This is a genomic window from Paenibacillus brevis, assembly GCF_018919145.1.
GTDB classification, from domain to species: domain Bacteria; phylum Bacillota; class Bacilli; order Paenibacillales; family Paenibacillaceae; genus Fontibacillus; species Fontibacillus brevis.
In genome coordinates this window covers 1-47,297 of record NZ_JAHLQJ010000028.1, presented here as the reverse complement: position 1 = coordinate 47,297, position 47,297 = coordinate 1, and the positions used below count along the sequence as shown (strand labels likewise).

43 protein-coding genes and 1 other annotated feature are annotated in these 47,297 nt (G+C 49.9%); of the genes, 41 read left to right on the top strand and 2 right to left on the bottom strand.

What is annotated here, in order from left to right:
* Positions 1 to 320 precede the first annotated feature (320 nt).
* The gene (tnpA, locus tag KQJ23_RS21955) at positions 321 to 791 is read right to left on the bottom strand and encodes an IS200/IS605 family transposase (protein ID WP_148450426.1); all 471 of its coding nucleotides are present in this window, start codon (positions 789 to 791) and stop codon (positions 321 to 323) included.
* Between the two features lie 294 nt (positions 792 to 1,085).
* On the opposite strand from tnpA, the gene KQJ23_RS21950 reads away from it, so the two are divergent.
* The 38 genes from KQJ23_RS21950 (at position 1,086) to KQJ23_RS21770 (ending at position 42,866) form a co-directional block, all read left to right on the top strand.
* Positions 1,086 to 2,066: a ketopantoate reductase family protein gene (locus tag KQJ23_RS21950; protein WP_216481049.1), complete on the top strand. Its 981-nt coding sequence runs from the start codon at positions 1,086 to 1,088 to the stop codon at positions 2,064 to 2,066.
* A gap of 61 nt (positions 2,067 to 2,127) precedes the next feature.
* Positions 2,128 to 2,520 carry a DUF3397 domain-containing protein gene (locus KQJ23_RS21945; protein ID WP_346779441.1) on the top strand — a complete coding sequence of 131 codons (393 nt, stop codon included), beginning with the start codon at positions 2,128 to 2,130 and terminating at the stop codon, positions 2,518 to 2,520.
* 240 nt (positions 2,521 to 2,760) lie between these two features.
* Positions 2,761 to 4,476: a peptide ABC transporter substrate-binding protein gene (locus tag KQJ23_RS21940; protein WP_216481047.1), complete on the top strand. Its 1,716-nt coding sequence runs from the start codon at positions 2,761 to 2,763 to the stop codon at positions 4,474 to 4,476.
* A 199-nt stretch (positions 4,477 to 4,675) separates the two neighbouring features.
* Positions 4,676 to 5,608 (top strand): ABC transporter permease, encoded by a 933-nt coding sequence (locus KQJ23_RS21935; protein WP_216481046.1) that lies wholly within the window; start codon positions 4,676 to 4,678, stop codon positions 5,606 to 5,608.
* Positions 5,609 to 5,634: 26 nt separating this feature from the next.
* Positions 5,635 to 6,573, top strand: a complete 939-nt coding sequence (locus tag KQJ23_RS21930; RefSeq protein WP_216481050.1) for an ABC transporter permease — start codon at positions 5,635 to 5,637, stop codon at positions 6,571 to 6,573.
* Positions 6,574 to 6,584: 11 nt separating this feature from the next.
* Positions 6,585 to 7,583, top strand: coding sequence for an ABC transporter ATP-binding protein (locus KQJ23_RS21925; protein WP_216481045.1), 999 nt, complete (start codon positions 6,585 to 6,587; stop codon positions 7,581 to 7,583).
* Complete coding sequence (locus tag KQJ23_RS21920) at positions 7,580 to 8,518, top strand: ABC transporter ATP-binding protein (RefSeq protein WP_216481044.1); 939 nt, start codon at positions 7,580 to 7,582, stop codon at positions 8,516 to 8,518. Before KQJ23_RS21925 ends, KQJ23_RS21920 begins: the two co-directional genes overlap by 4 nt.
* A 154-nt stretch (positions 8,519 to 8,672) precedes the next feature.
* Positions 8,673 to 10,310 carry a bacillithiol biosynthesis cysteine-adding enzyme BshC gene (bshC, locus tag KQJ23_RS21915; RefSeq protein WP_216481043.1) on the top strand — a complete coding sequence of 546 codons (1,638 nt, stop codon included), beginning with the start codon at positions 8,673 to 8,675 and terminating at the stop codon, positions 10,308 to 10,310.
* Positions 10,311 to 10,321: 11 nt separating this feature from the next.
* Positions 10,322 to 11,590 (top strand): adenosylhomocysteinase, encoded by a 1,269-nt coding sequence (locus KQJ23_RS21910; RefSeq protein WP_216481042.1) that lies wholly within the window; start codon positions 10,322 to 10,324, stop codon positions 11,588 to 11,590.
* Between the two features lie 228 nt (positions 11,591 to 11,818).
* Positions 11,819 to 12,256: a division/cell wall cluster transcriptional repressor MraZ gene (gene mraZ, locus KQJ23_RS21905; RefSeq protein ID WP_216481041.1), complete on the top strand. Its 438-nt coding sequence runs from the start codon at positions 11,819 to 11,821 to the stop codon at positions 12,254 to 12,256.
* A 78-nt stretch (positions 12,257 to 12,334) separates the two neighbouring features.
* Positions 12,335 to 13,309: a 16S rRNA (cytosine(1402)-N(4))-methyltransferase RsmH gene (rsmH, locus tag KQJ23_RS21900; RefSeq protein WP_216481040.1), complete on the top strand. Its 975-nt coding sequence runs from the start codon at positions 12,335 to 12,337 to the stop codon at positions 13,307 to 13,309.
* Between the two features lies 1 nt (position 13,310).
* Positions 13,311 to 13,733 carry a hypothetical protein gene (locus KQJ23_RS21895; protein ID WP_216481039.1) on the top strand — a complete coding sequence of 141 codons (423 nt, stop codon included), beginning with the start codon at positions 13,311 to 13,313 and terminating at the stop codon, positions 13,731 to 13,733.
* Between the two features lie 94 nt (positions 13,734 to 13,827).
* A complete protein-coding gene (locus tag KQJ23_RS21890; RefSeq protein ID WP_249529988.1) occupies positions 13,828 to 15,960 on the top strand; it encodes a penicillin-binding transpeptidase domain-containing protein in 2,133 nt (710 codons plus the stop codon).
* Positions 15,961 to 16,028: 68 nt separating this feature from the next.
* Positions 16,029 to 17,993, top strand: a complete 1,965-nt coding sequence (locus KQJ23_RS21885) for a stage V sporulation protein D (RefSeq protein ID WP_216481037.1) — start codon at positions 16,029 to 16,031, stop codon at positions 17,991 to 17,993.
* Between the two features lie 73 nt (positions 17,994 to 18,066).
* Positions 18,067 to 19,557, top strand: a complete 1,491-nt coding sequence (locus KQJ23_RS21880) for a UDP-N-acetylmuramoyl-L-alanyl-D-glutamate--2,6-diaminopimelate ligase (RefSeq protein ID WP_216481036.1) — start codon at positions 18,067 to 18,069, stop codon at positions 19,555 to 19,557.
* On the top strand, positions 19,557 to 20,963 hold the full coding sequence (locus tag KQJ23_RS21875; RefSeq protein WP_346779442.1) for a UDP-N-acetylmuramoyl-tripeptide--D-alanyl-D-alanine ligase: 1,407 nt from the start codon (positions 19,557 to 19,559) through the stop codon (positions 20,961 to 20,963). Before KQJ23_RS21880 ends, KQJ23_RS21875 begins: the two co-directional genes overlap by 1 nt.
* Positions 20,964 to 20,985: 22 nt before the next feature.
* Positions 20,986 to 21,951, top strand: a complete 966-nt coding sequence (mraY, locus tag KQJ23_RS21870; RefSeq protein WP_216481034.1) for a phospho-N-acetylmuramoyl-pentapeptide-transferase — start codon at positions 20,986 to 20,988, stop codon at positions 21,949 to 21,951.
* Between the two features lie 2 nt (positions 21,952 to 21,953).
* The gene (gene murD, locus KQJ23_RS21865) at positions 21,954 to 23,378 is read left to right on the top strand and encodes a UDP-N-acetylmuramoyl-L-alanine--D-glutamate ligase (protein WP_216481033.1); all 1,425 of its coding nucleotides are present in this window, start codon (positions 21,954 to 21,956) and stop codon (positions 23,376 to 23,378) included.
* A 49-nt stretch (positions 23,379 to 23,427) separates the two neighbouring features.
* On the top strand, positions 23,428 to 24,525 hold the full coding sequence (spoVE, locus tag KQJ23_RS21860) for a stage V sporulation protein E (RefSeq protein ID WP_216481032.1): 1,098 nt from the start codon (positions 23,428 to 23,430) through the stop codon (positions 24,523 to 24,525).
* A gap of 4 nt (positions 24,526 to 24,529) precedes the next feature.
* On the top strand, positions 24,530 to 25,648 hold the full coding sequence (gene murG / locus KQJ23_RS21855; RefSeq protein ID WP_216481031.1) for an undecaprenyldiphospho-muramoylpentapeptide beta-N-acetylglucosaminyltransferase: 1,119 nt from the start codon (positions 24,530 to 24,532) through the stop codon (positions 25,646 to 25,648).
* Positions 25,649 to 25,790: 142 nt separating this feature from the next.
* Positions 25,791 to 26,696 (top strand): UDP-N-acetylmuramate dehydrogenase, encoded by a 906-nt coding sequence (murB, locus tag KQJ23_RS21850; protein ID WP_216481030.1) that lies wholly within the window; start codon positions 25,791 to 25,793, stop codon positions 26,694 to 26,696.
* 16 nt (positions 26,697 to 26,712) lie between these two features.
* On the top strand, positions 26,713 to 27,990 hold the full coding sequence (murA, locus tag KQJ23_RS21845) for a UDP-N-acetylglucosamine 1-carboxyvinyltransferase (RefSeq protein WP_216481029.1): 1,278 nt from the start codon (positions 26,713 to 26,715) through the stop codon (positions 27,988 to 27,990).
* A 68-nt stretch (positions 27,991 to 28,058) separates the two neighbouring features.
* Positions 28,059 to 28,829 (top strand): cell division protein FtsQ/DivIB, encoded by a 771-nt coding sequence (locus tag KQJ23_RS21840; protein WP_216481028.1) that lies wholly within the window; start codon positions 28,059 to 28,061, stop codon positions 28,827 to 28,829.
* Between the two features lie 187 nt (positions 28,830 to 29,016).
* Positions 29,017 to 30,264: a cell division protein FtsA gene (ftsA, locus tag KQJ23_RS21835; RefSeq protein WP_216481027.1), complete on the top strand. Its 1,248-nt coding sequence runs from the start codon at positions 29,017 to 29,019 to the stop codon at positions 30,262 to 30,264.
* A 66-nt stretch (positions 30,265 to 30,330) separates the two neighbouring features.
* The gene (ftsZ, locus tag KQJ23_RS21830; protein WP_216481026.1) at positions 30,331 to 31,458 is read left to right on the top strand and encodes a cell division protein FtsZ; all 1,128 of its coding nucleotides are present in this window, start codon (positions 30,331 to 30,333) and stop codon (positions 31,456 to 31,458) included.
* A 115-nt stretch (positions 31,459 to 31,573) separates the two neighbouring features.
* Positions 31,574 to 31,696, top strand: coding sequence for a hypothetical protein (locus KQJ23_RS24045; protein WP_283571223.1), 123 nt, complete (start codon positions 31,574 to 31,576; stop codon positions 31,694 to 31,696).
* Between the two features lie 236 nt (positions 31,697 to 31,932).
* The gene (spoIIGA, locus tag KQJ23_RS21825; protein WP_216481025.1) at positions 31,933 to 32,910 is read left to right on the top strand and encodes a sigma-E processing peptidase SpoIIGA; all 978 of its coding nucleotides are present in this window, start codon (positions 31,933 to 31,935) and stop codon (positions 32,908 to 32,910) included.
* On the top strand, positions 32,901 to 33,623 hold the full coding sequence (sigE, locus tag KQJ23_RS21820; protein ID WP_044479271.1) for an RNA polymerase sporulation sigma factor SigE: 723 nt from the start codon (positions 32,901 to 32,903) through the stop codon (positions 33,621 to 33,623). Before spoIIGA ends, sigE begins: the two co-directional genes overlap by 10 nt.
* Positions 33,624 to 33,715: 92 nt before the next feature.
* Positions 33,716 to 34,498 carry an RNA polymerase sporulation sigma factor SigG gene (sigG, locus tag KQJ23_RS21815; RefSeq protein ID WP_216481024.1) on the top strand — a complete coding sequence of 261 codons (783 nt, stop codon included), beginning with the start codon at positions 33,716 to 33,718 and terminating at the stop codon, positions 34,496 to 34,498.
* Between the two features lie 129 nt (positions 34,499 to 34,627).
* Positions 34,628 to 34,957, top strand: coding sequence for a YlmC/YmxH family sporulation protein (locus KQJ23_RS21810; protein WP_044479269.1), 330 nt, complete (start codon positions 34,628 to 34,630; stop codon positions 34,955 to 34,957).
* Positions 34,958 to 35,062: 105 nt separating this feature from the next.
* Complete coding sequence (gene pgeF / locus KQJ23_RS21805; RefSeq protein WP_216481023.1) at positions 35,063 to 35,917, top strand: peptidoglycan editing factor PgeF; 855 nt, start codon at positions 35,063 to 35,065, stop codon at positions 35,915 to 35,917.
* Between the two features lie 7 nt (positions 35,918 to 35,924).
* Positions 35,925 to 36,614 carry a YggS family pyridoxal phosphate-dependent enzyme gene (locus KQJ23_RS21800; protein WP_216481022.1) on the top strand — a complete coding sequence of 230 codons (690 nt, stop codon included), beginning with the start codon at positions 35,925 to 35,927 and terminating at the stop codon, positions 36,612 to 36,614.
* Positions 36,614 to 37,063, top strand: a complete 450-nt coding sequence (locus KQJ23_RS21795) for a cell division protein SepF (RefSeq protein WP_216481021.1) — start codon at positions 36,614 to 36,616, stop codon at positions 37,061 to 37,063. The genes KQJ23_RS21800 and KQJ23_RS21795 overlap by 1 nt, the downstream gene beginning before the upstream one ends.
* A 7-nt stretch (positions 37,064 to 37,070) precedes the next feature.
* The gene (locus tag KQJ23_RS21790; RefSeq protein WP_488175241.1) at positions 37,071 to 37,334 is read left to right on the top strand and encodes a YggT family protein; all 264 of its coding nucleotides are present in this window, start codon (positions 37,071 to 37,073) and stop codon (positions 37,332 to 37,334) included.
* A 14-nt stretch (positions 37,335 to 37,348) separates the two neighbouring features.
* Positions 37,349 to 38,131, top strand: a complete 783-nt coding sequence (locus KQJ23_RS21785) for a YlmH family RNA-binding protein (RefSeq protein WP_216481019.1) — start codon at positions 37,349 to 37,351, stop codon at positions 38,129 to 38,131.
* 61 nt (positions 38,132 to 38,192) lie between these two features.
* Positions 38,193 to 38,708 carry a DivIVA domain-containing protein gene (locus tag KQJ23_RS21780; protein ID WP_216481018.1) on the top strand — a complete coding sequence of 172 codons (516 nt, stop codon included), beginning with the start codon at positions 38,193 to 38,195 and terminating at the stop codon, positions 38,706 to 38,708.
* A 222-nt stretch (positions 38,709 to 38,930) separates the two neighbouring features.
* Positions 38,931 to 39,215, top strand: a binding site (T-box leader).
* 68 nt (positions 39,216 to 39,283) lie between these two features.
* The gene (gene ileS / locus KQJ23_RS21775) at positions 39,284 to 42,379 is read left to right on the top strand and encodes an isoleucine--tRNA ligase (RefSeq protein WP_216481017.1); all 3,096 of its coding nucleotides are present in this window, start codon (positions 39,284 to 39,286) and stop codon (positions 42,377 to 42,379) included.
* Between the two features lie 112 nt (positions 42,380 to 42,491).
* On the top strand, positions 42,492 to 42,866 hold the full coding sequence (locus tag KQJ23_RS21770; RefSeq protein ID WP_249529987.1) for a DUF5665 domain-containing protein: 375 nt from the start codon (positions 42,492 to 42,494) through the stop codon (positions 42,864 to 42,866).
* Between the two features lie 197 nt (positions 42,867 to 43,063).
* Here KQJ23_RS21770 and KQJ23_RS21765 read toward each other — a convergent pair whose 3' ends face one another.
* Positions 43,064 to 43,783, bottom strand: coding sequence for a TraR/DksA C4-type zinc finger protein (locus tag KQJ23_RS21765; RefSeq protein ID WP_216481016.1), 720 nt, complete (start codon positions 43,781 to 43,783; stop codon positions 43,064 to 43,066).
* Between the two features lie 239 nt (positions 43,784 to 44,022).
* Between KQJ23_RS21765 and lspA the strand changes: the two genes are divergently transcribed.
* The 3 genes from lspA to KQJ23_RS21750 all read left to right on the top strand — a co-directional run bounded on the left by lspA (position 44,023) and on the right by KQJ23_RS21750 (position 46,900).
* Complete coding sequence (lspA, locus tag KQJ23_RS21760) at positions 44,023 to 44,517, top strand: signal peptidase II (protein ID WP_216481015.1); 495 nt, start codon at positions 44,023 to 44,025, stop codon at positions 44,515 to 44,517.
* Positions 44,514 to 45,467, top strand: a complete 954-nt coding sequence (locus KQJ23_RS21755) for an RluA family pseudouridine synthase (RefSeq protein ID WP_216481014.1) — start codon at positions 44,514 to 44,516, stop codon at positions 45,465 to 45,467. The genes lspA and KQJ23_RS21755 overlap by 4 nt, the downstream gene beginning before the upstream one ends.
* Before the next feature lie 179 nt (positions 45,468 to 45,646).
* Positions 45,647 to 46,900 carry an LL-diaminopimelate aminotransferase gene (locus KQJ23_RS21750; RefSeq protein ID WP_216481013.1) on the top strand — a complete coding sequence of 418 codons (1,254 nt, stop codon included), beginning with the start codon at positions 45,647 to 45,649 and terminating at the stop codon, positions 46,898 to 46,900.
* The last annotated feature ends 397 nt before the right edge of the window (positions 46,901 to 47,297 follow it).

Here is a 47,297-nt window from a genome sequence, read left to right as displayed (position 1 = left end):
TTCTTGCGGGTAAAGTCTGTTTCAGGATTTTTTACATAAGGTGCTGGTGAGGCTGACATTTCTCGTATGAGGGATGTCAGCGTTTGTTTTAGTGAATCCGCATACTCATCCATTGGCAAAACCTCCTCGTTTTTCAAGGGGCTTCGCCACACACTTCAGACCACTTGTCAAGCCTTTTTTTGTCGCAAGTCATAACCACCGGCTTAGCCGGTGGCTTCCCTCAGCCCTATAAGGGCATGGTACTAGCAAGCGCCTAAGAAGGCGCACTGAAAGTCTGCCAACCGCGAGCGGTCTCGGGCATGCCCCTTAATGGGGCTTTTTTACTTGCCCTTTCCTACCGACTCACCCGTAAACGGGTCGAACAGTTCTTTCATCGTGAGTTGTTCGTAGTTCTTATCTTCTGTTAGCTGATTCCGAATGTATTCGGCGATCGCTTTCCTGTTACGTCCTACCGTATCCACAAAGTATCCTCTACACCAAAACTGTCGATTTCCGTAGCGATACTTTAGATTGGCAAACTTATCGAAGATCATGAGCGAACTTTTTCCCTTCAAGTATCCCATAAATTCCGACACACTTAACTTAGGAGGGATACTCACCAGCATGTGTATATGGTCTGGGCATGCCTCCGCCTCATGTATCTCCACACCTTTTCTCTCACATAGCTCTCGAATGATTTTTCCGATTTCTCTTTTCAATTTCCCATAGATCACTTGTCGTCTGTACTTTGGCGCAAATACGATATGGTATTTGCAGTTCCAGCGTGTATGTGCTAGACTGCTCTTATCCATTTCCCTTGTCCTCCTTGATTTCATGATGCGGTTGGCAGACCGGCTATCATTTTATCATAAAGGTCAAGGGATTTTTACTCATAGCTATAAGCTTTCCTGAACCCCCAGTCGAACTGGGGGTTTTCTGATACAATAAAAAAGAGCAGGCTATCTTTTCGATAACCTGCTCTTTTTCTTGATTTTTTGGACCAGCACCCTAACTTAATGACATTGGTCCGCGGACAGCTCCTTTTTTGTGTTCGTCGGAAGGCTTTGGTATAAAGGAAGAAGAAAGCGCGAAGAGGAGAATATGGAATGAACATACATATTGTAGGTGCCGGAGCTATCGGCTTGCTCTATGGCGGGTATCTGGCTAAAGCTGGAGAAAAAATTACCTTCTGGACGCGTAAGGAAGCTCAAAGAAGGGTACTGCTTGAGCAGGGTATCTTTATAGAAGAAGCCGATGGAAGTACCGTGAAAATTGAGGAGGGGCAATGGACTGCACGCGTCTTGAAGCAAGATGGGTGTGATGACAACGATGCTGAAGAAGGTATGCGCCAAGAGGTGCCTGAATGGATTCTGATTGCGGTGAAGCAGAGCCATTTCGAGGAGAACATGATCTCAGCTTTATCACACATCGCCGGCCCGGATACCCGCATCGCCTGTCTGCAGAATGGTATCGGCCACATTGACAAAATATCTCGCAGGCTCGGCGGCAGGCCAGTATATACAATTATTACAACCGAAGGCTCCACAAGACTGGCGGATAACGGGGTGCGCAGGGCTGGACTGGGAGAGAGCAGGCTGGGAATGTCTAAGGCCCAAGCCGGTAGCGGCCTTGATGCACTTCATGATAGATCAACTGAAACTTTGCTGAATGCACTTAGAAAGGCAGGATTTCCAACACTTTTGTCGAATGACATCGATAAGGATATCTACCGTAAATTATTAATTAATTCGGTCATTAATCCGCTTACCGCAATTCTGCGTGTTCCGAACGGCGATTTGCTTGTGGGTAAGGAACGCATGACCATGGTCCGGTTATTATGTGCAGAAGCGGAGCGGGCCTATCGAGCTTGCGGCATCTCACTGGATGACGATGCATTCGAAATGGTAGCAGGCGTATGCCGATCCACCTCGAGTAATACATCCTCCATGCTGGGAGATGTCCTGCATCATCGTGCAACGGAAGTCGATGCCATTAACGGGCAATTGGTTGGAATGGCTGAGTCGGTTGGAATGGACCTTCCGATGCACAGAACATTATGGCTGCTTGTTAAATCGATGCATCCATGACAGTCATATACAATTATTAGTTCTTCATAATAACCAAGTCCTGAAATATAAGAGGAGGTGCATGCTCTTGAATTTTATATTTAACTCAGTCACCGTGCTGTCTATCATTCCATTCGTTCCTTTTGTATTAGTCTATCTGGTAAGCTTCTATTTTGCGAATAGAGATCAGAAAGCCGCAATCAAGCTCGCTATGGATGTAAGTACGTTTTTCTTGATTCTCTCTGTCTCAGCCTTGTTCAATATAGTATTTTCATCAAGGTCCGGGTTTTATTTGATCTTGCTGGTGATCCTTATTGCTACGGGTTTAATTGGAGGAGCGCAGACGCGCATGAAAGGAAAGGTCAACATCCGCAAGCTGGTTCGCGTGGTTTGGAGATTGACGTTCGCTGGCACCGGAGTTCTTTATATCGTACTCTTCCTTATCAGCTTTTTTACATACATTACGGCCGCTTAGTACAGAATAAATGATGCCGATTGATGGCGATCGTAATCCTACATATTAATATGACATGATTCGTTAATTGTTAAGAAAATAAAAAGTCAATATTGTATAATGGACAATTTTGTTGACGAATTGATGTGTTTTATTAAAATTAGATTAACTTTCTGAAAATTTATGTTGGATTTTTTTGACCGCTGGTTGTATAATCTAAAAACATATACCACACTATTTTTTTAAGGGGGATCTTGCAAGATGAAGAAGAGTAAGAGTCTTTTGCTTCTTTTGACGCTTGTTCTCGCGGTTGGTACGCTGCTCTCTGCATGCGGATCGAACGACAAGAACAATACGGCGTCGAATAGTGGCAACGGTGGAAACACCGCAACTTCGAACAATGATACTGCAAACAGCGGTGATGAAACGCTGGCAGCAGATCAAACACTGAGAATCAACATGAGTTCCGAGCCGCCAACATTTGACCCGGCTCAAGCACAAGACAGCCAAGCCAACACGGTGTTGAAACTGATGTATGAAGGTTTGACTCGTATGGATGAAGCCGGCGAAGCTCAACCGGCTGCCGCTGAATCTTGGGAAATCGACGGAACCAAGTATACATTCCATCTTCGTGAAGGAGCAACTTGGAGCAATGGCGATCCTGTAACGGCAAATGACTTCGTATTTGCATGGGAACGTGTTCTGAGTCCTGAAACATTGCCTGCTCCACCATATGCTTACCAATTGTATTACATTAAAAATGCGCAAGAGTTTAATGAAGGTAAAATTACAGACTTCTCCCAAGTTGGCGTGAAAGCTGTAGACGAACATACTTTGGAAGTAGAACTCGTAACACCGACTCCATACTTCCTGGGTCTGACTTCCTTCTATACATTCTATCCAGTGCATCAATCCGTTAAGGATGACGAGGCTTGGGCCGTAGACGCCAACAAGATGATCACGAATGGCGCCTTCACTTTGACAACTTGGGCGAAAGGCCAGTCGATCGAAGTAACCAAGAGTGATTCTTACTGGGGTAAAGATGAGATCAAGCTGAATAAAGTAGCAATATCGCTTGTAAACAGTGGCGCTACTGAGCTTGCTTCTTACAGAAACGGAGAATTGGACCGTGCGGGACATCCAAACGGCGAAATTCCAACCGACCAAATTCCGATTGTTCAGCAAGAACTGAAGGATGAAGTTGAAATCAAGGGGACTGCATCCACTTACTACTATGAATTCAACGTAACTGCAGAACCATTCGATAACGTAAATATCCGCAGAGCATTTGCAATGGCTATTGATCGTCAAGCGATCGTTGACAAGGTAACTCTGGGCGGACAGCTTCCTGCTTACGGCTTCGTTCCTCCGGGCATCAAGGGTGTGGATGATGAGTTCCGTAATGAGGTAGACGACAAAACTTACTTCTCCGAGAACTATGAAGAAGCTAAGAAATTGCTTGAGCAAGGTATGCAAGAAAAAGGCTACACACAACTTCCGGAAATTACTCTGCTGTACAACACAAGTGAAGGCCACAAGAAAATCGCTTTGGCTGTAGCTGATATGTGGAAGAAAAACCTGGGTGTTGACGTGAAGCTGGAAAACCAAGAATGGGCTGTATTCCTTGAAAACCGTCAAAGCCTGAACTATCAAGTTGCTCGCGCAGGTTGGAGTGCGGACTATAACGATCCGATGACCTTCCTCGACATGTGGGTAACTGGCGGCGGTAATAATGACTCTGGTTATGCTAATGCAGATTACGATGCTTTGATCAACCAAGCGAAGAGCACGGATGATGCCGCTGCTCGTAACGAAGCATTCAAAAAGGCTGAAGAAAACCTGATCAAGGACAACCAAGTTCTGTTGCCGATCTACTATTATACAAGTGTTTCTGTTGCTAAGCCTTATCTGAAAGGCGTAGTACTTGACTTTAGCGGTGCGGTTGACTACTCTCGCGCCTACCTGTTGGAACATTAATCCAGGTACGCTTGGAAATTGCATAGTTTCATCGGGATATATATGTGATTATCCGTATATATCCCGATTTTTTTGTGCGTATCTACAATAGGTTTTTATTCGAGCTTGAAGCTTGAGGATATTGTATCCAATAGACAAAAGCTCTTAATTGTCTTAAAATCTTTATGTCGAATTTTATCAAAAGGAGGTGCTAGCGGGCATGGTACGTTATATAGCCAATAAGTTTTTTTACATGTTGGTTTCGTTGTTCATTCTGATCTCGGCCACCTTCTTTCTGATGAAAGCCATTCCAGGCGACCCTTTCACGTCGGAGAAAAAGGTACCAGACCAGATTAGGGAACGTTTGTATGAGCAATATGGATTCGACAAGCCCGTCTATCAGCAGTATTTGAAGTATTTAGGTGACGTTGTGCAAGGTGACTTCGGAATTTCGATGAAGAAGATCAATCGTGAAGTCAGCGACATTATTACCGGTTCCTTTGCTCCATCCTTGAAGCTTGGACTTGTAGCTATTGTCGTGGCGGTTATCATTGGTGTTAGCTTTGGGGTACTTGCGGCTCTGTATCACCGAAGGCTACTGGATAATATAACCATGGTCTTAGCCGTGCTGGGAATCGCGGTCCCGAGCTTTGTTATTGCAACGCTATTACAGTATGTTTTTGCTTCCAAGCTCCATTGGTTGCCTACCATGGGCTTTAAAGGTCCGCTTTATTATTTCCTTCCGGTGGCGGCGTTGTCTGCCCAGCCGATTGCATTTATTGCAAGGCTGACCCGTTCCAGCATGCTTGAGGTTTTGCATGCGGATTATATCAAGACGGCGAAGGCCAAAGGTCTTAACTGGATTGCCATTTTGTTTAGACACGTTATTCGCAACGGCATTATGCCGGTTGTTACTTATCTGGGACCAATGACGGCGAACATTGTAACTGGTTCTGTCGTTATCGAACAGATCTTCGGAATCGGCGGCATCGGGAAGCAGTTTGTTGATGCCATCAGCGGCCGGGATTATCCTGTGATTATGGGGATCACCATTTTCTACGGTGTCCTGCTGATGATTGCCCGGTTTATTACTGATATTGCTTATGTATTCGTAGATCCGAGAATTAAACTTTCCAAAGGAAAGGAGGGCTAGAAGTGGATAGCAATCAAGTTCAAGTTATGAATTCTCCGGTTGACCTTAAGCCAGAAGACTTCAAAAAGATAGGTGCGGACGAAAAACAAGCAGAAGTAATTCAACGTGAAAGCATTTCTGCTTTGCGCGATGCGTGGCAACGCTTGTGTGCTAACAAACTGGCTATGACAGCCTTGTGGGTACTTGGATTCATAGTGGTTGCATCAATTCTGGGTCCTTTCATTTCGGAATGGGTTCACGGCTATGATTACTATTCGAATGATCTGCTTGCTACAAATGAAAGTCCCTCAGCGACGCACTGGTTCGGCACGGATGATCTGGGTCGGGACATGTTTGTCCGTACCTGGATGGGTGCCAGAATCTCGCTGTTTGTAGGTCTGGTTGCTGCTTGTATTGACCTGATTATCGGTGTCATTTATGGCGGAACTATGGGCTTCTTCGGCGGCCGCATCGATGAGATTATGAATAAATTTTCTGAAATTTTGTACTCTATTCCTTACCTTTTAGTTACAATTTTGCTGCTGGTTGTACTTGAGCCAAGCTTGGGAACCATTATTCTTGCGCTTACGATTACAGGCTGGATCAACATGTCCTGGATTGTGCGCGGTGAAATCATGCAATTGAAAAATCGTGAGTTTGTACTTGCATCCCGTTCAATGGGAGCAGGGTCCGGACGTCTCTTATTCCGGCATTTGCTGCCGAATGCGGTAGGGCCGATTATCGTTACGGTTACATTGTCGGTTCCGAATGCAATCTTCGCCGAAGCCTTCCTGAGCTTCTTGGGATTAGGTGTCCAAGCCCCGGTTGCTTCGCTCGGTTCAATGATCAATGATGCGTTGACCGGCTGGTTGTACTATCCTTGGCGGATGTTGTTCCCGGCCACGGTAATCAGCTTGACGATGCTGGCATTTAACATTTTTGGCGACGGTCTTCGCGACGCGCTTGATCCTAAACTGAAGAAATAGGAGGTGGAATGATGGAGCCGATTTTACAAGTCAAAGACTTGCACGTATCTTTCCAAGTGAAAGGCGGCGAGGTAAAAGCCGTTCGCGGCATGAACTTTGAAGTAGGTAAAGGGGAAACGGTTGCGATCGTAGGTGAGTCCGGAAGCGGCAAGAGCGTAACGGCCCAAACGATCATGCGCCTGATTCCGTCCCCTCCGTCAATCATCAGGCAAGGTGAGATCCTGTTCCAGGGACAGGACATGCTTAAAAAGACGAATAAAGAAATGGAAGCAGTTCGCGGTAAAGATATTGGCATGATTTTTCAGGATCCGATGACCTCTTTGAATCCTACCATTAAAGTAGGTAAACAAATTACAGAAGTTCTCATCAAACATCAGAAAATGACAGCGGCTCAGGCAAAGCGTGAAGGAATTGAAATGCTGAAACTGGTCGGCATTAAAAATGCTGAAGCCCGCTTTAACCAATATCCTCACGAATTCTCCGGCGGTATGCGCCAACGGGTTATGATTGCGATTGCCTTGGCTTGCCGTCCATCCCTGCTGATTGCCGATGAACCGACAACAGCACTGGACGTAACCATTCAGGCACAAATTATGGATGTTATGAAGGAAATGCAGCAGCGTCTCGGCACTTCTATCATTTTGATTACCCATGACCTGGGTGTGGTTGCAGGGATGTGCGACCGTGTCATCGTTATGTATGCCGGCGAGGTTGTGGAGACCGGAACCAAATGGGAAATCTTCAAAAATCCACAGCATCCATATACCAAAGGTTTGCTAAGATCGATGCCGCGTCTGGATCAAAAGAAAGGGGAGCCATTGATTCCAATCATCGGAACTCCTCCGGATCTGATCAAGCCGCCAATCGGCTGCCCGTTCGCAGCACGTTGTGAACACGCTATGAAGATCTGTGAACAAATCGACCCGAGTGCGACTGTATTCAGCGATAGTCATTCGGCTCGTTGCTGGGATCTTCACCCTATGGCCAGAGAGGGAGGACAGCCGTCATGAGCAAAAACCTGATCGAAGTAGAAGGTTTGAAAAAGTATTTTAACGTCGGCGGCGGCAGTGTGTTGAAGGCTGTCAATGATATCAGTTTCTCGATTGCCGAAGGCGAAACCCTTGGTCTCGTAGGCGAATCGGGATGCGGTAAGTCTACAGCTGGACGTACGATTTTGCGGTTGTACGAGCCAACCGGCGGCAGTGTCCGCTTTAACGGCGTAGATATCAATCAGCTTTCTCCGCGCAAGATGAAGCATATGCGCCGTGATATGCAGATGATTTTCCAGGATCCTTATGCTTCGTTGAATCCCCGATTTACTGTTACTGATATCATTGGTGAAGCCTTGGACATTCACGACATGGCAGGATCGCGTGCAGAAAGAAAGAAACGGGTTGAAGATCTGCTCGATATGGTTGGTCTGAACCCGGATCATGCGACCCGTTATCCGCATGAGTTCTCCGGCGGTCAGCGCCAACGGATCGGAATCGCCCGTGCTCTGGCGGTAAATCCAAAGTTCATTATTTGTGACGAACCGATCTCTGCGCTGGACGTATCGATTCAGGCTCAGGTCGTCAACCTATTGAAGGATCTGCAAGATCGCCTGGGATTGACTTATCTGTTTATTGCGCATGACTTGTCCATGGTTAAGCATATCAGTGACCGGGTAGCAGTAATGTATCTGGGACGCATCGTCGAACTGGCGGAAAGCGAAGAACTGTATGCCAATCCGCTCCATCCTTACACCAAAACGCTATTGTCCGCAATTCCAATTCCCGATCCGGAAATTGAGGCGAACAAGAAGCGGATTCTCCTTGATGATCATGGAAATGGTCCGATTCATGGAAAAGGTGACACTGCCGGCGGCGGATTGTTCGATCTGGATAACTCGGAGCTTGTGGAAGTTTCGAAAGGCCATTGGGTTTCCATGCCTAAGAAGGGCTGAATTTTTGTGAAAATAGCGGTTATTCAGGAAGGATTCCTGAATGGCCGCTTTTTGTACATATATATAGAAGTGTTGTGTGAACGGCTTCGCGCTTTTACGGCACTTGTGCTATATTGAGAGATAGTTTAGTAACTACAGGAGGATAATGAACCGCATGAATATCGAACAGCAACCGTTGCCTTCATCACAGCCGCTGGCAGAGGCAATGATACACAATTATAGTAAGGTTGAGCATTTCTATGAGTATGATTTGACCCGCCGCGAAGAATGGGCGAGAAGAATGGAATGGCTTAAACAGAGCGATGATAAACGCCTCAACCGTATCAAGCTAGCTCAAGTACTTAAGGGCTTTAATAGAGAACATAATCCGCATGAAGCAGTTATGGCATCCATTGACCTGCTGGAGCAAGAAGGCACGGCCGTGATTGTCGGGGGACAGCAGAGCGGTTTATTGACGGGACCGTTATTTGTAATTTATAAGGCTTTATCGATTATTAAAGCGGCAAAAGAAGCGCAGGAAAACCTCTCCCACCCTGTTGTTCCTGTCTTCTGGATTGCAGGAGAGGATCATGACTGGGATGAGGTGGATCATACTTATCTGTTATCCGCTGACCAGCAGATCAAACGAATTCGGATCGCTAAAAGATCAGAGCAGCGAACCCCTGTCAGTCAGGTGAAGGTGCTGCAAGAGGATTGGGAGCAAATTGCTGATGAATTGGAGACGCTGCTGCAAAATACCGAGTTCAAATCGGGCCTGCTAGATGTATATCGTACCCTTGCTTCTCAATCGCACACCTTAACAGAATGCTTCGCTAAGCTGATCGGGACGTTATTTGGCCGATTTGGGCTGATTGTAATGGATTCTGCTGACGCGCGTCTGCGGCAGTTAGAGGTTCCTATATTTGAACGGATGATCAAGCAAAACGACGAGTTGGAACAAGCTTACCTTCGTGCCGGGAAAGAGCTTGCAGCCGGGGGATTCTCTCTTCAAGCAGACGTTCATGAAGGCGGGGCCAATTTGTTCTATGTTCATGAAGGGGAACGGAAACTGCTCTTCAAGCAGAATGGTGTCTTTACCGACAGGAAGGGGAGTTGCTCTTTTTCGGCAGATGAATTGCTAGCTGAACTTGATGCGCATCCCGAACGGTTTAGCAACAATGTATTGACCCGTCCGTTAATGCAGGACTCGGTGCTGCCTGTCCTAGGAACGGTACTTGGTGCAGGAGAGATTGCATATTGGGCATTGACAGGTAAAGCATTTCAGGCGTTCGGCATCCAGATGCCAATATTAGTTCCCCGGGAATCCTTCACCATGATCGACGGGGCAGTTCAAAGAAATATGGAGAAATACGGACTTGGATGGAGCGATGTAAATAATAAGGATTCGCTTGCGGACAAGCGCGAGGCTTGGCTGAAGGAACAGGATCATCTCCATCTGGAGGAGCGATTTGCGGAGATTAAGTCTTCCTTTGAAGCCATGTACAATCCGTTGATCGAGCAACTGGGGACAGTGCAAGCAGGCTTGATCAAGCTGGGCGGAGCTAATCGGGACAAAATTATTGAACAAATCGAATATCTCCGCAATAAGGCTATCGATGCTTTGGCGAAGAGCAATGATTCCGGAATCAGACATTTCGAACGTATCGAGCAATCCGTCATTCCGAGCGGCAGATTGCAAGAACGGGTATATAATGCATTTTATTATTTAAATCGCTATGGTTGGAACTGGATTGACGAGCTTGCAGGAATTCCTTATGATGTAACGGGAACGCATCGGATACTTTATTTGTAGGAGGAGTCAGGATGAGTCAGGAAGCGGTTAAGAATAGTATTGTTACGGATATGAAGCTTGCCCCGGAAGGGCACTTGAAGATTGATTGGGTAGAGGCTCATATGCCTGTCTTGGGACGGATCCGCGAGCAATTTGAAGCCGAGCAGCCTTTCAAGGGGTTGAAGGTAACGATTTCTTTGCATCTGGAGGCTAAAACCGCATATTTGGCTAAAGTGGTACAGGCCGGCGGGGCAGAGGTCACGATTACAGGGAGCAACCCGCTGTCTACGCAGGATGATGTATGTGCAGCCCTTGTCGAGGATGGCATTACGGTATTTGCGAAGTACAATCCCGAGCCAGCCGAGTACAAGGAATTGCTCATCCGTGCATTGGAGACAAAGCCTGACTTGATCATCGATGATGGCGGCGATCTTGTAACGATTCTTCATTCAGAACGGCAGGATTTGCTGGAGAATATCCGCGGAGGCGCAGAGGAGACGACGACGGGAATCTTGCGGTTGAAGGCAATGGATAAGGAGGGCAAACTGCAATTTCCAATGGTTGCCGTCAATGACGCTTATTGCAAATATTTGTTCGATAACCGTTATGGTACCGGTCAATCGGTCTGGGACGGGATCAACCGGACAACAAACCTGGTGGTCGCAGGGAAAACGGTTGTAGTTGTAGGCTATGGCTGGTGCGGTAAAGGGGTTGCGATGCGAGCAAAAGGACTTGGCGCCAATGTGATCGTAACCGAGGTGGATGCAATTAAAGCGGTTGAAGCTTATATGGATGGATTCCACGTGATGCCGATGATGGAAGCAGCCAAGCTGGGCGACTTCTTCGTCACCGTAACCGGGAACCGTGATGTCATACGCGGTGAGCATTATGATGTCATGAAGGATGGAGCCATCTTGTCCAATGCCGGCCATTTCGATGTGGAAGTGAATAAACCGGAGCTGGCGGAACGTTCGAGCAGCATTCGTACGGTTCGCCGCAATATCGAAGAATATCAGCTGAAGGACGGTCGTAAAGTCTACATTCTAGCTGAAGGACGTCTTGTGAATCTGGCAGCAGGCGATGGACATCCTGCAGAAATTATGGATATGACCTTTGCGCTGCAAGCCTTGTCCTTGAAATATGTCAATGATAGATACCAGCAAATCGGAAAAACAGTTGTAAATGTGCCGTATGAGCTTGATGAGCAGGTGGCGCGCTTCAAGCTGGAGAGTCTGGGCCTGAACATTGACTCGCTGACTTCCGAGCAGATCAGCTATCTGGACAGCTGGCAGGAGCACTAAGCTAGTATTGGAAGCATTAGAATGAGTAGGGAGCCGAGGGTGACAATCCTCCGGCTCTTTTTTTGTTTTTGAGGTTCAAAAGCGTAGTGTTTAGAGCCTGTATAAAATTTCCTTCAAAAAAAAGTTTGAATTTTAGCAGGAATTTACGCTCACATGACGAATAATTACTATTCAAGTGGTGGAAAGTGGTGCAAAGTGGGGAATTAGGGTGAGGAGTGAGACGCAACAATGTTTATGGGGGAATTCCAACATAGCATTGATGAGAAAGGCCGGATTATCATCCCGGCTAAGTTTCGTGATCTCCTCGGGACCTCTTTCGTAGTCACCCGCGGCTTGGATCAATGCTTGTTCGTCTACCCGCAAGCAGAATGGGAAGTGATGGAGCAGAAGCTCAAGACACTCCCATTAATGAAGTCCGATGCGCGTGCGTTCACCCGGTTCTTTTTCTCTGGAGCGACCGAATGCGGATGGGATAAACAGGGAAGGGTAAATTTACCCGGAACTCTCAGACAGTACGCCAAGCTGGAGAAGGATTGTGTTGTTCTCGGCGTGTCGAATCGGGTTGAAATCTGGAGTCTGGAGACATGGCAACAGTATTTCCAACAGTCCGAGGATACCTTTAACGAGATCGCTGAGAAGCTGGTGGATTTTAATTTTGAATTGTAAGTTCGAGTTCGAATGTTGGCCCAAAAGTTGACTTTTTGAACGCACATTATAAGTTTTTAACGTCTGGAGGCGTAAGTCTTGTTCCATCACATCACGGTGCTTAAAAAAGAAGCAACAGAAGGGCTGCGCATCAAGCCGGATGGCATTTATGTCGATTGTACATTAGGAGGCGGCGGGCATAGTTCGGTCATTTTGTCCCAGCTGGGAGAAGGCGGCAGACTGATTGCGTTTGATCAGGACGACTGGGCGCTGGATAATGCAAGAAGAAATCTGGCTCCCGATGATCAACGTCTGACGCTCGTGAAGAGCAATTTCAGATATATTGAACAAAAGCTAAGAGAAGTAGACGGAGTGCCGCAGGTGAACGGAGTTCCCCAGGTTGACGGATTCTTGTTCGATATCGGCGTGTCTTCTCCTCAATTCGATGAAGGCGAACGCGGATTCAGCTACAATGCGGATGCGCCGCTGGACATGAGAATGGATCAATCCGCAGCACTGACGGCCCGTGAGATTATTAATGAATGGCCGGAACGCGAAATTTCTCGGATATTGTTCCAATATGGGGAAGAGAAATTCGCTAGAAGGATCGCCTCTGTTATTGGCGAATCAAGAGCGGGCAACCCGATTGAGACCACCGGCCAGCTTGTGGAGTTGATCAAGCAAGGAATTCCGGCGGCAGCAAGAAGAACCGGAGGACATCCGGCAAAGAGAAGCTTTCAGGCGCTTAGAATCGCTGTAAACGATGAGCTTGGCGCACTGGAAGAGGGTCTGCATGCAGCAGTCCGCTGTTTGGCGCCAGGGGGCCGGGTTTCGGTGATCACCTTCCATTCGCTTGAAGATCGGATCTGTAAGCAAATCCTGGCGAGTTATGTTGAAAAGTGTACTTGTCCGCCTGATTTTCCGATGTGTGTGTGCGGGGGACAGGGACAATTGAAACTGATTAACCGGAAGCCAATCGTGGCTTCGCCCGAAGAGTTGGACATGAATGCGAGAGCGCGTTCGGCAAAGCTGCGTGTTGCAGAAAAACTTGAGACGAGAGCGGAGGATAAATAACATGGCTTATACAAGAGGAAACTTGGCGGTTCAGGAACGTACTGCCGAGCGCAGTTATCAATCTCCGCGTTATCGTGAGACTACCAAGGTCGTCACCCGTCGTACTACGCTGCCCGTTCGCGAGAAGCTTCTCTATATCATGACGGTTGTTTTTTGTGTGGCGGTCATGGCTGGTTTGCTGTGGCAAAATTCGAATTTGTACAATATCAAGCGGCAGCTATACAATCTGAATTCGGAAATTCAGACCATGACACTGGAAGTGAAAGAGCTAACCGTTCAAAAGGAACGACTTGAGGAGTCCATCCCTTCCGAGGCTGCCAAGCTTGGCTATGTGAAGCCGGATATGGATATGTTCCAGATTGAAGTGCCGGCTACTACGGATGCAGGCGGTACTTCGGATGATATGACGACAGCCCGTAAATAATTCTGATTCCAAAGGGGTTGTTATGATGCTTAAAAGAATACGGCTTCGCACACTGCTGATAGGGGGATGTATTACCCTCTTTTTTGCTTTAATCATGATAAGAGTATTTATGCTGCAAGTGGTTCAGGCTGACTTCTGGCAGGAGCATGCGGAACAGCAATGGTCTACGAAGAAGATCCTGCCTGCTTCACGGGGAACGATAACGGACCGCAACGGGAATGTGCTTGCCGTGGATGCCCCGGCTTATACGGTAGCCATCAATCCCAAGCTCATCCAGCAGTTCGGCATTCAGGATGACGTAGTGGATGGACTTCACGAGCTGCTTGGCAAGGACAAGGCCGAATTGGAGCAGCTTGTGTCGGCCACGAAGAAGGATGGCGAATATTATTCCCAGCGCGAGGTGCGCAATGAAGGCTGGAAGATCGATCAGGAGCTTCGCGATCAGGTTGATGCATTCAGCGAGCAACTGAAGGAAGAACATAAGCTCGAGGACTCTGGGATCTATCTGATCAAGGAACAGAAGCGCTATTATCCAGAGAATAATCTGGCGTCACATGTGCTTGGCTATTTGAGCCGGGAAGGGGAGGCTGTCTCCGGACTGGAAGCTTATTTTGACGAGGAGCTAAAAGGGCAGAACGGTTCTATAGAGTACAAGAGGGACGGGCGGGGAATTGAAATTCCGAAGGCCAGTGAAATCTATACGCCGGAGAAGGACGGGAAGAACATCCAGCTGACCATCGACCATACGATTCAGTATTATGTTCAGGAAGCGATGGAAGAGGCCTTTGCCGATCTGCAGCCGATTAGTATGACGGCTATTGTAGCTGATCCGAATACGATGGAGATCCTTGCGATGGCCAACCTTCCTGATTATAATCCCAACTCGTACTGGGAGGATGTAGAACAGAAGAATTTCTACAATCATGCGATCAAATCAGTCTATGAACCCGGATCCACCTTCAAAATCGTTACTTTGGCGGGGGCTGTCCAGGAAGGGCTGTTCAATCCGGATGCCACTTATAAATCAGGCAGCATTCGTGTTCCAGGCCAGACCATCCATGACCTGAAGCGTGCCGGATGGGGAGAAATCAGCTACCTGGAAGGGGTTAAGCGTTCGAGTAACGTCGCCTTTGTCAAGCTGGGCTACGAGATGCTTGGTCCGGAGCTGTTGAAGCAATATGTTGATAATTTTGGATTCGGCAGTAAGACGGGAATCGAGCTGCCTGGAGAAGCGAAGGGTCAAGTAACGCCGGTACAGCAGGCCGACTTTGCGGCGATGGCCTATGGACACGGACAATTGCTGGTAACACCGCTGCAACAATTGGCAGCTATTTCAGCCGTAGCAAACGGGGGGAAGCTGCTGGAGCCCCACATCGTCAAATCGATCAATGATCCGCAGACCGGTGAAACGGTGAAAACCTCAGTCAAGGAAGTCCGGCAAGTGCTCACTTCGGAAAAAGCGGAGGAAGTCGGAAGCTACCTGGAGCAGGTGGTATCGGACCAGAAGATTGGAACCGGTCGGCACGCTTATATTGACGGTTACCGTGTAGCCGGGAAGACCGGGACGGCGGTAAAGGTCGTTAAAGGTGTATATGACTACACCAAGCAAGTAGTTTCATTTATCGGTTATGCGCCGGTGGATGATCCAAAGGTCGCCATTATAGTTCTAATTGATGAGCCGAAGAATTCCGAGCTTGGCGGCGGGGCTGCGGCTGCTCCGGTATTCCAGAAGATCGCAAGCCAGACGCTTCAGTATCTGGGCGTGCCAAAGGACAAGGCTCGGAATACGGGAGCGGAAAGTCAGAAAACGCAGTCCAGCAGTATCAAGACGCCTGATCTGTCGGGGATGTCCCTGCAAAATGCGAAGGATACCTTGAAGGGTAAAGGGATTTCTTATGCTACACTAGGCCATGGTCAATCCTTGGTCTCCCAATTCCCGAAAGCCGGAACTGCACTCAAGCAAGGGCAACCGATGTATCTTCTGACTGAAGATCAGCAGCAACTCAGCATACCTACGCTTACCGGCCAATCCTTGCGCGAAGCGCTGGAGCTTCTCTCCGTGATGGGGATTGCTGTAACAACCGAAGGCGAGGGCTACGTTGTATCTCAAGAGGTAAAGGAGATTGACGGCAAGAGAATCGTTCATCTTGTCCTGAACCCGCCGAACAGCCCTGACCCTGATCCTGTAGAGGAAGAAGGTGAGGACACCGCTTCTGATTCTCCATAGCTTGTTCTATCCCCTGTTTGTCCTGAATATCCTTGTGATGAGTCTGGAAGGAACAGGGGGCTAGAACAATGAGGATTTCGAAAGTGACGGTCAGACGAAGACTGTTCATATTATTGATGCTGTTGTGCGTATTATTTGCAGCCTTAGTCATCCGGCTTGCTTATGTGCAGCTTGGCGAAGGAGAAGAGTTGTCTGCCAAGGCGGAGGATTCGTGGAGAAGAAATATCCCTTATTCGGCTAAGCGCGGCGAGATCAGCGACCGCAATGGGGAAGTGCTGGCATACAACATAACAACGCCAACAGTCATGGCCATTCCCGTTCAGGTCAAGGAGAAAGAAAAGACGGCGAAGCTGCTGGCGCCGCTGCTTGGCATGAACGAGAGTGATGTGCTCCAAGCGGTGTCTAAGAAACAATCTATAGTCAGGCTGCAACCCGGCGGACGCAAAATTACGATGGATAAAGCGCAGCAAATTCGTGATTTGGCTCTTCCGGGTATTGTTGTTGCTGAGGACAATAAAAGATATTATCCCTACGGTGGATTGGCGGCTCATATTCTCGGATTTACGGGAGGATACAATCAAGGCTTGACAGGTGTCGAGAGCAAGTATGACAGCGAGCTTAGCGGGAAGAACGGAAGTGTCTCCTACCTGTCGGATGCTGGTGGCCGGCTGATGCCGGGATCCTCTGAGAAGTACAATGAGCCAAAGGACGGGCTAAATCTGACCCTGACCATCGATAAATCGATCCAAAGTATTGTAGAGCGCGAGCTGGATCAGGCTATGGAGCGTTTGCAGGCAAATTCAGCACTGTCAATTGCCATGAATCCGAAGACCGGCGAAATTCTTGCCATGGCGGCAAGGCCTGGATATGACCCCGCTTCTTATCAAGAGGTGGATGCCGAAGTCTATAACCGGAACCTGCCCATCTGGATGACCTATGAGCCGGGTTCCACCTTCAAGATTATTACACTGGCGGCAGCGCTCGAGGAGAAGAAGGTGGATTTGCTTCATGAGCAGTTCTTCGATCCGGGCTATGCTAAGGTAGGCGGAGCCACCCTGCGTTGCTGGAAGCGGGGCGGGCATGGCAGCCAGACCTTCCTGCAGGTCGTCGAGAACTCATGCAACCCGGGGTTTGTGGCCCTTGGGCAGCGATTGGGCAAGGAGACGCTGTTCCAGTATATCAAGGACTTCGGATTCGGAACGAAGACCGGAATTGACCTGGGGGGCGAGGAGAACGGGATTCTGTTCAAGCTGGCCAATGTCGGGCCGGTGGAACTGGCGACGACCTCCTTCGGACAGGGGGTGTCTGTGACACCGATCCAGCAGATTACAGCCGTATCTGCGGCTATTAACGGAGGCAATCTGTATCAGCCCTTTGTCGCAAAGTCTTGGACGAATCCGGAGACCGGAGAAGTCGTGTCAGAGAATGAGCCTCAACTCGTGAGACAGGTCATTTCCGAGGAGACCTCCCGTCAGGTGCGCGAAGCGCTAGAGAGCGTGGTTGCCAATGGTACCGGCGGCAATGCCTTTATCGATGGCTATCGAGTCGGCGGCAAAACCGGGACGGCGCAGAAGGTTATTAATGGACGCTACTCGCAAAATGAACATATCGTATCCTTCATCGGCTTTGCACCGGCGGATGATCCGCAGATCGTGGTATACACCGCTGTAGACAATCCGCAAGGCATCCAGTTTGGGGGCGTCGTAGCAGCTCCGATCGTACGCAATATTTTGAAGGATGCTTTGGAATATATGGAGATTCCTCCACGGGAGGAGCAAGTGACGAAAAAGTATAAATACGGGGAAATCCCGATTGTTACGGTGCCGGACCTGATCGGACACTCCACGCAGGAAATCTATGAGAATATGAATATGAACTTTAATCTGGCAAGATCGGGAGCGGGAACGATTGTAATCAATCAGGCTCCGAAGGCCGGAACCCGGGTAGAGAAAGGCTCTACGATAAGGATTTATATGGGGACTGAAGCGGATGCCGAGAGCATGCATCATCATGACGACATGGAAAGTGAATAAAATTCCTGAACTTCATGATTTTTGGTGATAATATATGTAGTGGCGATTCGAAGTAACAGACGGAGGGGTATGTATGCTGCTAAAAGATTTAATGACTTATATGGTGGCTTCTGAGATCAGAGGCAATGAAAATACAAAACTGAACGGGATTGCGATTGATTCCCGCAAGGTTATGCAAGGCGACCTGTTCATCTGCTTGCCCGGCCATACGGTAGACGGGCATGATTATGCCGGTAAGGCTAAGGAGGCAGGTGCGGCTGCACTGGTAGTTCAGCGCTGGCTGGAGGACTGCTCCTTGCCGCAATTGAAGGTGAAGGACAGCCGATTGGCGATGTCGGTGTTCGGGAATGTATTTTTCAATCACCCTAGCTCTGGCATGAAGGTAATCGGGGTAACCGGGACGAACGGCAAGACGACGACGACTTATCTGATTGAACGCATTCTTCAGGATCAGGGCCAGAATACAGGCCTGATCGGAACGATTCAGCGCCGGTTTGGCGGCCAGACCTTTGCTATGTCAGGCACGACCCCGGAATCTCTTGATTTACAGCAATATTTGCGTGAAATGAAGGATGCGGATACCGCTTATTGTGTGATGGAGGTTTCTTCCCACGCGCTGGATCAGGGCCGGGTTAAAGGGACGAGGTTCCGTACGGCCGTATTCACCAACCTTACCCAGGACCATCTGGACTATCATAAATCGATGGAAGAATACAGAGGAGCTAAAGGGCTGTTCTTCGCCAGGCTCGGCAATACGCTGGGCGGCGAAGCAGGAGAGCGGAGTTATGCCGTATTGAATGCGGATGATCCGGCTTCAGCTTATTTTGCCAAGCTAACGGCGGTTGAGACGATTACTTACGGTGTGGAGCAAGCTGCGGATATTCGCGCCTCACAGATCAAGATTACGGCTAAGGGTACGTCATTCCATGTGGACACCTTCCGCGGGAGCTGCGATATCCAACTTCGGATGGTCGGTAAATTCAATGTGTACAACGCATTGGCAGCGATCTCCGCTACCCTTCTCGAGGATATTCCATTAGCTGAGATCAAGCGCAGCCTGGAGGCGGTTGAGGGCGTAGAAGGCCGGGTTGAAGCCGTCGATGCAGGCCAGCCCTTTGCGGTTATCGTTGATTATGCGCATACACCGGATGGCTTGGAGAACGTTCTGAACACGGTCAATGAATTTGCGGAAGGAAAGGTAATTACCGTATTTGGCTGCGGCGGAGACCGCGACCGGACGAAACGTCCGATCATGGGGAAAATTGCAGCCCGATTATCCGGACATGTGATGGTCACCTCCGACAATCCGCGGACGGAAGATCCGCTGCTGATCCTGCAAGATATCGAGCAGGGACTGAAGGAGGATCAAGTACCGCCTGACCGCTATGAATTGATCGCGGACCGCCGGGAAGCGATTATAAAAGCGGTTGAGATGGCAGGACCCTCCGATGTTGTCTTAATTGCGGGTAAGGGCCATGAAACCTATCAGATCGTCGGTAAAGAGGTTCATGATTTTGACGATCGGCTGGTAGCGAAAGAAGCGATAAGGGGTATGGACAAGTGATTATCCGGACGTTATCTCAGATTGCAGCGATGTGCGGCGGAGCTGTTACAAATCCGTCTGCCGAGAGGATCAGAATCCAAGGCATTGTGACGGACTCCCGGAAAATCCGGCCCGGCTGCCTGTTTGTTCCGCTTGCCGGCGAACGGTTCGACGGACATGAATTCGCCGCTGATTGTCTTGCTGCGGGTGCTGCTGCCGTATTGTGGGCAAGAGACAAAGGAGAAGCTCCCGGTCCGGCAGTGCTGGTGGAAGACACGCTCCTTGCCTTGCAGCAGCTGGCCAAGAGCTATTTGAACCAATGCGGAGCCCGGGTCATCGGCATTACCGGCAGTAACGGGAAGACGACGACCAAGGATTTGGTCTATGCTCTACTGGCTAGCACCTTTAAAGTGCATAAGACAAGCGGCAATTTCAATAACCACATCGGTCTTCCCTTGACGCTGTTGTCGATGCCTGAATCGACGGAAATTGCGGTGCTGGAGATGGGAATGAGCGGAAGACACGAAATCGAGCTGCTCTCCAATCTGGCTAAGCCGGAGACTGCGCTGATTACCAATATCGGCGAATCTCATTTGCTTCAGTTAGGGTCCAGAAAAGAAATTGCGCGCGCCAAGCTGGAAATCCTGTCAGGTTTGAAACCTGGCGGGCTACTGGTCTTTAACGGCGATGAGCCGCTCCTGCATGAGGTACTGGGGGAGACAGACACCCTGAAACCGGAGGAGTTAAAGACCTTGACCTTCGGCTTAAAGGACGAGAATGACGTCCATCCCACCATGATTCAGTATTCGGAGAGCAAGACGGCCTTTACCTCCAGTCAGGATCCTGCTCCGAAGGAGCAAGTGTTCGAACTGTACCTGCCGGGCGAGCATAATGTAGTCAATGCGCTAGGCGCCATTTCCATTGCACGTCATTACGGTGTGGCTGAGCAAGAGATTGCTGAAGGATTGAAGCAAGCAGAATTTACCGGGATGCGGATCGAGACGGTTATCGGGTCTAGCGGAATTACCATTTTAAATGATGCTTATAATGCAAGCCCCACCTCGGTGAAGGCTGCCATTGGCGTGCTGGAGAAGAAGCAGGGCTACCGGAGAAAGATAGCCGTGCTTGGCGATATGCTGGAGCTTGGCCCCGAGGAAAGGGAGTACCATCTGCAAGTTGGACGCTGTCTCCAACCTGATAAAGTGGATTTGCTGTTTACATACGGCAAGCTTTCCGATAAAATCGCAGAGGGCGCTGCGGAAACGATGAAACATGACACTATTTTTGCATATCATGATAAAAGTGAGCTTATTGAGAGCTTGATCTCGGTGCTGCATGGAAATGATGTAGTGCTGGTCAAGGCTTCACGGGGGATGAAGCTTGAGGAAGTCGTCGATGCGCTCAAAGGAAGCACTCTTCCTCAATAACAGGTGAAAGGGGGTTGATCCCATGGATTTTGGACTTATGTTGCTAACAATCGGTGTATCGTTTATCTTAGCGGTCATCTCAGCCCCTTTGCTGATCCCGCTCCTTCGGAGGCTCAAATTTGGCCAGCAAATCCGCGGAGAAGGTCCGCAAAGTCATCAGAAGAAGGCAGGAACGCCTACAATGGGCGGGATCGTCATTATTTTGGCGTTTACCCTGGCATTTCTGAAATTTTCAGTTGTAAATACGGATTTTTACGTCCTCCTGATTGCTACCCTGGGGTTTGGCCTGGTCGGCTTTCTGGATGATTATATCAAGATTGTATTCAAGCGTTCACTCGGCTTGACGGCTCGCCAGAAGCTGTTCGGCCAGCTGTTGTTTTCGGGGATACTCTGCGTGTTGCTGCTGTCCGAGGGTCACAGCACGGCCATTGGCATTCCGGGAACCGGGTTTTCTTTTGACTGGGGTCCCTGGTTCTATTATCCGTTTATTGTTGTGATGCTGCTGGCAATCAGCAATGCGGTTAACTTTACCGACGGGCTGGATGGCTTGCTGTCAGGCGTAAGTGCCATTGCGCTTGGGGCTTATGCTGTTATTGCGATGCAGGCTACCTCATTACCTGCAGCAGTGTGCGCCGCAGCGATGATCGGAGCCGTGCTCGGCTTTCTAGTGTTCAATGCGCATCCGGCAAAAGTGTTTATGGGCGATACGGGCTCGCTGGGGATCGGCGGAGCAATCGGAGCGATTGCGATCGTGACGAAGAGCGAACTGCTCTTTCTGGTCATTGGCGGCGTCTTTGTCATAGAAATGCTCTCGGTCGTGATTCAGGTCATTTCCTTCAAGACCCGAGGCAAACGGGTATTTAAAATGAGCCCGATCCATCACCATTTTGAATTATCGGGTTGGTCAGAATGGCGGGTCGTAGTTACCTTCTGGGCGGTCGGACTCGTACTGGCCTGCATTGGACTTTACTTGAACAAGGGGTTGTAGGAATGAATCATCCAGAGGATTACCGCGGGCGGCAGGTTGTCGTCCTCGGTTTAGCGAAGAGCGGCGTACAGGTCGCAAAGACCCTGCATCAATATGGGGCAATTGTTACAGTGAATGATAAAAAGGCAAGAGAAGAGAGTCCCGAAGCATCCGAACTGGAAGCTTTGGGCATTTCTGTTGTATGCGGCGGACATCCAGACGGCTTGATTCATCCTGAGGTGAAGCTGCTGGTAAAAAATCCGGGGATTCCGTACAGTGCGCCTCCAGTGGTTCGCGCGCTTGAGCTCGGAATCGAGGTCGTAACCGAGGTTGAGGTCGCCTGCCATTTGACTGCGGCTCCCATCATCGGAATTACCGGCTCCAACGGAAAGACGACAACGACCACCTGGATCGGAGAAATGCTGGCTGCAGCAGGAATGAAGCCCATCGTAGCCGGAAATATCGGCACGCCGCTTTGCGCAGCTGCTGAGTCTGCCAAGCCCGACGATTGTTTGGTTGTTGAGCTTAGCAGCTTCCAGCTAAAAGGAACTCAAGCATTTCGGCCTGCAATTGCCGTGCTGCTGAATGTGGCAGAGACGCATCTCGACTATCACGGAACGATGGAGGATTACATCAGCTCGAAGTCCAAGCTGTTTGCGAATCAGAGGGCGGAGGATACAGCAGTCATCAATTGGGATGATCCGGTCTGCCGGCAGCTGGTTCCGTATCTGAAGGCTCGGCTCCTTCCATTCTCGCTCACAGAGGAGCTTGCGGTTCCTGGAGTATTCGTACGCCCCTCCTATATGTCTGAAGGAGATGACGGGCTGAGCAGATCTATCATCTACCGGGATAAGGATGGCATGGAGCATTCCATCATTGATGTGAGCGAGCTTATGCTGCCGGGAAGATTCAACATAGGGAATGCCTTGGCGGCAATTGCTGCCTCTGTAGCGGCAGGGGCGGAGCCGGATGCTCTGATTGAACCGCTTCGCACATTCCGAGGCGTAGAGCATCGATTGGAGTTCGTAGCCAATAAGTATGGTATCACTTACTATAACAATTCGAAGGCGACCAATTCGAAGGCTACGGTGACGGCGTTAAATGCGCTGTCCGAGCCGATTGTCCTAATCGCCGGAGGACTTGACCGCGGATCTGATTATATGGAGCTGCTCCCTGCCTTGCAAAACAAGGTGAAGGCTGTCATAGCACTGGGACAGACCAAAGAGAAAATAGGTCATGTCGCGAGTCTGGCCGGTCTAGCAAAAGTAGTGTTGGTCGATAATGATGAGAGTGCCGCCAACACGCTTCGTACTGCGCTTCAACAGGCCGCTGGACTGGCTGAAAAGGGAGATATCGTGCTGCTCTCGCCTGCCTGTGCCAGCTGGGACATGTTCTCTTCCTATGAAGAGCGTGGACGCATTTTTAAAGAGGCGGTGCATACCCTTTAAGTAGGGGGGTGGAAAAGCCCCTACTTCATGTGAAAAGGTGGCATCCACGATGGTCAAGGGCCGCTCGGCACCGGATTTCTGGTTACTGGCCAGCATACTCGGTTTACTGACAATAGGGATTATAATGGTGTATAGTGCGGGCTCGGTGCTCGCGTTCCATGATTACGGCGATTCATTCTACTTTGTCAAGCGTCAGTTATTGTTTGCAGTGCTAGGCTTGATTGCGATGTTCTTTACGATGAATCTGGATTATCGGGTACTGAAAAAATATGCCAAGCCTTTGCTCCTCGTATGCTTTGCTCTGCTGGTGATCGTGCTGATTCCGGGAATTGGAGTTGTCCGGGGAGGAGCCCGAAGCTGGTTAGGAATCAGCTCCTTTGGCATCCAGCCTTCGGAGTTCATGAAGCTGGGCATGATTCTGTTTCTATCCTATTGGCTAAGTAAAGAAGATTACAGAATCATTCATTTTACGAGGGGGCTACTGCCCCCGCTGGGCGTCATCGGACTTGCCTTCGGCCTGATCATGCTTCAGCCCGATCTCGGCACCGGGACCGTGATGCTTGGCGCTGCTCTGTTGATCGTCTTTACAGCGGGCGCAAAGATTCGGCATCTGGCAGGGCTTGCTGCGGTGGGGGCTGCCGGTTTTGTCGGGCTTATCTTGGCGGCTCCTTACCGGCTGCAGCGAATTACAGCGTTCCTTGATCCTTGGTCCGACCCGCTCGGGGCAGGTTACCAGATCATTCAATCGCTCTATGCGATTGGTCCAGGAGGATTGGCTGGATTGGGGCTAGGCATGAGCCGGCAGAAATACAGCTATGTGCCGGAGCCGCAGACGGATTTTATCTTCTCGATTTTGGCTGAAGAACTGGGCTTTATCGGCGGTCTGCTTGTCCTGATGCTCTTCTTGATATTAATATGGAGAGGCATGAGGGTCGCTATGACGGTCGAAGATATGTTCGGCAGCTTGCTTGCGGTAGGGATCGTTGGTATGGTGGGGGTTCAGGTTGTTATCAACATAGGCGTCGTCATCGGTCTGATGCCTGTCACCGGAATTACGCTGCCGCTTATCAGCTATGGGGGGTCTTCCCTGACCCTGATGCTGACTGCACTCGGCATTTTACTTAATTTATCCCGTTATGCGAGGTGAGATTATGCGCGTCGTTCTTAGCGGCGGAGGCACGGGGGGGCATATTTATCCCGCTCTTGCCGTAGCCGCCCAATGCGCAGCGGAGGATTCCGCTTCAGAATTTCTATATATAGGTGGACAACGGGGGCTTGAAAGCTCTATCGTTCCCAAATCGGGATTGCCCTTCCGGGCAATCGATATTACCGGGTTCCGGCGGAAGCTGTCGGTGGACAATGTCAAGACCGTGATGCGTTTCTTGAAAGGTGTGCGCAGTTCCAAGCAGATGCTTAAGGAATTCAAGCCCGATGTTGTGGTCGGAACAGGCGGGTATGTCTGTGGACCGGTTGTGTATGCGGCAGCCAAGCTGGGCATTCCAACTGTCATTCATGAACAGAATGCGGTTCCCGGATTAACCAACAAGTTTCTTAGCAAATACGTCTCTACCATCGCAGTAAGCTTCGAAGGCTCGGAGTCTGCTTTCTCTGGGGCCAGACGGGTCATTTATACAGGAAATCCACGGGCAACCGTTGTACATGCTGCGGATAAGCGGATGGGCTTTGAAAGCCTGGGTTTACCTGATGGCAGCAAGATCATTCTTGTGGTCGGCGGCAGCCGCGGAGCCAAGGCAATTAATGAGGCGATGGTCGAAATGGCTTCGGAGCTGCCGAAGCTGGGCCATCTTTCTTTTGTTTATGTCACCGGAGACAGCTATTACGATTCGACCCGTGAAGCAATTGCCGGCAAGCTGGGACAGCTGCCCGGCAATCTGAAGGTGTTGCCTTACGTCCATAATATGCCGGAGGTGCTTGCAGCCACCTCTCTGATCGTGAACCGGGCAGGAGCGTCCTTTTTGGCGGAGATCACTTCATTAGGATTGCCTTCGATCCTGATCCCGTCTCCGAACGTTACCAATAACCATCAAGAGAAAAATGCGAGAATGCTGGAAAAAGCCGGTGCTGCGAGTGTTATTCTGGAGCCGGAGCTCAGCGGACAGGGATTGTTCCGGTCGATTCAGGATATTATGCAGAGCCCCGAGCATCATGCGGGGATGTCTGCAGCTTCGAAGGGGCTGGGCAAGCCTGATTCTGCCCAGCTGCTGGTTGCCGAACTACAACGACTGGCAAGTACTAGCAAGCATAAATAAGTCTGTCCTTCAAGCGATCTGGGCTGGTGTCACACTCCTGTGCCCCTGGGCATAAGATACCGTATAATTCGTGACACCCTGACGCTTGCATGGATTTATAGCGCCGGCGCTGTACCGGTAACATCAACAGGAGGGATTTGCGATGCAGCAGTGGATTTCTAAACTATCAGAACAAGAGGTCGGTGCAATCTTGCCGAACGAGCCGATGTCCAAGTATACGACCTGGAAGATTGGCGGACCAGCAGATGCGATGATCGTACCTGACACGAAAGCTCAACTTCTCTCTCTGATCCGCCAGCTTCGGGAAGAACAAATTCCCTGGATGACAATTGGCAAGGGCTCCAACATGCTTGTATCGGACAAAGGAATCCGCGGCGTTGTCATTCGTCTGGGCAAAGCGTTCGAGGATATCCGGTTCGACGGCAGCGCGGTTACAGCCGGGGGAGCAGCCTCCTTTGTCAGACTGAGCGTAATGGCAGGCAAGCAAGGCCTGACCGGTCTGGAATTCGCTGCGGGTGTTCCCGGAACGGTAGGCGGAGCTGTGTACATGAATGCCGGCGCACATGGGTCCGATGTGTCACGTATATTCAAATCTGCTGATATTGTTTTGGAGACAGGTGAATTGGTTACTTACACAAGCGAAGACATGGATTTCAGCTATCGTCACTCCCTCCTGCATGACCAACGCGGCATTGTTGCAGAAGCCCGTTTCGTGCTGAGCGAAGGCGACCGACTTGAGATCGCGGCTGCCATGGCCACCTACAAAGACCGCCGCAGAAAGACCCAGCCGCTGCAGCAGCCTTGCGCAGGGAGCGTATTCCGCAATCCTCCGGGCGACTATGCCGCAAGGCTGATCGAATCCGCCGGCTTGAAGGGGCGAAGCGTAGGTGGAGCCGAGGTTTCTACGCTGCACGCCAATTTCATCGTCAATACCGGGCAAGCAACAGCAGAGAACGTTCTTGAGCTCATGGAGATCATTAAGGCCACCATCTTGTCTGAATACGACATTGCATTGGTACCGGAGGTATTCTTCGTGGGCGAACGTTAAACTCGGAGGTGATACATTGGACAAATTGGTGATTGAAGGCGGGCAACCCCTATCAGGATCCATACGTATCCATGGAGCGAAAAATGCTGCCCTGCCGATTCTGGCGGCTACCTTGTTGACGGAAGGCAAGATTCAGCTGCGCAATGTTCCCCGTCTGCTGGATATTGAAGTGATGCTTGAGATTTTGAATGCATTAGGCTGTTTAGCGATGCAGCGAGATGATCTTGTGACCGTGGACACGTCAGGGGCTGACTCAAGTCATGTTCCGGAGCAGTTGATGAAGCTGATGCGTTCCTCTATTTTTTTGATGGGCCCGCTTCTGGCCAGATTCGGTGAGGTATGTATCTATCAGCCGGGTGGTTGTGCCATTGGAGAGCGCAAGATCGATCTGCACCTGAAAGGGCTGTCTGCACTGGGTGCCGTGATTGAAGAGCAGGACAATCAGCTTTGGTGCAGAGCTTCCAGACTGAAGGGCTGCGATATTCATCTGGACTTCCCGAGTGTGGGTGCCACCGAGAACATTATGATGGCTGCTGCAACGGCTGAAGGGACAACCGTAATTACAAATGCGGCGAGGGAGCCGGAAATTCAGGATCTGCAGCGTTTCCTGAATGAACTCGGAGCCAGCATCATAGGCGCGGGCACGGACACGATAACCATTCGGGGAGTCGACAAGCTTACTCCTTGCGAGTATGAGATTATTCCTGACCGTATTGTCGCGGGAACGGTAATGATTGCTGCGGCTGCTACCCGGGGAACAGTTCGGCTCACAAATGCCAATCCTGTACATCTAACCTCCCTGATCCATGTCCTGCGCCGTGCCGGTGTTCAAATCGGGATCTGCGATGATATAATTACCGTAAGCAGTAGTGGGAGGCCCAAGGCAGTTGACCGGATCGTTACTTCCCCCTATCCGTCCTTTCCTACCGACCTCCAGTCGCAAGTCATGGTTCTGCTCTCGTTAGCCGAAGGAATGACCCTGATGAAGGAGACCGTGTTCGAAGGAAGATTCAAGCATGTTGACGAGCTTGTCCGCATGGGCGCAGATATCTCAGTAGATTTGAATACGGCATTCATTCGAGGTGTTCCCAGATTGTACGGAGCCACGGTGGAGGCCACGGATTTACGTGCCGGAGCCGCTCTTGTCATTGCGGGCTTGGCTGCGCAAGGGAAGACCGTGGTGGAACAGATTCACCATATCGATCGCGGATATGATCGGATCGAGTTGATGTTTCAACGGCTAGGCGGTAAGATGCATCGACAGACGCCGGCTATGAAGCTGGATCTGGCTTAAGCTCATGCCTGAGGGACCCCTCCCCGGAGGGGAACCAGGGCAAATCTAGCATTTGACGGAGAATAGATATGCATAAAGCGAATGTGCCTGTATTGAAGAATCCGATTCCTCCCAAGAAAAAGGGCGGCCGCAAAGTAGCTGTGATTTTGTTTTTATTGGTTCTGGTGCTGCTCTGCGTTTTATTTTTCCGTTCTTCGCTCAGTAAAATCTCGGAGATTACGTTTGAAGGCAATACGTATCACTCCAATGAGGAACTTCTGGAGATTGCAGGCGTGCAGATGGGCGATCCCTATTTTGGGACAAGCAACGGGAAAATAGAAGGGAGATTAGCTGAGGTGCCTTCCATCGAGACGGTGACCGTGGACAAGTCTTTCCCTGGCAAGCTCCATATCTTGGTGAAGGAGCACCCGGTTGTTGCCTATGAATTCACGGATGCCGGCGAGGTGAATGGTCTTCTGGCCAATGGGACGAAGGTATCGCAGACGAACGGTTCAACCTTGATGGACAAGCCGATTCTGACGGGGTGGGATGATAAGGATCCGTACTTGTCAAAGCTTTGCATGAAGCTCGCGAATATTCCTGATGCCCTACTATTGGATATTTCCGAGATCATACCATCGCCAACGGTCTCATATCCGGATCGTATCAAGATGTATACACGTTCAGGCTTTGAGGTGATTTCTTCCATATCTGTCCTGCAAGATAAAGCGGAATACATGGGAATGATCATGGATTCCCAAGACCCGGGCTTACTCACACTTTTGGAGGCGGACACCTATGTTCCCTTCGATGCGATGGAAGTAGAGAACGGGGATGAAAATGATACTACTCATGACTGACAAACAATGATAAAATACATTTTATGGGCTAGTTTCCTGCCTGCGTTTTTTTTATGCTCCTTCAAGTAAAATTTGGAACTAAAAAAAATGTAGAAAAAAGAGGGAAAGAATCATCCGCGTTGAATAAGTAGAGTGTACGTTTTCAGCATTATCATAATTTTTAATGGGAAATAGGAGGTGCCAGGGCTTGAGCAACAATGACATCATTGTTAGTTTGGACATCGGTACATCCAAAGTTCGTGCTATTATCGGTGAAATTAGTAATGGAACCTTTAATATTATTGGGGTTGGATCTGCCGACTCGGAAGGAATTCGCAAAGGTGCGATTGTAGATATTGACCAGACAGTCCAGTCCATCCGCAGTGCTGTGGACCATGCTGAGCGTATGGTGGGTATTCAAATATCTGAAGTATACGTCGGTATATCGGGAAATCATATCGGACTCCAAACGAGCCACGGAGTTGTAGCCGTACAGAATCAGGACCGGGAAATCGGTGAAGAGGATATTGAGCGCGTTCTGAAGGCGGCGGAGGTTATTGCACTTCCACCAGAACGTGAAATTATTGATGTAGTCGCCAAGCAGTATATCGTTGACGGATTAGAAGGAATTCAGGATCCGCGGGGAATGATCGGAGTTCGGTTGGAGGTGGAAGCCACCATCGTGACTGGTGCCAAGACGGCCATACATAATCTGCTTCGCTGTGTGGAGAAGTCGGGACTGAAAGTTCGCGATCTGGTGCTTCTATCGCTGGGTTCTGGACAGCTTGCCTTGTCTAAGGACGAGAAGAGCATGGGTGCCATCCTGGTGGATATCGGGGCCGGCTCTACGACGATTGCAGCATTTGAGAACGGGGCCATTCTAGCGACATCCACGCTTCCGATCGGGGGGGAATTTATAACGAACGACATCGCGTACGGGCTTCGTACCTTGACAGATCAGGCGGAGAAGGTGAAGCTGAAATACGGCTGCGCTTCGATCGCCGATGCTGCTTCGGATGTCACTTTTAAAGTAACTCGTATCGGCAGCAATGTTGATAAGGAGTTTACCCAAGAGGATTTGGCAGCTATTGCCGAGCCGCGCGTTCAAGAGATTTTTCAATTGATTGGACAAGAAGTGAAGCGACTTGGTTACAGCGAGCTGCCAGGAGGGTATATTCTTACGGGAGGTACCGTGTCCATGCCTGGGCTGCTGAAGATTGCGCAGGAGGAACTGGCTGCATCCGTAAGAATCGCTGTACCGGATTACATCGGTGTTCGTGATCCTGGATTTACAAGCGGTGTGGGGATTTTGTATAAGGTTATCAAGAATATCCGTGTCCGTAATACGGGAGCGAAGAAATCTGCGAACCGGCCGAAGCCGGCAGCGAATCAGGAAACCGCCAGTAAACCGGGCGTCATGGAGCGTCTTAAGAAATTATTTAGCGAATTCATATAGTCAAACTTATTTGAATCAGCACGAGGAACGAGCCATCCAGGCACAATGAGGGGGAGATGGGAGAGTATGTTGGAATTTGATTTTGAAATGGAAAGTTTGGCTCAAATAAAAGTCATCGGTGTCGGCGGCGGCGGAAGCAATGCCGTCAACCGGATGATTGAGAACGGTGTTCAGGGCGTGGAATTCATCACAGTGAATACGGATGCTCAGGCACTGCATTTGGCTAAATCGGAGCATAAGCTTCAAATCGGTGACAAGTTGACCCGCGGACTAGGCGCGGGAGCGAATCCCGAGGTCGGCAAGAAGGCGGCTGAAGAATCCCGCGATTTGATTGCCAATACGCTCAAGGGAGCGGACATGGTATTTGTAACGGCAGGCATGGGCGGGGGTACAGGAACCGGTGCAGCTCCTGTCATTGCAGAGATCGCCAGAGAATGCGGCGCTTTAACCGTTGGGGTCGTGACTCGTCCGTTTACCTTTGAAGGACGCAAGCGTTCCTCGCAAGCCGAATTGGGAATCGAGGCGTTGAAAGAAAAGGTTGATACGCTAATCGTCATCCCGAACGACCGGTTGTTGGAGATTGTTGACAAGAAGACTCCAATGCTGGAAGCATTCCGGGAAGCTGATAATGTCTTGCGCCAGGCGGTTCAAGGTATTTCTGACCTGATTGCTGTACCGGGTCTGATCAACCTCGACTTTGCTGACGTGAAGACGATTATGACGGAGCGCGGATCAGCGCTCATGGGCATCGGTCTTGCTACCGGCGAGAACCGTGCTGCTGAAGCGGCTCGTAAAGCAATCATGAGTCCGTTGCTGGAAACTTCGATCGAAGGAGCCCGTGGCGTAATTATGAATATTACAGGCGGAGCGAATCTGTCGTTGTATGAAGTGAATGAAGCTGCTGAGATCGTCATCTCCGCTTCCGATCCGGAAGTGAACATGATCTTCGGTGCGATCATTGACGAGAATATGAAGGAAGAAATCAAGGTGACCGTTATCGCTACCGGCTTCGAGCATAAAGCAAGCTCGCTGCCTAACCGCAAACCGGCTACGAGTGCAGGCACAGGCACTGCTGCTGCTGAGTCAGCTGATTCCCGCAGTACGTCGTCCACGTTGCGTCCGTTTGGAAATCAGGCAAGCAGCGATCAATTGGACATTCCAACGTTTCTTCGTAACCGCAAGAATAACGAATAGTTAATCATCTAAATATCGTCTTCCCCTAAGAGGGCTGTCCCAAAGGATCTTGGATCTGCGGGATGGTCCTCTTTTTCGATTGGAGATGTGCGGATGCTCGTGAGGGGCGCTGCGAGTGGAAGCTATCGTTACGACCGCTGTTGCTGATGCATTCTGCTGGCTTGCCCCTTATCCTCGCAAGTCCATCATTGCAGGGCGAGTACGCTTTGTCTCCAACGAGTTGATCTTCAGCAAGTAAGGCTTTCTGTGAAATCCGCGAACAACAGCGATCGTAGGATCATTTCACACGGCTGCTCTGCACGTTCCAATAGCTAGTTCAATTGTTACATTTCCTGCAATCGACAAAACTAGTGTGTTCCTGTCTTCAATTTTAGACAGACTTTACATATCGAACTCTTTATACTGATAACCATCTGCACAAAGGTCAGCATCACTAGATTCAGAAGCAGGCAGATTCAGAGCGGGTGATAGAGCTTGGTCGTTTATCTTGATCTGATCTTTTTAATGAATTTCGCCATTGATGGCTGCTTGCTGCTGCTTACCGCATGGTTCAGAAAGCGAAAGGTCGTCATTTGGAGGCTGCTGCTTTCGGCGGGGGTTGGCGCATCCTATGTTGTAATGATGTTTATGCCCGCATTATCCTTTTTGTTCACGTTTTTGGTGAAGTTTTTATTTTCTGTAGTGATGCTGTGGATTGCCTTCGGATTTGTTAGTCTTCAGAACTACATCCGCAATCTTGGTGCCTTCTATATTGTTAATTTTGTCGCGGCAGGAGGTATTCTGGGCATTTACTATTTGTTGCAGAGTTCAGGCGAGCTCTGGAATGGAATTTGGTACACCGCAACCGGAGGCATGGGCTTCTCGCTGGAGATTGGGACGCTGTTTACCCTCGTCGTCTTTACCCTGGTGCTGCTCTGGTTCAGGATGGTAGTGGCCGGGCGCCGCAGGCAGGAGAATCTATCCTCTTACTATGCGGAGGTTCTGATTGAGCTTGGACAGATCAAAATCGCATGTACAGGGTTAATTGACACGGGAAATCAGCTCCAGGATCCGCTGAGCCGCTTGCCGGTTATGGTCACTGAGATGTCGCTATGGCAGCCCTATATGCCGCAAAGCTTTGGTCAGACGGCGCAGAATGGCGGATTGTCTGCGGACAACCTTATTCTTCAATGGACTGAGGACGAAGCTTTCCCATGGCGGGATCGGCTGAGATTAATCCCTTACCGGGGTGTGAACAGAGGCTCTCAATTTATGCTGGCCCTGAAACCCGATAAGGTGACGGTGACAATGGAGAACAAGAGCTATGTGACAACTAGAGTACTTGTGGGACTGGATGGGGGAACGCTGTCCTCGGAAGGAAGCTACAGGGCAATCATTCATCCCGCACTGATGGAAGAACATGAACAGCAGGCTGGGATTGGAATAGGGGAGGATACAAGATCATGCGTGTAAAATGGAAGCTGATGCTGCAACTGCAATATTACAGACTGTTGTTTCTTTTCGGACTCAAGAGCGATGAAATCTATTATATCGGGGGAAGCGAGGCTCTTCCGCCGCCGCTCACACGTGAAGAAGAAGAGTATTTGCTGCAACGCTTGCCTTCAGGAGATACCGCCATCCGGGCGATGCTCATAGAGCGGAATCTGCGCCTGGTTGTCTACATAGCCAGAAAATTTGAGAATACGGGCATTAATATTGAGGACCTGGTGTCCATCGGAACCATCGGTCTGATCAAGGCGGTTAATACATTTGATCCGGAGAAAAAAATCAAGCTGGCAACCTATGCTTCCCGCTGTATTGAGAACGAAATTCTCATGTACTTGCGTCGGAACAGTAAAATCCGCACCGAGGTTTCTTTTGACGAGCCGCTCAATATCGACTGGGATGGGAATGAGCTGCTGTTGTCCGATGTGTTGGGGACTGAAAATGATACGATTTACCGTAATATCGAGGAACAGGTGGACCGTAAGCTGCTGCACAAAGCACTTGATAAGCTGAGCGAGAGGGAACGGCTCATCATGGAGCTGAGGTTCGGTCTTGTGGATGGGGATGAGAAGACACAGAAGGATGTAGCTGATTTGCTGGGAATTTCCCAGTCCTATATTTCTCGTCTTGAGAAGCGGATTATTAAGCGGCTGCGCAAGGAATTTAACAAAATGGTGTAGATGACGAAGCAGGCTTCGACAGAATTTCAGGAATAAAAATACAGGCCCGGGAGATAATGATCATTAATGTTTCTCCTTGGGAGGTAGACTTGATGACCCGAAATAAAGTCGAGATTTGCGGTGTCGATACCGCCAAATTGCCGGTTCTAACCAATACGGAAATGCGTGAATTGTTCCATTCACTGCAGCAAGACCATGTAAGATCAGCCAGAGAAAAGTTAGTAAATGGCAACCTCAGACTCGTACTGAGTGTCATCCAGCGGTTCAATAATCGGGGAGAGTATGTGGACGACCTGTTCCAGGTGGGCTGCATCGGACTCATGAAAGCTATCGATAATTTTGATTTGTCGCAGAACGTCAAATTTTCAACCTACGCGGTTCCCATGATCATCGGAGAAATTCGCCGCTATCTTCGCGACAATAATCCGATCCGCGTCTCCCGCAGTTTGCGAGATATCGCTTATAAGGCGCTTCAGATGCGGGACAGCCTGACAAATCAAAATTCACGAGAGCCGACGATATTCGAGATTTCCGAAGCGCTGGGCTTGCCGAAGGAGGATGTGGTCTTCGCGTTGGATGCGATTCAGGATCCTGTCTCCCTGTTTGAGCCGATCTATCATGATGGGGGCGACCCGATCTATGTAATGGATCAGATCAGTGACGACAAGAACAAGGATGTGTCCTGGATCGAGGAGATCGCGCTTCGTGAAGCGATGCAAAGACTGGGCCGGCGGGAGAAGATGATTCTCTCGATGCGATTCTTTGAAGGCAAAACCCAAATGGAGGTTGCCGATGAGATCGGCATATCGCAAGCCCAGGTATCCAGGTTGGAGAAATCCGCTATTCTGCAGATGCAGAAGCATGTCAAATCTTAAGTCCCATGTGTGCCCTTAAAGCAAATTTTACCGTTCGGAGATGATCCGGACGGTTTTTTATGTGCTTATGTTTTCAAAGCGACGGACATATAGTATATGGAATAGCAAATGGGCGGGGGGGATGAATGGATGGACAACATCGTCAGAGCAAGTATGAAAATTTCCGATTTCCAGACAAAGGATGTCATTAACGTGGTGGACGGCAGACGGCTGGGGCAAATCAGCGACCTGGAGCTCGATCTCCGCCAAGGAGTCATTGAGGCCATTGTCGTTCCGGCGGGCGGGCGGTTTCTGGGACTGTTCGGTAATGGCGGAGACCTGATTATTCCTTGGAAAAATATCGTCAAGATCGGATCGGACGTCGTCCTGGTGAAAATGGAAGAGGCGCGTGACCGTCCGGCTAATTATGAGACTACCGTATACATCGACCGGGATGGCCGGACCGAGCGGAGAAGCTGACGTCAGGGTACCCGGACTTTAGTCCGGGGCGCGGCCGGGGCGGGGTTGTGGTACACTGTGTAATTATATGTCTTATTTGTGATGTGCGGTAAGGAGAGATGGATGATGGAACCGTTTGTAAGGAATGCTAGTGAAGGAGCACCTGAACTGTACGGCTTGAAAGTTTGGGAATCACAGCTGCCTCCTATCCGTGTCGGCTTTACCGGACGAGGCGGTGGAATAAGCAGCGCTCCTTACAACAGCTTTAATCTGGCCCTCCACGTCGGAGACAAGCCGGAGGATGTACTGGAGAATCGGAGCAGGCTGACAGCAGCGCTTGGATTCGCGCAGGATGCCTGGACTTGCGGGGAGCAGGTGCATGGAACCCGCATTGCTTGCGTAAGGGCTGAGGACAAGGGAAGAGGTTTGCATCAGCGAGAGAACGCTTTCCAAGCTACGGATGGTCTCGTCACAGATGTACCGGGAATCCTTTTGACCTCATTCTATGCCGATTGCGTGCCGCTTTACTTTTTGGATCCGGTTAAAAAGGTGGTTGGATTGGCTCATGCAGGCTGGAAAGGGACGGTTGGCCTGATCGCCGAGGAAGTTGTCCGGGTGATGGAACAGGAGTACGGAAGCCTCAGAAGCGAGATCAGAACAGCAATCGGGCCGAGTATTGGAGGGTGCTGCTATGAGGTGGACGAAGCCGTGATGGGGCGTGTCCGGGAAGCAATGGCGCATCTTGATGAACAGGAGGATACACTTACAGCAGTTGCGGCTCCTTCTGAGGCAAAAGGCCGAAGTATGCTGAACTTGAAAGAATTGAATCGAATTATTATGATAAAAGCAGGAATATTGCCGATGAATATCGAATGTACAAGTTGGTGTACAAGCTGCCATGACGACGCGTTCTTTTCTTATCGCAAGCATCAGGGGGTAACCGGAAGAATGGCAAGCTGGATTGGGTTGAAGGAGAGGTGATCCTTTCTTGGCATTGGAACAGCGAATACAGCATGTAAGGGAACGGATCGCGGCGGCCTGCGCACGCAGCGGAAGACTACCGGAAGAGGTGGGAATTGTCGCAGTCACCAAGTACGTGTCTGTGGATATGACCCGTCAGATCCTGGAGTCCGGTATCGTCGATATAGGGGAGAACCGGCCGGGAGTCGCAGTGCCGAAATGGGAAGCCCTTGAAGGGCAGGGGGTATGGCATTTTATCGGCCACCTTCAGAGCAGAAAAGTGAAGGACATCATAGGTAAATTTCAATATATTCATTCACTTGACCGATGGTCGCTGGCTGAGGAGCTGGAGAAGCGGGCAACTGCTGCCAGCATTGAAGTTAAGGCATTCCTGCAGGTGAATGTATCCGGAGAGGCTTCCAAGCAGGGCATTTCACCCGAAGAAGCGGAGGCCTTCTTGAGAGAGGCTGCGAAGCTGCAGCATGTATCGGTTATTGGGCTTATGACGATGGCGCCGGACTGTGACGATCCGGAGGAGACGCGTCCTGTCTTCCGCGGACTTCGAGAGCTTAGGGACAAGCTTAATACGAGCAATGTATATGGCAAGCCTCTGACTGAGCTGTCTATGGGCATGTCGGGTGATTTTGAAGTAGCTGTGGAAGAAGGGGCGACATGGGTTCGCCTCGGAACTCTTTTAGTGGGAGGGGAACAGATCTAATGGGAGTTATGAACCGGTTTATGAACTTTTTGGGGCTGCAGGAAGAGGAAGAAGTCGTAGAGCGTGAACAATTTTCGGTACAGGAACAGCCGGAATTTGAAACCCCTAGCTTTGAAAATCGTAAAAACCAAAAGGGAAACAACGTAGTCAGCATTCACTCGCAAAAAAATGTCAAGGTCATTCTGTATGAGCCGCGTTCTTATGACGAGGCCCAGGAAATCGCGGACCATTTACGTTCTCATCGAAGTGTGGTCGTAAATCTGCAGCGTGTCCGAAATGATCAGGCGATGCGAATTATCGATTTCCTTAGCGGAACAATTTATGCGCTCAGTGGAAGCATTTCAAAAATTGGGGGCAATATTTTCCTCTGCACACCGGATACGGTGGAGATTCAAGGATCGATTACGGAAATACTGACCGAGGATTCCGATTACAACAAAATGAGGTGAGGACAGCTTGGGGATCTATAGTATTGTAATGCTGCTGTACCAAATTTATTTTTACATGATTTTGGTTTATATTTTGATGTCATGGCTGCCTAACGCCCGTGAGAGCGTTATTGGGGAATGGCTGGGCAAGCTGGTTGAGCCTTATTTGTCGCCGTTCCGGCGCTTTATTCCGCCGCTGATGGGCATGATTGACTTTTCGCCGATCGTGGCGATTTTCGTCCTTCGTCTGGCAGCTTTCGGTCTGATCGCCGTACTGCAGTTTATCTTTTAAGGTGAGGCTTTGCCATGCGACATGACATCTATGATCATTTCAAACCGGAGGAACGTCCCTTTGTGGACAAGGCTTGGGAATGGGTGGTGAATGCCGGGGATTATCATGAGGTCAAGCTCACTGATTTTCTGGACCCGCGGCAAAGCTTTATATTGCAAACACTGGTTAACCAGCATGCTGATGCAGCCTTGTGCTTGGACGGCGGCTATGAGGGGGCGGAACGAAGACGCGCCTTGATAGCTCCCGACTACCGTGACGTATCCAGTGAGCCGATGCGTATGAAGGTATTGGATATTACTTCAGATGATCAGCTGCTTTCATCGCTGCAGCATGGAGATTACCTTGGAGCCGTGCTCGGGATCGGATTGAAGCGTGAAAAAATCGGGGATATCCATGTGCGGGAAGATGGCTGTCATATCGTTGTTGCCGAAGAGATTGCTCCTTTTCTCACGATGAGTCTTCATCAGGTGCACCGTGTAAACGTTATGACAGAGATCCTTGAATTGAATGCATTGAAGACGACAGAAGCTGCCCTTGAGCCGCTAGACTTGACAGTGGCTTCTTTACGTTTAGACGGGATTGCAAGCGATGTGTTCCGGCTAAGCCGCAGCAAGGTGCTCGTACCGATCAAGGCAGGGCGTTGCAGGGTGAACTTTCGAACGGAGGAGGACCCCTCCACGGCGCTTAAGGCAGGAGATATCGTCGCGCTTCAAGGCTTCGGCCGCTTCAAGGTTTTGGAATGCGACGGCATTACCAAAAAGGGCAGACTTAGGGTAAAGATCGGCAAATTTATCTGATCCGTTTGCAGGAAATTTTCTGTTTCTGTCGAAATAGACTACTTTATAGGAGGTGCGGATCATGCCATTGACACCGCTGGATATACATAACAAGGAGTTTTCTAGACGCATTCGCGGTTATGATGAGGATGAGGTTAACGAATTTCTTGACCAGGTCATTAAAGATTACGAGATTGTGATCCGAGAGAATAAGGAACTGCACAATCAACTGCTGACCCTGCAGGAGAAGCTGGATCATTTCTCCAATATAGAGGAGACTCTTAGCAAGACGATTATCGTCGCGCAAGAAGCGGCCGACGAAGTGAAGAATAACGCGAAGAAGGAAGCGCAGTTGATCGTGAAGGAAGCGGAGAAGAACGCTGACCGAATCGTTAACGAGTCGTTGTCCAAATCCCGCAAAATTGCGCTTGAGGTGGAAGAACTCAAGAAGCAGGCTTCGATTTACCGCGCTCGTTTCCGGACGTTGGTTGAAGCCCAGCTCGATCTGCTCAGTCAGGATGGCTGGGATTCGCTAGATAGCAGCCGTGACCGGAACGAGGATACTGAGCGTCAACGCGAGGTAAAGGAACTGTACTAGTTACTTGCCCGGTTGACATTTGTAGAGATAATACGTTATAAATAAATTTATAATTACGATAAGTGTTCAAAGATCAGCTTTTCAGCACCGAGAAGGTTGAATGAAGCTAGGGACTGAGTAGCGGAGCGTGGGCAAAACCCACGTGAGCAACGGAAGGCACGGCTGAATTCAAGATTCGATGTCGAATTGTCATCATGAATTACATCGTGATCAAAAGTTGATATGGATTCGATGATGGGAAAGAGTACGCAGCCTTTTGTTCCTCAGAGAGTTGGCGATTGCTGAAAGCCAATGTTCAAGGCGCTGACGGAAGATCATCCCGGAGAAGTCTGACTGAAACGACCTGCTTGGCAGGGGAGTAAGTCATACCGGCTGTCGGCCGTTATACCGGCCCCATATGATGCGTATGGGATCAGAGTGTCACGTACCTCCCGGCAGCTTAGAATTGCCGGAATGCAGGATAACGTGGAACAAGGGTGGTAACGCGAGCAGAGTCTCGTCCCTTTTGGGGCGGGGCTTTTTTTGTTGTTTTTAAGAAGCAGTCATGCAAATTGAAGAAGGGAAGCTGAAATGAAATGAAAAAGGTCGATGTAAGGGAAAAAGCACGAGCCAGAGACATGCGGATTCTGGATAAATGGAATGTCGAGGATACTTTCAAGAGAAGTATCGAGAACCGGGAGGGACGACCGAATTATGTGTTCTTTGAAGGTCCTCCTACTGCGAACGGCATGCCGCATATCGGCCACGTGCTGGGCCGTGTAATCAAGGATTTCGTCGGCCGCTATCAGACGATGAAGGGTTACAGGGTTGTGCGCAAGGCCGGCTGGGATACGCACGGTCTGCCGGTTGAGCTGGGCGTAGAGAAGGTGCTTGGTATTTCGGGCAAGCAAGAGATCGAGAAATATGGCGTGGAAGCATTTATCAAGAAGTGTAAGGACAGTGTATTCGGCTATGAGAAGCAATGGCGCGAATTCACAGAGGCTATCGCCTATTGGACCGATCTGGATCACCCTTACATCACCCTTGAAAACAACTATATCGAAAGTGTATGGAACATTCTGGCGACCATTCATGAGAAAGGACTGTTATATAAGGGTCATCGGGTAAGCCCTTATTGTCCTTGTTGCCAGACGTCCCTTAGTTCGCACGAGGTTGCCCAAGGCTATGAGGATGTAAAGGATCTGAGTGCTACAGCCAAGTTCAAGTTGAAGGACAGCGGTGAATATGTACTGGCCTGGACGACCACGCCTTGGACGCTGCCTGCCCACGTTGCTCTTGCAGTGAATCCCGATATGGAATATGCAAGAGTAAAGCAGGAGGATGGAGTATATATTGTCGCCCGCAACCTGGTGGAGAAGGTTATGAAGGGGGACTACTCCATCGAATCTACGCTTAAGGGAGCCGAGCTTGTCGGCCAAACCTATACTCCGCCTTTTAGCTATGTACAAGCGGATAAGATCAATGTGATCGTAGGCGCATCCTTCGTTACTGATGCAAGCGGTACTGGGATTGTTCATATGGCGCCGGCACATGGTGAGGATGACTATCGTACTTGCCGTGAGAATGGCATCAGTTATGTGAGCGTAGTGAATAACCAAGGGCGCTATCAGGATACGGTGAGCGATTTTGCCGGACGGTTCGTTAAGGATTGCGATCTTGATATTGTGAAGAACCTGTCTGAGCGAGGACTCTTGTACAGTAAAGAAAAGTATGAGCATAGCTATCCGTTCTGCTGGCGCTGTAAATCCCCGCTGCTCTATTATGCCATGGACAGCTGGTTCATTGAGACGACGGCCGTGAAAGATCAATTGATTGCAAATAATAATTCCGTGACCTGGTATCCGGGCCATGTGCGGGAAGGACGCTTTGGCAAATTCCTCGAGGAACTGGTGGATTGGAATATCAGCCGGAACCGCTATTGGGGAACGCCGCTTAATGTCTGGGTATGCCCGGACTGCGGAGGACAATTCGCTCCGCATAGCCTGGAGGAGCTTCGCGCTCATGCGGCTCATGAGGTTAGCGAGAACCTGGAGCTGCACAAGCCATATGTTGACGAAGTGAAGGTAGCTTGCCCGCATTGTGAGGGTGGCATCATGGAACGGACCAGCGAAGTCATCGACGTATGGTTCGACAGCGGTTCGATGCCGTTCGCACAGCATCATTACCCGTTCGAGAACAAGGAGACATTTGAGGATCAATTCCCTGCGGACATGATCTGTGAAGGCATCGACCAGACCCGCGGCTGGTTCTACAGCCTCCTGGCAGTGTCCACTTTGTTTACAGGCAAGGCCCCTTATAAAGCAGTTATTGCAACTGGGCACGTACTGGATGAGAACGGGCAGAAGATGTCCAAATCCAAGGGCAATGTTATTGATCCGTGGGAGATCATCAATGAATTCGGAACCGATGCGTTCCGCTGGGCTCTATTGTCTGACAGTGCGCCGTGGAATAGCAAGCGTTTCTCCAAGGGGATCGTAGCTGAAGCCAAATCCAAGGTTGTCGATACCCTGGTGAACACGCACGCATTCCTCACGCTATACGCCGGAATCGATGGTTACAAGCCGGAAGAGCATCCGTATCGCCCTTCCTCGAACAAGCTGGACCGCTGGATCCTGTCTCGTTTGAACAGTCTGATCCTGTTGGTGGATAAGGGGCTGGTCGTCAATGACTTCGTAAATACATCCAAGGCAATCGAGGCGTTCATCGACGAACTTAGCAACTGGTACATCCGCCGTTCCCGTGACCGTTTCTGGGGCAGCGGACTTGGCGAAGACAAATTATCCGCCTACCAGACGCTTGTTCAGGTGCTGCTGACCGTATCGAAGCTGATGGCTCCATTCACACCGATGATGTCCGAGGATATCTTTACGAATCTCGGAGGCGGCGAGAGTGTCCATCTGGCGAATTATCCGGTTGCCGACGAGGCGCTGATTGATACGGCTCTGGAAGCGGATATGGAAAGCGCGCGTCAAATTGTGGAGCTGGCGCGGAATGTTCGTAACGAGACCGGAATCAAGACACGCCAGCCGTTATCGGCTTTGATCGTATCGATGGACCGTGATTTTGCAGTAGCTGATTATGAAGAGATCATCAAGGACGAGATTAATGTCAAGGCGATCGAGATCGAGCACAGTGACAGCGGGTTCGTCGATTTCACGCTCAAGATGAATTTGAAGGTTGCCGGCAAAAAATACGGGAAAAATATCGGTTTCCTCCAGGGCTACCTCAAAGAGCTGGAAGCTGCGCAGACCCGTACCATCGTGGAAAATGGCGGCTTCAATGTGACTTCCCCTGAAGGGGAGGAGCTAAGCATTACTGCAGAGGAACTGCTTGTGGAGAAGCAGGCGAAATCCGGATTTGCTTCGGCATCAGGATATGGTATAACCGTAGCCCTGAATACGGATATTACGCCTGAGCTTGAACAAGAGGGTTGGGTACGCGAGGTTGTCCGTGCGGTGCAGGATACCCGCAAGAAGCTGGATCTGCCGATCGAGAAGCGGGTTCATCTAACGCTGCGTGTAGATGAGGAACTTAAGTCGGCGATTACGGCCTTTGAACAAGTCCTCCGTGATAATGTGCTTTTAACCGATGTGGCTTATACAGATGATGAGAAGCTCGGAGAATCCGTGGATCTAGGCTCCAAGCAAATCGGTGTTTATATTCAAGCCTAAAGGCCATACTAGGCTATAACGAACAAAGAAACGAGCTTGGGCAGAGAAAGTCCTCCTGATTAGGAGGACGCTCTGCTTGGGGCTCGTTTCCATTTTGCGGAGGAGGTACGGGATGAGGCAAGGCGAGACGGATAAGAAACCAGAAAGCTCCGGCGGTTCGGCTGAAGAACAAAATCAGTCGAAGACAGAGCTGGAACAACAAATGAATGAGCTGCACCGTCTGACGCTAACCTGGACCCGGCAATTAGAGAAATCACGCATTGCGGAATATACACAGCTGCTGAACAGACCATGGCGGTTGATCTGGCTCAATCTGCTGTCAGGAACGGCGCGCGGTGTCGGAATTGCGATCGGTTTTACTTTTTTTGCCGCGACGATTATTTATCTTCTCCAGTTGCTTGGGGCCTTGAATTTGCCGATTATCGGAGATTACATCGCCGATGTTGTGCGCATCGTTCAGCGCCAGCTCGAGCTTAATACGTATTAGAGCCGCTGCTCAAAGTACGAGTTCAATAAGTCAGGTTTTCAGCACCGAGAAGGTGGTTGCGAGAACCCGAAGAAGGAGGAACGGAGTGTAGGCAAACCCTACATGAGTGCCGGACTTCTAGGGTAAACGCAAGATTCGATGTCGAATGACCCTCCTGAATTACTTCGTGATCAAAAGCTGACTTTTTGAACATCCTCCTAAGAATCCTCGCTGTCCAGATGCTCTGTGGCCTTCATGTGCTTGCGGTATACGCCGTTACGGTAAAAGAACACATTTTGACCATAAATATCGGTAGCAACGAAGGATTCATAAGGCTCTACGAACCCGTCCAGCTCAGCAGAGGCTTCAATCTCCATATCATTATAGTCATCGATCTCGTTTTCCTCCGCCATGGCTGGAGAATTGGAAGTACCGAAGCCCTCAACGATCTGCCAGGCGTCTTCTCCGTCAAATCCATTTTGCTCTTCGTGTTCATCCAGGCTTGTGCGGCCAAATGGAGGGGCAAGGAACAGTTCCTCGATCGGACGTTTTGCAGAGACGAAGGACTGAGGGCTGTGTTCCCGGCAGTATTCAGTCTCGGGAATGGCTTGAAGCCGCTCGTAGCCAATCGCTTGTCCACAAGCCTCGCAGCAGCCGTAGCTGCCGTTCTCTAGCTTGGACAGGGCATCCTGAATGCGTGTAAGCCGCAGCTCGGCATGCTCGTTCAAGGCTAGATCCTTACCCCGCTCAAAGGTTTCACTGCCGATATCGGCGGGATGATTGTCAATAGCAGACAGCTCGCTCGTATTATCGCGTAGGGACTCGTTCAGGCCATAATGTCCTTGCTCTGCGAGCCTGTGCCGCAGATCGGCCTCGGCCTGCTCGAGCTGGTCCTTCAATTCGGCTAATTGCGCGTTGTTCAAGTTAGCTGAGGTCATGGTTATATCGTACTCCTTTCCGAGCTTTCGTTTATTGAATCAGAAGGAATGGCGAATCATGCCCGGGTGCTTTGGTCATACTGCTATTCTGCACCGAGACATGACGTTTTACCTAAGGAAAATCCTTTCGCGCATGGACGGTTCATTTCCCGCTGTGCTACAATATACAGGTCTTAGAAGTGGTTATTTCTGCCGGGATCTTCCCTGGGCATAACTAAATTAACGAGGTGACTTCCCGAGTGATATTTTTTCTGATCGCATTGATCGCATTTCTCATTGACCAGGCAACGAAGTATTGGATTGCAACGAGCTTGACCATTAACGAACAAATTCCGGTCATCGGCAACTTCTTCCTGATTACCTCTCATCGTAACCGTGGCGCAGCCTTTGGGATTTTACAGGATCAGCGTTGGTTTTTTATTGTGGTAACTACGGTCGTATTGATCGGTATCGTGTGGTACATGCTTAAGATAAAAAAATCAGGCAACCGTTTGCTTCAAACGGCACTTGCGCTTGTGCTTGGCGGTGCGGTTGGTAATTTCTTCGATCGCGCGCTGACCGGAGAAGTCGTGGATTTCCTGCAATTCAATTTCGGGTCATATACCTTCCCGATTTTTAATGTTGCGGATTCATGCATTGTTGTCGGCGTGGCGCTGATTATTCTGGATTCCATTTTGGAGATTCGCCGGGAGAAGCAGCAAGCAGCAGAGATCAAACAAGAGGAGCAAGTATGACTTATAACGAGGAAAATTGGCTTGATCTGGAGGAAGGCACGGGCCAGGAATGGACCGTAAAGCCGGAGAGTGCCAGAGAGAGAATTGATAAATACGTCAAGTCCATCACCGGGGACGAATATTCTCGCAGTCAAATTCAGCTATGGATTGAGAATGGCGATATTGCCGTCAATGGTGAACAAGTAAAGTCGAATTATAAAATGAACGCCGGAGATACGGTTACGTTAACGATTCCCGATGCTCAGCCGGTAGAGATCGTGCCCGAAGCCATCCCGTTGGATATTTACTACGAGGACAGCGATGTTATCGTTGTGAACAAGCAGCGCGGGATGGTCGTTCACCCGGCACCGGGACATGCTTGCGGAACCCTGGTCAATGCGCTCATGCATCATTGCAAGGACCTGTCGGGGATCAATGGGGAACTGCGGCCAGGTATTGTTCACCGCATTGATAAGGATACCTCCGGGCTGTTGATGGCTGCCAAGAATGATATGGCTCACGCTTCTCTGGCTGCCCAATTGAAGGAGCATTCTGTAACCCGGAAGTATTATGCGCTCGTGCATGGGCATGTCAGCCATGATCAAGGAACGGTGGATGCGCCGATTGGCCGGGATCCGCATGACCGGAAAATGTACACGGTAATCGAACGTAACAGCAAGCCTGCAGTGACTCATTTTCAGGTTGTCGAGCGATTTGGCGACTACACCTTGCTGGAGCTGAAGCTTGAGACGGGCCGTACCCACCAAATCCGGGTGCATATGAAATTTATCGGACATCCGCTTGTGGGAGATCCATTGTATGGCAGAAGCAAGGGCATTAAAATGCAAGGACAAGCGCTTCATGCCGCGGTCCTGGGCTTTGTCCATCCGGCAAGCGGAGAGTATAAAGAATTCTCGGCACCCCTCCCTGATGATATGGAGGAATTGCTTCATTCCTTGCGCAATCGGTAATGAAGATTCCCTGGCTTAGAATCGCACGTAGCGATAGCTGAGCCGGGGATTTTTTGTGTCTATGTAGTCGGATAGTACAAACGTTCTGGTGTTTAATCCATTGTTAAAAAACCGGCATTCCAGCAATATGAAAAGGGGAAATGTTCTGCATTTTCAAGTTAAATAAGGAGTTGTCGGTTATGAGCATAGAGCAATATCAAGACACGTTTATCCAACGGCAGTTTGCTGACCGAATCGGCGGAGCGAATTACGGTAAAGATACTGCAATTTATAAATTTGAGAAGATCAAACGGGCCAAAGCGGCCGCAAGGAAGGACTTCCCGGATATTGAATTGATCGATATGGGGGTGGGCGAGCCTGACGAAATGGCAGATGCCGGAATTGTGGCCAAGCTGGCTGAGGAGGCTGCCAAGCCAGAAAACCGGGGTTATGCGGATAACGGGATTCCCGAGTTTAAGGAAGCAGCCTCCAGGTATCTGAAAGAAGTCTTTGGCGTGGAGGGGATTGATCCGGTTACGGAAATCGTTCATTCGATCGGCTCCAAGCCGGCGTTGGCCATGCTGCCGTCCTGCTTCATTAATCCGGGTGACCTTGCCATATTGACGGTTCCGGGATACCCGGTACTCGGAACCCATACCCAATATCTGGGCGGCGAAGTATATCATGTGCCTCTCACGGAAGAGAATCAGTTCCTTCCGGATCTGGCCTCCATCCCGGAGGAGATTGCGGCAAAAGCAAAATTGATCTACCTGAATTATCCGAACAATCCTACGGGAGCCAGTGCAACAAAGGAGTTCTTTATCGAGGTTGTGACCTGGGCCAAGAAATACGATATTGTCGTAGTTCATGATGCGCCATATGCTGCTTTGACTTATGACGGCCTTAAGCCGCTGAGCTTCTTGTCCGTTCCCGGAGCCAAAGAGGTAGGCGTCGAATTGCATTCTTTGTCCAAGTCGTATAATATGACCGGCTGGAGAATCGGGTTTGTCGCCGGAAATCCCTTGATTATTAAGGCATTTAGCGACGTGAAGGACAATAATGATTCAGGACAGTTTATCGCCATTCAGAAGGCGGCGGCATATGGACTGTCAAAGCCGGAGATTACCGAGAAGATTGCGGAGAAGTATTCGCGGCGTCACAATCTGTTGGTCGAGGCACTGAATGAATTAGGCTTCAAGGCGAAAAAACCTCGAGGCTCCTTTTTCCTTTATGTCGAAGCTCCACAAGGCGTGGAGGGAGGCCCGTCCTTCGCATCCGCGGAAGACTTCTCTCAATATTTAATTCGTGAGAAGCTGATCTCGACCGTGCCCTGGGATGATGCCGGGCATTACGTCCGTTTTTCTGTAACCTTTGCAGCTAACGGTATTGAAGCCGAGAAGCAGGTGATCGAAGAGATCAAGGGCCGCCTTGGTGGAGTGAAGTTTGTGTTTTAGGCAGCATTCTGGTGAGTGACTGCGGCATGCAAGCAGGAAAATGCGTACCAGCGGAATATAGTTAAAATATTGGAGGGCGAGTTAGAGGGGGCAACGTGTGAAGAGTTGCTATGATCGCTGTTGTTCGCGGATTTCCCTGATTGGACTAAGTTCTAACAAGGGAGAAATCCGCTCACAAAGGCGAACGCTCCGCTTCTTCACAACCCTTCACACTTATGCCCTGGTTACTTCGCTTTTGGGTTCAACTGCACTGCAGTCTGCACATAGCTATGCCTAAGCTGCATAGCAATAACTGCACTGTTATTAACTTATCTCCCTGCGGCATGCTACCCGCTGAAGGTGCAATAATGCGCAGTTACTGTTTGTAATGCATCAGCGTCATCCGGTACCTCATAGG

Coding starts and splice junctions, on each gene's coding strand:
- tnpA (WP_148450426.1), bottom strand. CDS start 791: ATGGATAAGAGCAGTCTAGCACATACACGCTGGAACTGCAAATACCAT.
- KQJ23_RS21950 (WP_216481049.1), top strand. CDS start 1,086: ATGAACATACATATTGTAGGTGCCGGAGCTATCGGCTTGCTCTATGGC.
- KQJ23_RS21945 (WP_346779441.1), top strand. CDS start 2,128: ATGCTCTTGAATTTTATATTTAACTCAGTCACCGTGCTGTCTATCATT.
- KQJ23_RS21940 (WP_216481047.1), top strand. CDS start 2,761: ATGAAGAAGAGTAAGAGTCTTTTGCTTCTTTTGACGCTTGTTCTCGCG.
- KQJ23_RS21935 (WP_216481046.1), top strand. CDS start 4,676: ATGGTACGTTATATAGCCAATAAGTTTTTTTACATGTTGGTTTCGTTG.
- KQJ23_RS21930 (WP_216481050.1), top strand. CDS start 5,635: ATGAATTCTCCGGTTGACCTTAAGCCAGAAGACTTCAAAAAGATAGGT.
- KQJ23_RS21925 (WP_216481045.1), top strand. CDS start 6,585: ATGGAGCCGATTTTACAAGTCAAAGACTTGCACGTATCTTTCCAAGTG.
- KQJ23_RS21920 (WP_216481044.1), top strand. CDS start 7,580: ATGAGCAAAAACCTGATCGAAGTAGAAGGTTTGAAAAAGTATTTTAAC.
- bshC (WP_216481043.1), top strand. CDS start 8,673: ATGAATATCGAACAGCAACCGTTGCCTTCATCACAGCCGCTGGCAGAG.
- KQJ23_RS21910 (WP_216481042.1), top strand. CDS start 10,322: ATGAGTCAGGAAGCGGTTAAGAATAGTATTGTTACGGATATGAAGCTT.
- mraZ (WP_216481041.1), top strand. CDS start 11,819: ATGTTTATGGGGGAATTCCAACATAGCATTGATGAGAAAGGCCGGATT.
- KQJ23_RS21895 (WP_216481039.1), top strand. CDS start 13,311: ATGGCTTATACAAGAGGAAACTTGGCGGTTCAGGAACGTACTGCCGAG.
- KQJ23_RS21890 (WP_249529988.1), top strand. CDS start 13,828: ATGATAAGAGTATTTATGCTGCAAGTGGTTCAGGCTGACTTCTGGCAG.
- KQJ23_RS21885 (WP_216481037.1), top strand. CDS start 16,029: ATGAGGATTTCGAAAGTGACGGTCAGACGAAGACTGTTCATATTATTG.
- KQJ23_RS21880 (WP_216481036.1), top strand. CDS start 18,067: ATGCTGCTAAAAGATTTAATGACTTATATGGTGGCTTCTGAGATCAGA.
- mraY (WP_216481034.1), top strand. CDS start 20,986: ATGGATTTTGGACTTATGTTGCTAACAATCGGTGTATCGTTTATCTTA.
- murD (WP_216481033.1), top strand. CDS start 21,954: ATGAATCATCCAGAGGATTACCGCGGGCGGCAGGTTGTCGTCCTCGGT.
- spoVE (WP_216481032.1), top strand. CDS start 23,428: ATGGTCAAGGGCCGCTCGGCACCGGATTTCTGGTTACTGGCCAGCATA.
- murG (WP_216481031.1), top strand. CDS start 24,530: ATGCGCGTCGTTCTTAGCGGCGGAGGCACGGGGGGGCATATTTATCCC.
- murB (WP_216481030.1), top strand. CDS start 25,791: ATGCAGCAGTGGATTTCTAAACTATCAGAACAAGAGGTCGGTGCAATC.
- KQJ23_RS21840 (WP_216481028.1), top strand. CDS start 28,059: ATGCATAAAGCGAATGTGCCTGTATTGAAGAATCCGATTCCTCCCAAG.
- ftsZ (WP_216481026.1), top strand. CDS start 30,331: ATGTTGGAATTTGATTTTGAAATGGAAAGTTTGGCTCAAATAAAAGTC.
- sigE (WP_044479271.1), top strand. CDS start 32,901: ATGCGTGTAAAATGGAAGCTGATGCTGCAACTGCAATATTACAGACTG.
- sigG (WP_216481024.1), top strand. CDS start 33,716: ATGACCCGAAATAAAGTCGAGATTTGCGGTGTCGATACCGCCAAATTG.
- KQJ23_RS21810 (WP_044479269.1), top strand. CDS start 34,628: ATGGACAACATCGTCAGAGCAAGTATGAAAATTTCCGATTTCCAGACA.
- pgeF (WP_216481023.1), top strand. CDS start 35,063: ATGGAACCGTTTGTAAGGAATGCTAGTGAAGGAGCACCTGAACTGTAC.
- KQJ23_RS21795 (WP_216481021.1), top strand. CDS start 36,614: ATGGGAGTTATGAACCGGTTTATGAACTTTTTGGGGCTGCAGGAAGAG.
- KQJ23_RS21785 (WP_216481019.1), top strand. CDS start 37,349: ATGCGACATGACATCTATGATCATTTCAAACCGGAGGAACGTCCCTTT.
- KQJ23_RS21780 (WP_216481018.1), top strand. CDS start 38,193: ATGCCATTGACACCGCTGGATATACATAACAAGGAGTTTTCTAGACGC.
- ileS (WP_216481017.1), top strand. CDS start 39,284: ATGAAAAAGGTCGATGTAAGGGAAAAAGCACGAGCCAGAGACATGCGG.
- KQJ23_RS21770 (WP_249529987.1), top strand. CDS start 42,492: ATGAGGCAAGGCGAGACGGATAAGAAACCAGAAAGCTCCGGCGGTTCG.
- KQJ23_RS21765 (WP_216481016.1), bottom strand. CDS start 43,783: ATGACCTCAGCTAACTTGAACAACGCGCAATTAGCCGAATTGAAGGAC.
- KQJ23_RS21755 (WP_216481014.1), top strand. CDS start 44,514: ATGACTTATAACGAGGAAAATTGGCTTGATCTGGAGGAAGGCACGGGC.
- KQJ23_RS21750 (WP_216481013.1), top strand. CDS start 45,647: ATGAGCATAGAGCAATATCAAGACACGTTTATCCAACGGCAGTTTGCT.